The organism is Pseudoxanthomonas sp. PXM03, assembly GCF_014852005.1.
Classification (GTDB): domain Bacteria; phylum Pseudomonadota; class Gammaproteobacteria; order Xanthomonadales; family Xanthomonadaceae; genus Pseudoxanthomonas_A.
In genome coordinates this window covers 561,283-616,549 of sequence record NZ_JACVAU010000002.1, presented here as the reverse complement: position 1 = coordinate 616,549, position 55,267 = coordinate 561,283, and the positions used below count along the sequence as shown (strand labels likewise).

General features: G+C 64.5%; 57 protein-coding genes and 2 pseudogenes (2 of these 59 running past the window's edge). 33 read left to right on the top strand and 26 right to left on the bottom strand.

Annotated elements, in window-relative coordinates:
- The 4 genes and pseudogenes from rlmM to IB223_RS11720 all read right to left on the bottom strand — a co-directional run.
- On the bottom strand, positions 1–299 hold the beginning of the coding sequence (rlmM, locus tag IB223_RS11735) for a 23S rRNA (cytidine(2498)-2'-O)-methyltransferase RlmM (RefSeq protein ID WP_192201917.1). The gene continues 754 nt to the left of window position 1, outside the view; 299 of the gene's 1,053 nt are visible here — the first part of the coding sequence; its start codon is at positions 297–299; its stop codon lies off the left edge, out of view.
- Positions 300–389: 90 nt separating this feature from the next.
- Positions 390–950: a nucleoside deaminase gene (locus tag IB223_RS11730; RefSeq protein WP_192201916.1), complete on the bottom strand. Its 561-nt coding sequence runs from the start codon at positions 948–950 to the stop codon at positions 390–392.
- A gap of 7 nt (positions 951–957) precedes the next feature.
- Positions 958–1,372: pseudogene (locus IB223_RS11725) on the bottom strand (hypothetical protein); the annotation flags it as partial.
- A 74-nt stretch (positions 1,373–1,446) separates the two neighbouring features.
- On the bottom strand, positions 1,447–3,204 hold the full coding sequence (locus tag IB223_RS11720; protein WP_192201914.1) for a glutamine--tRNA ligase/YqeY domain fusion protein: 1,758 nt from the start codon (positions 3,202–3,204) through the stop codon (positions 1,447–1,449).
- A gap of 91 nt (positions 3,205–3,295) precedes the next feature.
- Between IB223_RS11720 and IB223_RS11715 the strand changes: the two genes are divergently transcribed.
- The 3 genes from IB223_RS11715 to msrA are packed head-to-tail and all read left to right on the top strand — an operon-like array spanning position 3,296 to position 4,953.
- Positions 3,296–3,964, top strand: coding sequence for a glutathione S-transferase family protein (locus IB223_RS11715; RefSeq protein ID WP_192201913.1), 669 nt, complete (start codon positions 3,296–3,298; stop codon positions 3,962–3,964).
- Positions 3,965–4,000: 36 nt separating this feature from the next.
- Positions 4,001–4,270, top strand: a complete 270-nt coding sequence (locus IB223_RS11710) for a DUF2007 domain-containing protein (protein WP_192201912.1) — start codon at positions 4,001–4,003, stop codon at positions 4,268–4,270.
- 32 nt (positions 4,271–4,302) lie between these two features.
- A complete protein-coding gene (gene msrA, locus IB223_RS11705) occupies positions 4,303–4,953 on the top strand; it encodes a peptide-methionine (S)-S-oxide reductase MsrA (protein WP_192201911.1) in 651 nt (216 codons plus the stop codon).
- A gap of 208 nt (positions 4,954–5,161) precedes the next feature.
- On the opposite strand, the gene IB223_RS11700 is transcribed toward msrA, so the two are convergent.
- From IB223_RS11700 to ahpC, 5 genes are all read right to left on the bottom strand, one after another.
- Positions 5,162–6,127, bottom strand: a complete 966-nt coding sequence (locus tag IB223_RS11700; RefSeq protein WP_192201910.1) for a transaldolase — start codon at positions 6,125–6,127, stop codon at positions 5,162–5,164.
- Positions 6,128–6,240: 113 nt separating this feature from the next.
- Positions 6,241–6,681, bottom strand: a complete 441-nt coding sequence (rnk, locus tag IB223_RS11695) for a nucleoside diphosphate kinase regulator (protein ID WP_192201909.1) — start codon at positions 6,679–6,681, stop codon at positions 6,241–6,243.
- A 122-nt stretch (positions 6,682–6,803) separates the two neighbouring features.
- On the bottom strand, positions 6,804–7,766 hold the full coding sequence (gene oxyR / locus IB223_RS11690) for a DNA-binding transcriptional regulator OxyR (RefSeq protein WP_192201907.1): 963 nt from the start codon (positions 7,764–7,766) through the stop codon (positions 6,804–6,806).
- A 61-nt stretch (positions 7,767–7,827) separates the two neighbouring features.
- Entirely contained in the window at positions 7,828–9,414 is a 1,587-nt protein-coding gene (ahpF, locus tag IB223_RS11685; RefSeq protein ID WP_192201905.1) for an alkyl hydroperoxide reductase subunit F, read from the bottom strand.
- A 237-nt stretch (positions 9,415–9,651) separates the two neighbouring features.
- On the bottom strand, positions 9,652–10,215 hold the full coding sequence (gene ahpC / locus IB223_RS11680) for an alkyl hydroperoxide reductase subunit C (protein ID WP_055940616.1): 564 nt from the start codon (positions 10,213–10,215) through the stop codon (positions 9,652–9,654).
- Between the two features lie 385 nt (positions 10,216–10,600).
- Between ahpC and prmC the strand changes: the two genes are divergently transcribed.
- The 4 genes from prmC to IB223_RS11660 all read left to right on the top strand — a co-directional run bounded on the left by prmC (position 10,601) and on the right by IB223_RS11660 (position 13,940).
- A complete protein-coding gene (gene prmC / locus IB223_RS11675; protein WP_192201903.1) occupies positions 10,601–11,473 on the top strand; it encodes a peptide chain release factor N(5)-glutamine methyltransferase in 873 nt (290 codons plus the stop codon).
- 31 nt (positions 11,474–11,504) lie between these two features.
- On the top strand, positions 11,505–12,446 hold the full coding sequence (pip, locus tag IB223_RS11670; RefSeq protein WP_192201901.1) for a prolyl aminopeptidase: 942 nt from the start codon (positions 11,505–11,507) through the stop codon (positions 12,444–12,446).
- Positions 12,447–12,489: 43 nt separating this feature from the next.
- Positions 12,490–13,383, top strand: coding sequence for a dienelactone hydrolase family protein (locus IB223_RS11665; RefSeq protein WP_192201899.1), 894 nt, complete (start codon positions 12,490–12,492; stop codon positions 13,381–13,383).
- 140 nt (positions 13,384–13,523) lie between these two features.
- Complete coding sequence (locus IB223_RS11660) at positions 13,524–13,940, top strand: DUF4019 domain-containing protein (protein WP_192201897.1); 417 nt, start codon at positions 13,524–13,526, stop codon at positions 13,938–13,940.
- Between the two features lie 6 nt (positions 13,941–13,946).
- Here the strand turns inward: IB223_RS11660 and IB223_RS11655 are convergent, their stop codons facing one another.
- Entirely contained in the window at positions 13,947–14,501 is a 555-nt protein-coding gene (locus IB223_RS11655; RefSeq protein WP_192201896.1) for an NUDIX hydrolase, read from the bottom strand.
- 209 nt (positions 14,502–14,710) lie between these two features.
- On the opposite strand from IB223_RS11655, the gene IB223_RS11650 reads away from it, so the two are divergent.
- The 6 genes from IB223_RS11650 (at position 14,711) to IB223_RS11625 (ending at position 24,068) form a co-directional block, all read left to right on the top strand.
- Complete coding sequence (locus IB223_RS11650; RefSeq protein WP_192201894.1) at positions 14,711–17,002, top strand: glycosyltransferase family 2 protein; 2,292 nt, start codon at positions 14,711–14,713, stop codon at positions 17,000–17,002.
- Positions 17,003–17,027: 25 nt separating this feature from the next.
- Positions 17,028–17,816, top strand: coding sequence for an ABC transporter permease (locus tag IB223_RS11645; RefSeq protein WP_192201892.1), 789 nt, complete (start codon positions 17,028–17,030; stop codon positions 17,814–17,816).
- A 10-nt stretch (positions 17,817–17,826) separates the two neighbouring features.
- A complete protein-coding gene (locus IB223_RS11640) occupies positions 17,827–18,957 on the top strand; it encodes an ATP-binding cassette domain-containing protein (RefSeq protein ID WP_192201890.1) in 1,131 nt (376 codons plus the stop codon).
- Between the two features lie 71 nt (positions 18,958–19,028).
- On the top strand, positions 19,029–19,844 hold the full coding sequence (locus IB223_RS11635; protein WP_192201888.1) for a hypothetical protein: 816 nt from the start codon (positions 19,029–19,031) through the stop codon (positions 19,842–19,844).
- A gap of 14 nt (positions 19,845–19,858) precedes the next feature.
- Positions 19,859–21,550 (top strand): hypothetical protein, encoded by a 1,692-nt coding sequence (locus IB223_RS11630; RefSeq protein ID WP_192201886.1) that lies wholly within the window; start codon positions 19,859–19,861, stop codon positions 21,548–21,550.
- Between the two features lie 55 nt (positions 21,551–21,605).
- Positions 21,606–24,068, top strand: a complete 2,463-nt coding sequence (locus IB223_RS11625; RefSeq protein ID WP_192201884.1) for an adenylyltransferase/cytidyltransferase family protein — start codon at positions 21,606–21,608, stop codon at positions 24,066–24,068.
- Between the two features lie 43 nt (positions 24,069–24,111).
- Here IB223_RS11625 and IB223_RS11620 read toward each other — a convergent pair whose 3' ends face one another.
- The 4 genes from IB223_RS11620 to IB223_RS11605 all read right to left on the bottom strand — a co-directional run bounded on the left by IB223_RS11620 (position 24,112) and on the right by IB223_RS11605 (position 27,170).
- Positions 24,112–24,885 (bottom strand): CatB-related O-acetyltransferase, encoded by a 774-nt coding sequence (locus IB223_RS11620; RefSeq protein ID WP_192201882.1) that lies wholly within the window; start codon positions 24,883–24,885, stop codon positions 24,112–24,114.
- Positions 24,882–25,613: a class I SAM-dependent methyltransferase gene (locus tag IB223_RS11615; protein WP_192201881.1), complete on the bottom strand. Its 732-nt coding sequence runs from the start codon at positions 25,611–25,613 to the stop codon at positions 24,882–24,884. Before IB223_RS11615 ends, IB223_RS11620 begins: the two co-directional genes overlap by 4 nt.
- Positions 25,614–25,687: 74 nt before the next feature.
- On the bottom strand, positions 25,688–26,578 hold the full coding sequence (locus IB223_RS11610) for a 5'-3' exonuclease H3TH domain-containing protein (RefSeq protein ID WP_192201879.1): 891 nt from the start codon (positions 26,576–26,578) through the stop codon (positions 25,688–25,690).
- Between the two features lie 10 nt (positions 26,579–26,588).
- Positions 26,589–27,170 carry a nitroreductase gene (locus IB223_RS11605; protein ID WP_192201876.1) on the bottom strand — a complete coding sequence of 194 codons (582 nt, stop codon included), beginning with the start codon at positions 27,168–27,170 and terminating at the stop codon, positions 26,589–26,591.
- 154 nt (positions 27,171–27,324) lie between these two features.
- Here IB223_RS11605 and IB223_RS11600 point away from each other — a divergent pair, with 154 nt between their 5' ends.
- Positions 27,325–29,637: a DUF1631 domain-containing protein gene (locus IB223_RS11600; RefSeq protein WP_192201874.1), complete on the top strand. Its 2,313-nt coding sequence runs from the start codon at positions 27,325–27,327 to the stop codon at positions 29,635–29,637.
- Between the two features lie 92 nt (positions 29,638–29,729).
- Complete coding sequence (locus IB223_RS11595) at positions 29,730–30,836, top strand: NAD(P) transhydrogenase subunit alpha (RefSeq protein ID WP_192201872.1); 1,107 nt, start codon at positions 29,730–29,732, stop codon at positions 30,834–30,836.
- Between the two features lie 9 nt (positions 30,837–30,845).
- Here the strand turns inward: IB223_RS11595 and IB223_RS11590 are convergent, their stop codons facing one another.
- Genes IB223_RS11590 through IB223_RS11575 form a run of 4 tightly spaced genes read right to left on the bottom strand, consistent with a single transcriptional unit; the run spans position 30,846 to position 32,618 of the window.
- The gene (locus IB223_RS11590) at positions 30,846–31,289 is read right to left on the bottom strand and encodes a DUF3106 domain-containing protein (protein WP_225591013.1); all 444 of its coding nucleotides are present in this window, start codon (positions 31,287–31,289) and stop codon (positions 30,846–30,848) included.
- Positions 31,286–31,693: a hypothetical protein gene (locus IB223_RS11585; protein ID WP_192201870.1), complete on the bottom strand. Its 408-nt coding sequence runs from the start codon at positions 31,691–31,693 to the stop codon at positions 31,286–31,288. The genes IB223_RS11590 and IB223_RS11585 overlap by 4 nt, the downstream gene beginning before the upstream one ends.
- Complete coding sequence (locus tag IB223_RS11580; RefSeq protein ID WP_192201868.1) at positions 31,690–32,259, bottom strand: RNA polymerase sigma factor; 570 nt, start codon at positions 32,257–32,259, stop codon at positions 31,690–31,692. The genes IB223_RS11585 and IB223_RS11580 overlap by 4 nt, the downstream gene beginning before the upstream one ends.
- 23 nt (positions 32,260–32,282) lie before the next feature.
- On the bottom strand, positions 32,283–32,618 hold the full coding sequence (locus IB223_RS11575) for a hypothetical protein (RefSeq protein WP_192201866.1): 336 nt from the start codon (positions 32,616–32,618) through the stop codon (positions 32,283–32,285).
- 165 nt (positions 32,619–32,783) lie between these two features.
- Here IB223_RS11575 and IB223_RS11570 point away from each other — a divergent pair, with 165 nt between their 5' ends.
- Complete coding sequence (locus tag IB223_RS11570) at positions 32,784–33,083, top strand: NAD(P) transhydrogenase subunit alpha (RefSeq protein WP_142125856.1); 300 nt, start codon at positions 32,784–32,786, stop codon at positions 33,081–33,083.
- Positions 33,080–34,468 carry an NAD(P)(+) transhydrogenase (Re/Si-specific) subunit beta gene (locus tag IB223_RS11565; RefSeq protein ID WP_192201864.1) on the top strand — a complete coding sequence of 463 codons (1,389 nt, stop codon included), beginning with the start codon at positions 33,080–33,082 and terminating at the stop codon, positions 34,466–34,468. The genes IB223_RS11570 and IB223_RS11565 overlap by 4 nt, the downstream gene beginning before the upstream one ends.
- Before the next feature lie 18 nt (positions 34,469–34,486).
- On the opposite strand, the gene IB223_RS11560 is transcribed toward IB223_RS11565, so the two are convergent.
- The gene (locus IB223_RS11560) at positions 34,487–34,900 is read right to left on the bottom strand and encodes a hypothetical protein (RefSeq protein ID WP_192201862.1); all 414 of its coding nucleotides are present in this window, start codon (positions 34,898–34,900) and stop codon (positions 34,487–34,489) included.
- A gap of 110 nt (positions 34,901–35,010) precedes the next feature.
- Between IB223_RS11560 and sufT the strand changes: the two genes are divergently transcribed.
- The 8 genes and pseudogenes from sufT (at position 35,011) to IB223_RS11525 (ending at position 42,926) form a co-directional block, all read left to right on the top strand.
- Positions 35,011–35,562, top strand: coding sequence for a putative Fe-S cluster assembly protein SufT (gene sufT, locus IB223_RS11555; protein WP_192202406.1), 552 nt, complete (start codon positions 35,011–35,013; stop codon positions 35,560–35,562).
- Between the two features lie 57 nt (positions 35,563–35,619).
- Positions 35,620–36,717 (top strand): branched-chain amino acid aminotransferase, encoded by a 1,098-nt coding sequence (locus IB223_RS11550; RefSeq protein WP_192202405.1) that lies wholly within the window; start codon positions 35,620–35,622, stop codon positions 36,715–36,717.
- A 374-nt stretch (positions 36,718–37,091) separates the two neighbouring features.
- A pseudogene (locus tag IB223_RS11545) lies at positions 37,092–38,534 on the top strand (S8 family peptidase); the annotation flags it as partial.
- A 33-nt stretch (positions 38,535–38,567) separates the two neighbouring features.
- Entirely contained in the window at positions 38,568–38,882 is a 315-nt protein-coding gene (locus tag IB223_RS18850) for a proprotein convertase P-domain-containing protein (protein ID WP_343227206.1), read from the top strand.
- Positions 38,883–39,575: 693 nt separating this feature from the next.
- Positions 39,576–40,436 carry a hypothetical protein gene (locus IB223_RS11540; RefSeq protein WP_192201858.1) on the top strand — a complete coding sequence of 287 codons (861 nt, stop codon included), beginning with the start codon at positions 39,576–39,578 and terminating at the stop codon, positions 40,434–40,436.
- Entirely contained in the window at positions 40,433–41,869 is a 1,437-nt protein-coding gene (locus IB223_RS11535) for a peptidoglycan-binding domain-containing protein (protein WP_192201856.1), read from the top strand. The genes IB223_RS11540 and IB223_RS11535 overlap by 4 nt, the downstream gene beginning before the upstream one ends.
- Before the next feature lie 51 nt (positions 41,870–41,920).
- Positions 41,921–42,484: a hypothetical protein gene (locus IB223_RS18845; RefSeq protein ID WP_225591012.1), complete on the top strand. Its 564-nt coding sequence runs from the start codon at positions 41,921–41,923 to the stop codon at positions 42,482–42,484.
- A gap of 115 nt (positions 42,485–42,599) precedes the next feature.
- Positions 42,600–42,926, top strand: coding sequence for a YbaY family lipoprotein (locus tag IB223_RS11525; RefSeq protein ID WP_192201854.1), 327 nt, complete (start codon positions 42,600–42,602; stop codon positions 42,924–42,926).
- Here IB223_RS11525 and IB223_RS11520 read toward each other — a convergent pair.
- Positions 42,853–43,872, bottom strand: coding sequence for an MvdC/MvdD family ATP grasp protein (locus IB223_RS11520; RefSeq protein ID WP_192201852.1), 1,020 nt, complete (start codon positions 43,870–43,872; stop codon positions 42,853–42,855). The two genes, IB223_RS11525 and IB223_RS11520, sit on opposite strands and share 74 nt — an antisense overlap.
- Positions 43,873–43,883: 11 nt before the next feature.
- Entirely contained in the window at positions 43,884–45,188 is a 1,305-nt protein-coding gene (legP, locus tag IB223_RS11515) for a Dot/Icm T4SS effector Zinc-dependent metalloprotease LegP (RefSeq protein ID WP_192201850.1), read from the bottom strand.
- Between the two features lie 956 nt (positions 45,189–46,144).
- Between legP and IB223_RS11510 the strand changes: the two genes are divergently transcribed.
- The 4 genes from IB223_RS11510 (at position 46,145) to IB223_RS11495 (ending at position 48,234) form a co-directional block, all read left to right on the top strand.
- Positions 46,145–46,630, top strand: coding sequence for a hypothetical protein (locus IB223_RS11510; protein ID WP_225591011.1), 486 nt, complete (start codon positions 46,145–46,147; stop codon positions 46,628–46,630).
- Positions 46,631–46,821: 191 nt separating this feature from the next.
- Positions 46,822–47,037 carry a DUF4287 domain-containing protein gene (locus tag IB223_RS11505; RefSeq protein ID WP_192201847.1) on the top strand — a complete coding sequence of 72 codons (216 nt, stop codon included), beginning with the start codon at positions 46,822–46,824 and terminating at the stop codon, positions 47,035–47,037.
- Positions 47,038–47,108: 71 nt separating this feature from the next.
- Positions 47,109–47,642 carry a hypothetical protein gene (locus IB223_RS11500; RefSeq protein ID WP_192201845.1) on the top strand — a complete coding sequence of 178 codons (534 nt, stop codon included), beginning with the start codon at positions 47,109–47,111 and terminating at the stop codon, positions 47,640–47,642.
- Between the two features lie 64 nt (positions 47,643–47,706).
- The gene (locus IB223_RS11495) at positions 47,707–48,234 is read left to right on the top strand and encodes a transposase (RefSeq protein ID WP_192201843.1); all 528 of its coding nucleotides are present in this window, start codon (positions 47,707–47,709) and stop codon (positions 48,232–48,234) included.
- A 39-nt stretch (positions 48,235–48,273) separates the two neighbouring features.
- Here IB223_RS11495 and IB223_RS11490 read toward each other — a convergent pair whose 3' ends face one another.
- The gene (locus IB223_RS11490; protein ID WP_192201841.1) at positions 48,274–49,026 is read right to left on the bottom strand and encodes an SDR family oxidoreductase; all 753 of its coding nucleotides are present in this window, start codon (positions 49,024–49,026) and stop codon (positions 48,274–48,276) included.
- A gap of 138 nt (positions 49,027–49,164) precedes the next feature.
- Between IB223_RS11490 and IB223_RS11485 the strand changes: the two genes are divergently transcribed.
- A complete protein-coding gene (locus IB223_RS11485) occupies positions 49,165–50,052 on the top strand; it encodes a LysR family transcriptional regulator (protein WP_192201839.1) in 888 nt (295 codons plus the stop codon).
- A 427-nt stretch (positions 50,053–50,479) separates the two neighbouring features.
- Positions 50,480–50,845, top strand: coding sequence for a GNAT family N-acetyltransferase (locus IB223_RS11480; protein WP_192201837.1), 366 nt, complete (start codon positions 50,480–50,482; stop codon positions 50,843–50,845).
- Between the two features lie 508 nt (positions 50,846–51,353).
- On the opposite strand, the gene IB223_RS11475 is transcribed toward IB223_RS11480, so the two are convergent.
- The 4 genes from IB223_RS11475 to wrbA are packed head-to-tail and all read right to left on the bottom strand — an operon-like array spanning position 51,354 to position 53,492.
- Complete coding sequence (locus IB223_RS11475; RefSeq protein ID WP_192201835.1) at positions 51,354–51,839, bottom strand: asparaginase domain-containing protein; 486 nt, start codon at positions 51,837–51,839, stop codon at positions 51,354–51,356.
- 20 nt (positions 51,840–51,859) lie between these two features.
- Complete coding sequence (locus tag IB223_RS11470; RefSeq protein ID WP_192201833.1) at positions 51,860–52,567, bottom strand: hypothetical protein; 708 nt, start codon at positions 52,565–52,567, stop codon at positions 51,860–51,862.
- Entirely contained in the window at positions 52,564–52,896 is a 333-nt protein-coding gene (locus tag IB223_RS11465) for a DUF2069 domain-containing protein (RefSeq protein ID WP_192201831.1), read from the bottom strand. Before IB223_RS11465 ends, IB223_RS11470 begins: the two co-directional genes overlap by 4 nt.
- Positions 52,896–53,492 (bottom strand): NAD(P)H:quinone oxidoreductase, encoded by a 597-nt coding sequence (wrbA, locus tag IB223_RS11460; RefSeq protein ID WP_192202402.1) that lies wholly within the window; start codon positions 53,490–53,492, stop codon positions 52,896–52,898. Before wrbA ends, IB223_RS11465 begins: the two co-directional genes overlap by 1 nt.
- A gap of 77 nt (positions 53,493–53,569) precedes the next feature.
- Between wrbA and IB223_RS11455 the strand changes: the two genes are divergently transcribed.
- Both IB223_RS11455 and IB223_RS11450 read left to right on the top strand, forming a co-directional pair.
- Positions 53,570–54,847 (top strand): YihY family inner membrane protein, encoded by a 1,278-nt coding sequence (locus tag IB223_RS11455; RefSeq protein ID WP_192201829.1) that lies wholly within the window; start codon positions 53,570–53,572, stop codon positions 54,845–54,847.
- Positions 54,844–55,267, top strand: the 5' portion of a protein-coding gene (locus IB223_RS11450) for a TlpA disulfide reductase family protein (RefSeq protein ID WP_192201827.1). 149 nt of this gene lie beyond the right edge of the window; only the first 424 of its 573 coding nucleotides appear in the window; the start codon lies at positions 54,844–54,846; the stop codon falls past the right edge of the window. Before IB223_RS11455 ends, IB223_RS11450 begins: the two co-directional genes overlap by 4 nt.

Here is a 55,267-nt window from a genome sequence, read left to right as displayed (position 1 = left end):
CCGTAGCGCCCGCTGCCCGCCAGGGCGGCGAGGAGCGGCGTGATGCGGTCCTTGGGGTCGATGCCGCGCAGTTCGGCGAGCAGTCGCAGCTTCTGCCGGGCGAAGATCAGGTCGCGCCAGGGCAGGGCGCGGTCCAGCGCCTGCGCTTCCTCGCAGACGAACACGACATGACCATCGTTGCGCTGCGCGCGCGCATAGCCGGCGAACCCGGCCAGCGCGGCGCGCTCGGTCAGTTCGGCAGCAAGTTCGGGTTCGAATCCCTGGCGGCAATAAGCCAGCAGGCCGGTCGTCGATGACATGGCGCGGTCGCGTGAAGCGGATGGCTGCGGCTCCTGCCGCGGGGACAGGGTACAGGAGAAGCCGGACTCGAGGGCTTCTCCGCGCGCGGCTCAGTACGTGTCGCCGCCCGACTCGCCATAGTGCCGGAGCACCGCGCGTGCATCCTCGCGGCGCAGGTCGCGCACGACCTCGATGCCGCGCTTGTTGAGCTCGCCGATCCAGTCCGCCGGCAGCGGACCTTCATCGAACTCGGTCAGTTCCATCACGTCCTCGGCGCGTGCGCCGATCAGCAGGCGGTCGATGCCGGCCCATACCGTGGCGCCGTAGCACTGGCAGCACGGCTGCGAGGACGTGGCCAGCACCACGGGCGCGATGCGGTCGTTGAGGCGCGGCGTCTGCAGGCGCTGCTGCGCCAGCATGTAGGCCATGTTCTCGGCATGCGCCAGCGAGCAGGTGTGGGGCATTACGCGGTTCACGCCGAGGGCGATGACGCGGTCATCGGGGCCGAACACCACCGCGCCGAACGGGCCGCCGGTGTTGGCGTCCACATTGCGGCGCGACAGGTCGATGGCCAGCGCGACCTTGGCTTCGTCGCTCGCGTAGGTCGCCGCAGGGTCGACCAGGTCGTGGGTCCAGGCGGGCAGGGTGAGATGGATCTGTTGGTAGAGCATTACTGGGCAGGGAGTCTGGCGATGGAGGAATCGGATTCGCAGCGGCCGCTGACGCATTGGCAGGCGGTCACGTCAGCGAAGCCGCAAACGCCCATGCGACCGCTGGCGGCGCACTGCGCCTGCACGCCCTGGGGATCGGTGGGGCTGTTCTTGTTCACGCAGGCCGGCATAGCACCACAGCAGTTGCCGACGTTCTTCACCGCGCAGTCGGCGCTGGTCCTGCAGGCGTAGTCGACGGTGACTGCGCCGGCTTCGCGCGGCGGCAATGTGCCGCCCGTGGGTTTGGGCGCGTGCGCGGACGCGGCGGGCGGCTCGGCAGCGGAACTGTCGGTGGACGCCGGTGCCGCGCACCCGACCAGCGCCATCAACGGGGCCAGCATCAGCAGCAGGGCGAACGGCAGGCGCAGGACGGTGCGAGGCATGGCGGACTCCATTCTTCGTTGTTGGAAACGTCAGCCTGCCGCGCACCGCCTCAACGGGCGGTGAAACCGCCGGCTCAGCCCTTGGTGGCCCAGGTATCGCGCAGGGTCACACTGCGATTGAATACCGGTCGTTCGGGGGTGTGGTCGTAGCGGTCGGCGACAAAATAGCCGGTGCGTTCGAACTGGAACGATTGCTCGGGCGCGGCGCTCGCTGCGGCGGGCTCCACGTAGCCGGTCACCGTGCGACGCGATTCCGGGTTCATGTAATCGCGGTAGGTCTTGCCTTCCGACTCGTCGTCCGGGTTCGGCACGGTGAACAGGCGGTCGTACAGGCGGATTTCCGCAGCGACGGCATGCTTTGCACTGACCCAGTGGATGGTGCCCTTGATCTTGCGCTCCGCACCGGCCATGCCCGGGCGGGATTCCGGGTCCAGCCAGCCGCGCAGCTCGACGATCTCGCCGGCGTCGTTCTTGACCACTTCATCGCAACGCACGATGCCGGCGCCGCGCAGGCGCACTTCGCCGCCTGTGGTGAGGCGCTTGAAGCCCTTCGGCGGCACTTCCTCGAAGTCCTCGCGCTCGATCCACAGCTCGCGCGAGAACGGCACGCTGCGCTGGCCGAACGATTCGTCCTTCGGGTGGTTGGAGAAGGTCAGCGATTCCTCGTGGTCTTCCGGCAGGTTGGCCAGCACCAGCTTCACCGGATCGATCACGCCCATGCGGCGCGGCGCGGCGGCGTCCAGGTCTTCGCGCAGCGCGCCTTCCAGGATGGAGATGTCCAGCAGCGAGTTCTGCTTGCTGATGCCTACGCGGTCCACCATCAGGCGCAACGCGGACGGCGTGTAGCCGCGGCGGCGGATGCCCTGCAGGGTCGGCATGCGCGGGTCGTCCCAGCCGTCGACCAGCCTGTCTTCCACCATCGCGAGCAGCTTGCGCTTGCTCATCACCAGGTAGTTGAAGTTCAGGCGCGAGAATTCGATCTGGCGTGGCTTGCTGGCTTCCTTCGGCAGGCCCTTCGCCAGCAGCGGTGCGATCAGGTCCGGCGAGTTGGCCAGGTCCACCTTGTCCACGCACCAGTCGTACAGCGGGCGGTGGTCTTCGAATTCGAGCGTGCACAGCGAATGGGTGATGCCTTCCACCGCGTCGCTCAGCGAATGCGCGTAGTCGTACATCGGGTAGATCGGCCAGTCGTTGCCGGTGTTCTGGTGCTCGACGTGCTTGATGCGGTACAGCGCCGGGTCGCGCAGGTTGATGTTGCCGCTGGCCATGTCGATCTTCGCGCGCAGCGTGCGCGCGCCGTCGGGGAACTCGCCCGCGCGCATGCGCCGGAACAGGTCCAGGTTCTCTTCCACACTGCGGTCGCGATACGGCGAGTTGCGGCCGGGTTCGGTCAGCGTGCCGCGGTACTCCCGCACCTGCTCGGCAGTGAGATCGCAGACGAACGCGTCACCCTGGCGGATCAGCTTCTCGCCGGCGAGGTACAGCACCTCGAAATAGTCGGAAGCGTGGCGCAGGTCGTGCCAGTCGAAGCCCAGCCAGCGCACGTCGTCCTGGATGGCGCGGACGTACTCGGGGTCTTCCTTGGCCGGATTGGTGTCGTCCAGGCGCAGGTTGCACACGCCATCGAACTCGCTGGCGATGCCGAAGTCCAGGCAGATCGCCTTGGCGTGGCCGATGTGCAGGTAGCCGTTGGGCTCGGGCGGAAAGCGGGTCTTCACCGAGGTGTGGCGACCGCTGGCCAGGTCCTCGCGCACGATCTGGCGGATGAAATCCCGTTTCTCGGGAGCGACATCATCCGGAAGGGCGGCAGGGCGGGCGTCGTCGTTGGACATCGGGGCGGACAGGCTCGGAAAAACTCAAGTTTAGCCGGTCCGGCGCTCGCACTGGTCTATCCTGAACAGCCCGACGCGCGTGGATCCCCGCATGAGCCTTCCCGTCCTGGTCATCGGCAACAAGAACTACTCGTCCTGGTCGCTGCGGCCGTGGCTGCTGCTGCGGCACTTCGGGGTGGGCTTCGAGGAGGTCCGGTTGCCCCTCGATACGCCGCAGTTCGCCGATGAGGTCCTGCGCCACTCCCCGACGGGCAAGGTACCGGCACTGCATGATGGCGACGTCCAGGTCTGGGATTCGCTGGCCATCTGCGAGTATGCCAACGAGCGCTGGCTGGACGGCCGGGGGTGGCCGAAGGACCTGGCCGCCCGCGCCATGGCGCGGGCCGCGGCGGCGGAGATGCACTCCGGCTTCGTGGCACTGCGCACGCAGCTGCCGATGAACAGCCGGCGGACCCCGGATGCCTACCGCGGGGATGCCGCTGCCCAGCGCGACATCTACCGTGTGCAGGGACTGTGGCGCCAGCTTCGTGACGCGCAAGGCGATGGCGGGGAGTTCCTGTGCGGCGACTTCGGCATCGTCGATGCGATGTACGCGCCGGTGGCGGTCCGCTTCGACGGCTACGGCGTGCCGGTCGACGCCGTCGCGCGCCGCTACATGGATGCGCTGTTCGCGCTGCCGGCGATGCGGGAATGGCGCGCAGCAGCGGCGGCGGAAACTGAATCGGTCGCGGCCACCGAGTCACTGCGCTCCCCGCTGTAGCGGACCCGGTGTAGGCTGGTCCCGGAGGACACATCCATGCGCGTGGTCTACCTGGCCGACAACCTGTTCGACGCCCATCTGGTCAAGCACGCGCTGGAGGAGGCTGAGATTCCCGCGTTCGTGTTCGGCGAATCGCTGTTGGGCGGCATGGGTGAACTGCCTCTTTTCGGTGTGCTGCGTGTCTGCGTTCCGGACCCGGCGTTTCCTGAAGCAGAGGGCATCGTGAAAGCGCTCGGACTGGAATCGCGCGACGACGGCCCCATCTTGGAAGGCGACGATGAGGGCGTCGGCATCCTGCCCGCCTGATCCGTCCTTCCCCCACGATCAAGAGGTTCGCCATGCTGGGTATCGGAGCCTACAAGCAGCGCATGCCGCGCACGGAAGACATGCTGCCGGGACGCGAGACGCCGCTGCCGTTGCACAACGTGCATTTCGTCAACGGCCATCCGCTGCGCGACGCATTCGAGGGATTGCAGCAGGTGGAGTTCGGCCTGGGCTGCTTCTGGGGTGCCGAGCGCAAGTTCTGGAACCTGCCGGGCGTGTACAGCACGTCGGTCGGCTATGCCGGCGGCGGCACGCCGAACGCGACCTACGAGGAGGTCTGTTCCGGCCAGACCGGCCATAACGAAGTCGTGCGTGTGGTCTACGATCCGGCGCAGGTGTCGTTCGAACGTCTGCTGCAAGTGTTCTGGGAAAGCCACGATCCCACCCAGGGCATGCGCCAGGGGAACGATGTCGGCACGCAGTATCGCTCCGGCGTCTACTGCCATACACCGGAACAGCAGGCCGCAGCCGAGGCCAGCCTGAAGGTCTATCAGCAGACGCTGCTTGCCGCCGGTTACGGCGACATCACCACCGAGACCGTCCATCCGGCGCCGCCGTTCTACTATGCCGAGGACTACCACCAGCAGTACCTGGCGAAGAATCCCAACGGCTATTGCGGCTTGGGTGGCACCGGCGTGAGTTGCCCGATCGGGCTGGAGACCTGACGCCTGCAACTGCGTGATGCTGCAGGTTGAAGGTGTGTCCCTGTGGGAGCGACGTCAGGTGCCGGCTCCCGGTACGCCAAGGGCCTGCAGTCGCGACTTGCGTCGCTCCCGCCCGTTGCCTTGCCTGCGGTGGGGACCCGCGCGCAGGCCAGGCAAACCCGGGGTCCGATCGCCCGCCAGCGTGCGCAGACACGCGCGACGATCCGTCTCAGGCGGTGAGCTTCTCGCGGATCGTCGCGCGCAGTGCTTCGAGGTCCTTGGCGAAGATCTCGATGCCGGTGGCCAGCTTTTCCTTCGCCATCGGATCGGCCGCGATGGCCGCCGCGAAACTCTCCGACGTCACCGGCGCTGCGGTGACCGGTTCGACCTGGACCGGCGACAGCTTGCGCGGCAGTGGGCCGTGGTCCTGGTCCAGCTTCTCCAGCAGGTCCGGCGAAATGGTCAGCCGGTCGCAACCGGCCAGCGCTTCGATCTGCGCGGTCGAGCGAAACGAGGCGCCCATCACCACCGTCGCCGATCCCCGCCGCTTGAACTCGGCGTACACGCCGCGCACGAACACCACGCCCGGATCCTCGTCGATGTTGGCCGGCGCCTGGCCGTTGGCCACGTACCAGTCCAGGATGCGGCCCACGAAGGGCGAGATCAGGAAGGCGCCGGCCTCGGCACATGCGATGGCCTGGGTCGGATTGAAGATCAGGGTGAGGTTGCAGTCGATGCCTTCAGCCTGCAGCACGCGTGCGGCTTCCACGCCTTCCCAGGTGGAGGCGACCTTGATCAGGATGCGGTCGCGGCCGATGCCCTGGTCGGCGTACATCTGCACGAACTTGCGAGCCTTGGCCACGGTAGCCGCCGTGTCGTAGGCCTGGTCGGCATCCACCTCGGTGGAAACGCGGCCGGGGATCAGGCCGGCCAGCTTCGCGCCGACGCCGACGGTCAGGCGGTCCACGACCTCATCCACCAGCGCCTCGCCGCCGCCCTGCGTGCGCGCCCAGGCGAGCTGTTCTTCGATCAGGTCGGCGTACACCGGCAGGTCGAGTGCCTTCTTCACCAGCGTGGGATTGGTGGTGCAGTCCACCGGCTTGAGGCGCTTGATGGCGTCGTAGTCGCCGGTATCCGCGACGACCACGGAGAGGTCGCGCAGTTGCTGCAGCTTGGAGGGGGTGGTGTCGGTCATGGGCGTCGATGGAGTGGGGGAAATCGGGCCACAAGTATGCCTTGTCCCGCAGGGACGGGCCGGCTGCGGGAGCGTACTTTTCGTGGATTGATGCGATAGCCGGCGTTGCAGGCTCAGCGATGGTGGTCGCCGTTGGCTTCGGGCTGGTAGCTGATCGCGGTTACGCGCAACCTGAGCGGCCGGTTGCCCGGCGCATGCCAGTCGATGGTCTGCCCGATCGACATTCCCAGCAGGGCGCTGCCTACGGGGGCAAGCACGGAAACCCGTCCGGTCTCGACGTTTGCTTCGTGCGGGTACACCAGCGTCAGGCGATGGTGCTCGCCGGTGAGTTCGTCTTCGCACTCCACGCGCGAGTGCATCGTCACCACGTTGTCCGGCATCCGGTCCGGTGCGCGCACGTCGGCGCGGTTCAGTTCGTCCATCAGGGCGAGCGCGGCCGGGTGCCGCCGCAGCACGGGGGTGTCCAGCAAGGCCTCCAGACGGGACATGTCGCGGCTGGAGACGACGAGCGGGGGCAGCGAAGGCGGCAGGCCGCTGGTGCGGGTGTTGTTCATCACGGTTCTCTCTGGATTTTGGGGTCGCGCAAAAGGAAACGGGCGACGCGTTGCCGCGCCGCCCATCGGAGTCCTGTTTTGCGCGCCTACCGTAGCCCGGAAGCGACGAGGGTTCAAGCCAACTACGGCGAGCGGGATGGTGTGTTGCGGCCGCTCGCGGCCTGCGGGCTGACGAAGGACGCGTCCAGTTCGAAAAGACCGGGCGGCAGGTCGCGGAACACACCGGCCAGTTCCATCAGGAAATCGTTCATGGCCGAGCTCCTGCGCCACACCATGGCGATCTGTCGACTGGGATGCGAATCGCTGAAGCCCAGCAGGTGGATGTTCTCGTAACGCGCTACGGGGGGCTTCACCGCCAGGGTCGGCAGCAGGGTGATGCCGACGTCGGCGGCGACCATCTGCCGCAGCGTTTCCAGGCTGGTGGCGCGGAACTCCGACTTCTCGTTGGCGCCCGAGAGGCGGCATACGTCCAGCGCCTGTTCGCGCAGGCAGTGTCCGTCTTCAAGCAGCAGCAGTTGATGCTGCGAAAGTTCGGCTAGCGTCAGCGACTCGCGTTTTGCCAGCGGGTGCGATTCCGGCACGGCGAGCAGGAAGGGTTCCTCGAACAGGAACTCGGTATGCAACTGGTCGTCCGCCACGGGCAACGCGAGCAGGCCGGCATCGAGCTTGCCTTCGCGCAGGCGCGACAGCAGCACGTCGCTCTTCTCTTCGATCAGCAGCAGTTCCAGATGCGGAAACCGTGCGCGCAGCCGCGGTACCACATGCGGCAGCAGGTAGGGGCCGAGGGTGGGAAACAGTCCCAGGCGCACGGTGCCGGCTTCGGGGTCCTGGCTGCGGCGCGCGGCTTCTTTCATCTGTTCGACTTCGGCGACGATGCGGCGTGCGCGATCGGCGGCATCGCGACCGGCGGGCGTCAGCATCACCTTGCGGGGCGCGCGCTCCACCAGCGGCACGCCCAGCTCGTCTTCCAGCTTCTTGATCTGCGTGGAGAGCGTAGGCTGGCTGACGTAGCAGGCCGCAGCCGCACGACCGAAATGCTTGTGGTCGGCCAGCGACACCAGGTACTTCAGATCGCGCAGGTTCATGGGCTCCCTCCGAGCCGGTGGGTGCCACTCTATCGGGAAAATGGCACCCGACGCAGGTGGCTTACGCCGCGACGGCGTCGACGGGTTCGACCGGCGCCGACGAGCGGATCAGGTGATCGAACGCGCTCAGGGCGGCCTTGGATCCTTCGCCCATGGCGATGACGATCTGCTTGTACGGCACGGTGGTCGCGTCGCCTGCGGCGAACACGCCCGGCAGGCTGGTCTGACCGCGATCGTCGACGATGATCTCGCCGCGCGGACTCAGGTCCACCACGCCCTTCAGCCATTCCGTGTTCGGCAGCAGGCCGATCTGCACGAAGATGCCCTCCAGTTCGACACGGTGCGTGTCACCACCCGTGCGGTCCTTGTAGACCAGCCCGGTGACCTTGCTGCCGTCGCCCAGTACCTCGGTGGTCTGCGCGCTGGTCACGACGCGCACGTTGGGCAGGCTGTGCAGCTTGCGCTGCAGCACGTCGTCCGCGCGCAGCTTGCCGTCGAACTCGATCAGGGTGACATGCGCCACGATGCCGGCCAGGTCGATCGCAGCCTCGACGCCGGAGTTGCCGCCGCCGATCACCGCCACCCGCTTGCCCTTGAACAGCGGACCATCGCAGTGCGGGCAGTAGGCCACGCCCTTGTTGCGGTACTCGTTCTCGCCGGGCACGTTCATCTGCCGCCAGCGCGCACCCGTGGAAAGGATCACGGTCTTCGACTTCAGTGCCGCCCCGTTGGCCAGTCGCACTTCGACCAGACCATCCGCGCCCGCAGGTACCAGTTTCTCCGCGCGCTGCAGGTTCATCACGTCCACCTGGTAATCGCGCACATGCTGTTCCAGCGCCGCGGCGAGCTTGGGCCCCTCGGTGTACGGCACGGAGATGAAGTTCTCGATCGCCATCGTGTCCAGCACCTGGCCACCGAAGCGTTCGGCTGCCACGCCGGTGCGGATGCCCTTGCGTGCGGCGTAGATGGCCGCGGCGGCGCCGGCGGGACCGCCGCCGACCACCAGCACGTCATACGGCGCCTTGGCCTTGATCTTCTCGGCCTCGCGCTTGCCGGCGTTGGTGTCGAGCTTGGCGACGATCTCTTCCACGCCCATGCGCCCGGCGCCGAAGACTTCGCCGTTGAGGAAGATGGTCGGCACTGACATCACCTGGCGCTGTTCGACTTCCTGCTGGAACAGCGCACCGTCGATGGCGACGTGCTGGATCTTCGGGTTCAGCACCGCCATCAGGTTCAGCGCCTGCACCACGTCGGGGCAGTTCTGGCACGACAGCGAGAAATAGGTTTCGAAGCGGTACTCGCCATCGAGTGAACGGATCTGCTCGATCACGTCCTGCGCGAGTTTCGACGGATGGCCGCCGACCTGCAGCAGGGCCAGCACCAGCGAGGTGAACTCGTGGCCCATTGGCAGGCCGGCGAAGGCCAGGTGGATGTCATGACCGGGCGAGGTCAGCGCGAACGACGGCGTGCGTTCGCCGTCGCGCTGCTCGGTGACGGTGATCTTGTCGGAGACGTCCTGCAGGTCCTTCAACAACGCCTGCAGCTCGGCGGAACCGGCACTGTCGTCCAGCTGTGCAGTGATGTGGATCGGGCGCACGGCCTTTTCCATGTAGGCGGCGAGCTGCGTCTTCAGATTGGCGTCCAGCATGGCGAACGTCTCCGTGGAGGAAATCGGGGAGGAAAGGGAAGGCGGGCGTTTGCAGGAGCGGCATGCGCCGTGGGGAGGGAGCCGGCCAGGGAGAGAGGGAACCGGCAAGCGGCACATGCCGCTGCTGCAAACGTCCGGGTCAGCCTCCGGGCCAATGGCCCGGAGGTGACGTGATGCGGATGGTGCGATGTCGCGGTGGCGCATCCACGCGGGGATGCGCCGGTGTTGCGATGACGCTTAGATCTTGCCGACCAGGTCCAGCGACGGGGCGATCGTCTGCGCGCCTTCCTTCCACTTGGCCGGGCAGACCTGGCCGGGGTTGGCGGCGGTGAACTGCGCGGCCTTCAGCTTGCGCAGGGTTTCCGACACGTCGCGGGCGATCTCGTTGCTGTGGATCTCGGCGGTCTTGATGACGCCTTCCGGGTTGATGACGAAGGTGCCGCGCAGGGCCAGGCCTTCTTCTTCAATGTGCACGCCGAAGGCGCGGGTCAGCTGGTGGGTCGGGTCGCCGACCAGCGGGAACTGGGCCTTGCCCACCGCCGGGGAGGTTTCGTGCCACACCTTGTGCGAGAAATGCGTGTCGGTGGTGACGATGTAGACCTCGGCGCCGGCCTTTTGGAACTCGGCGTAATTGGCGGCGGCGTCTTCCACTTCGGTCGGGCAATTGAAGGTGAAGGCGGCCGGCATGAAGATCAGGACCGACCACTTGCCCTTCAGGGTGCCATCGGTGACTTCGACGAATTCGCCGTTGTGGAAGGCGGTGGTCTTGAACGGCTGGACCGGGGTATTGATCAGGGACATCGGAGATCCTCGTGAGTGGAGTGGGTGTGGTGAAGCGATGGCGCCATGGTAGGCCGGGACTATTGATATCTCAAATCGATTGATGGAATTGAATAGATAGTTTTTAACTATTGAAGTCCCGGATCCGGTGCATCCCGTGGCCATCGTGACGCTTGATGCCGGGATCAAAGTCATGTTTTTCAATGAGTTGTTGCGCATATGACTTGCTCATCGCTCGTGCCTGCTAGCCCAATGCGATACCCGGCGGGCGCCCGGCGTGCCATGAACAGGGAGATGGGCCGGAGCAGAGTGGCCCCCAGCCTCCGTACGCCATTGAGCACCATGATGGTGCGCCGCGGCGATACGTCCGCATTCCGCGGCCCCGGGCCCGCTACCATGCTCGGCAATGCCTGCCGACCTGATCACTGCCCGACTCGACTTGGCCCTGCGCGTCGGCGCGTCCCGCTTGTCCGGACCCGACGCGCGGCACGAGGCCGAACACCTGCTGCTGCACGTGCTGGGTCGCGACCGGGCTTGGCTGTTCGCGCATGGCGACGACCCATTGCCCGAACGGGAGGCGGCGGCGTTCGACGCCCTGCTGGGGCGGCGCATCGCGGGCGAGCCGCTGGCGTATCTGCTGGGCCGGCGCGGGTTCTGGACGCTGGACCTGCAGGTCTCCCCCGCCACGCTGATCCCGCGCCCCGAGACCGAGCGGCTGGTGGAACTGGCGCTGGAACGGCTGCCTGAGGCGCGCGCGCTGCGCGTCGCCGACCTCGGCACCGGCAGCGGCGCCATCGCGCTCGCGCTGGCCAGCGAGCGACCGTTGGCGCAGGTCGTCGCGACCGACCTCAGTGAAGACGCCCTGCGACTGGCAAGGTCGAACGCGCACGCGCACGGTCTGGCCAACGTCGTGTTCCGCCGCGGCAGTTGGCTGGCGCCATTGGCGGGAGAGCGCTTCGACCTGATCGCCAGCAACCCTCCCTACATCGCCGACGGCGATCCCCACCTGGTGCAGGGCGACCTGCGCTTCGAGCCGCCCACGGCACTGTCGTCCGGCGCCGACGGACTGGATGCGATCCGCGAGATCGTGGCCGCGGCGCCCGCGCACCTGCTGCCGGGTGGCTGGCTGCTGCTGGAGCACGGCTGGGACCAGGGCGAGGCGATCCGCGCGCTGTTGGCCGGTTCGGATTTCATCGACGTGGCGACTGTGGCCGACCTCGAAGAACGCGACCGCGTCACCCTCGGACGCGTAACGGAAGCGCAGGACGCGAGCCGCTAGACTATCGGCTTTCGCCCAGGAAACGCCGCCCATGCGCACGCTGTACCCCGAGATCGAGCCCTTCGACACCGGCACGCTGAAGGTCGACGACCGCCACACGCTGTACTACGAACAGTGCGGCAATCCGCAGGGCAAGCCCGTGGTGCTTCTCCATGGCGGGCCGGGCGCAGGTTGCAGCCCGAAGATGCGCCGCTTCCACGATCCAGCCAAGTACCGCATCGTGCTGTTCGACCAGCGCGGCTCCGGCCGTTCCACGCCGCACGCGGACCTGGTGGACAACACCACCTGGGACCTGGTGGCCGACATCGAAAAGTTGCGCGAGACACTGGGTATCGACCGCTGGCAGGTGTTCGGCGGCAGCTGGGGCTCCACGCTGGCGCTGGCCTATGCGGAGACGCACCCGCAGCGCGTCACCGCACTGGTGCTGCGCGGCATCTTCATGCTGCGCCGCTGGGAACTGGAATGGTTCTACCAGGAGGGCGCCAGCCGCCTGTTCCCGGATGCGTGGGAGCACTACCTCGCCGCCATCCCGCTTGTCGAACGGCATGACCTGATCTCCGCTTTCCACCGTCGCCTGACCTCGGACAACGTGGATATCCGATTGGCGGCGGCGCGTGCGTGGAGCGTGTGGGAAGGCGCCACCAGCTTCCTGCACGTGGACGAGGATTTCGTCAGCGGGCACGAGGATGCCGAATTCGCGCTGGCGTTCGCGCGCATCGAGAACCACTACTTCGTCAACGGCGGTTTTTTCGAGGTCGAAGACCAGTTGCTGCGCGATGCGTCACGCATCGCCGACATCCCCGGCGTGATCGTGCACGGCCGCTACGACGTGGTCTGCCCGATCGCCAATGCGTGGGAGCTGCACAAGGCCTGGCCGAAGGCGAAGCTCGAGATCACGCCGGCATCCGGTCATTCGGCATTCGAGGCGGAAAACATCGACGCGCTGGTGCGCGCAACCGACGGGTTCGCTTGAGGTCGGCACGGCGACCTCGTTGCCGCAGCTTGAGGGGAAGGAAATGGACGATCAGCGCAAGCAGGCTTCCGGGTTCGACCAGCGCGTGCTGGATCTCTACGACGACTACGCGCACGGCCGCACAGACCGGCGCGGTTTCCTGTCCGGTGCCGCGCAGTTCGCCGTGGCCGGCACCACCGCCGCGGGACTGCTCGCGGCGTTGATGCCGCAGTACGCGTTGGCGGCGCAGGTGGCAACGGATGACCCACGCATCACCACGGTCTATCGCACGTTCCCTGCGCCCGCAGGTCACGGTGAGGGGCGTGGCCTGCTGGCCCTGCCACGGACTGCGGGTCGCCACCCGGTTGTGCTGGTGGTGCACGAGAACCGCGGCCTGAATCCCTACATCGAAGACGTCGCACGCCGGCTGGCGGTGGCGGGCTTCATCGCCTTCGCCCCCGACGCGCTGTATCCGCTTGGCGGTTATCCCGGCAATGACGACACCGGACGCGAGATGCAGGCCACGCTGGACCGCGCCAGGGTGCTGGCGGATATGGAAGCCGCAGCGCATTTCGCGCATGGGCTCCCGCGCACCAACGGCAGACTGGGCGTGGTCGGGTTCTGCTTCGGTGGCCTGGTCACCAACCTGCTGGCGGCGCGGCTGCCCGAGCTGGTTGACGCGGGCGTGCCGTACTACGGTGGCCAGCCCACAACGGAAGAGGCGGCGCGCATCAAGGCGCCCCTGCTGCTGCAGTTCGCCGAGCTGGACACGCGTGTCAACGCGGGTTGGCCCGCCTTCGAACAGGCGCTCAAGGCAGCCGGTGTGTCCTACGAGGCGCATGTCTACCCGGGCGTCAACCACGGATTCCACAACGACACCACGCCCCGTTACGACCCGGCGGCCGCTGACCTCTCCTGGCAACGCACGCTTGCGTTCTTCCGCCTGCAGCTCGCCTGATCGACGTGCGGCCCCCTGTGCCACCCGTGAGGTGCCGGGCGTGTCCGGTGCGCGCACAGCGGTGCGATCCAGTCGTGTGGGTGCCGCTCCTTCCTTGAGGCGTGACGGCGTAGGCCACGTGATTTGGAGCAGATCGAGCAATGACGGCACACGCGGCAACGCAGGCGGGCGAGGCGAGGATCGGGCTGGAGGATGTCGACATTCCGCGGCTCGGGATGGCGGCCATGCGGTTCATCAAGGCGATCGAACAGGGCCAGCATGACGTCTTGTGGGATGCTGCCTCCGCATCGATCCGTCGTGCGATGGGACGTGAGGCGTTCGTCGCGCTGATGGCGCAGCGGCACGGTGCGCTGGGTCGGGGGCGCAGCCGTCGCTGGGCGGCCGTGCGCGTCGACCAGCCGAGTCAGCGGCCGCGATGGCAGCCGGGCACGTATGCCGTGCTGGAGTTTTCGGTGATGTTCGGCGAAACCGGCGCGCCGCATCGCGAAACGGTGACGCTGCGGCGCGAGGACGAAGGCGTCTGGCGCCTGGCGGGCTACGCGGTCAAGGCCGACTGACGCGCGTCAGCCGCGCGGCGTGCCGTCCAGGGTGTGGTCGATCATCCAAAGTCCCGCCCAGAGCTTGGCATCCAGTTCGTACCCCTCCCGCATCTTCTGCACCAGCCACGCAGCGGCGCGCGTGCGTGGGACGGCGTGCACGGTGATGTCCTCGTCACCATCACCGCCGCCTTCGCCGATCCTGCGCAGCCCGGTCGCCCGGACAAAGGCGATCTTCTCGCTGCTGCTGCCGGAGGATGTCGGGCCGATCATCAGGACCTCGGCCTGCTCCGCCGTCCAGCCGGTTTCCTCCTCCAGTTCACGGATGGCGGATACCTCGATCGACTCGCCGGCATGGATGTCGCCGACCAGGCCCGCGGGCATCTCGATGGTTCGTGCCTGCAGCGGCACCCGGAACTGCTCCACGAACAGCACGTCGTCGTCCGGGGTCACCGCGATGATGATGGCCGCGAGCCCGCCGGCATGCGCGCGCTCCACGTATTCCCACGTACCGCGCACCATCATCCGCTGGTACTTGCCTTGCCACACGATGTGGGCGGGTTGTTGGTGCGTCTCGCTCATGATGCGAAATCCTTCATTGCCATGAACAGGCGGAAGTGAGGCTGGTATCCACCTTGGACGTGTCCTACATTTCAGTTATATGACGAATGGTGGATAAACATTGTTACACTATCAACGCTGGGGAGGACCCCGGCACTTCGGGAGTAAAGGGCGCCATTGAAGGCAAGCCCAAAAGAACTATGTCTTTGCGTTTTTGGCGATCCTCCTGGATGGCGCCTTTGGGGGCGCGTCTGACTCCGTTGCTGCAACTGATGACCCACTCGGCGTCATCTGATGCGGTGGAGTACGTGGCCGAAGGGGACGATCCGCAATTCCGTGTTGATCCCGACCGGGGCATTCATGCGCTGGTGCCGGGCTGGTACGTGATGGATATCGTTCTTCAAGCCACGGAGGGTGCTATCCAGCGCCCCTGCCTGTACCCCGATTATGGCGGCGGCTGCAGCGAGGCGACGCGAATTCCCCTCCCTCAACCGGATGCCTTGGGACGGATAAGGGCGTTGGTCCTGATCAGCCGGGCACTGCGTGCCCTGCGTTTCGATCCCACCATCCGGCCCGCGCGATTCCGGGTCGGCGCCCTGAAGTTCAGTCGGATCACGCGTCCACGTGCGTTGTGGTTCCTGCTGCGAGGCGCGGACAACTCCAGCGAGGCGCCGACCGACCCCTTGCTTGTCCGGTTGATCCGCTTCGTTAAGGACGCTGGCCGGCAGGGACTCAGTCCTGCGGTCGATGCCCTTGTGCATCGTCACTACGGCGCGTCGCGCCATGCCGCCGGAGGTTATGTTCAATGGCTGGACCATTTCGACCCCCTCAAGGGGCCAGGACTGGAGCAGGCGCGTATCAATGCCTGCCAGCTCGCGAATGGTCCGCTGATCTCGGTGGTGCTGCCCGTCTACAGCGCGCCGCTGACGTTCCTAAAGCGATGCATCGACAGCGTGCGCGATCAGACCTATCGGAACTGGGAACTCTGCATTGCTGACGACGCCTCGCCCGATCCCCGGATAGCGGAGTGCCTCGAGGCCTATGCCCGGGACGATGCACGGATCAAGGTCGTCATAAGGCCGCAGAACGGCCACATCAGTGAAGCCACCAATAGTGCGCTGGCCATGGCCTCTGGCAGTCATGTGGCTTTCCTCGATCACGACGACGAACTGAGTGCGGATGCGCTGCATCAGGTGGCACTGGCGATTGCGGAGCACCCACAGGCGCGACTGCTATACAGCGACGAGGATAAGATCGATGCGTCCGGTCGTCGCTTCGATCCTCACTTCAAGCCAGGGTGGAATCCGGAACTACTTCGTTCGCAAAACTACATTTGCCACCTTATGGTGATCGAGGTCAATCTGTTGGCGCAGGTCGGCCTCCTGCGTGTGGGGTTCGAGGGTTCGCAGGACCACGACCTCGTGCTCAGGTGCACCGAAGTGCTGCTCCCCGAGCAGATCTGCCATATCCCCAAGGTGCTGTACCACTGGCGCGCGATTGAAGGTTCGACTGCGCTCGGAGGTGACCAGAAGAGTTATGCATCGGAGGCCGGGCGCCGTGCGGTAAGCGATCACCTGCAGCGCATACACCGAGACGGCGCGGTGGAGATCGTATCAGCAGGTTGCTATCGCACCCTGCTTGCGCTGCCCGCTTCCGCTCCCAAGGTCAGCGTCATCATTCCTACCAAGGATCGAGCCGACCTGCTGTCGCGGTGCGTGCGAAGCGTGTTGGAGAAGACGGAGTATCCAGACGTCGAAGTCCTGGTGGTGGACAACGGCAGTCTGGATCCCGATGCGCGTGTCCTGTTGAAGGAGTTGCGGCAGACGTATCAGGTCCGCGTGTTGGACTATCCGATCCCGTTCAACTTCTCGGCGATCATCAATCATGGTGTCCGGCATGCGACAGGTGACGTCCTTTGCCTGTTGAACAACGACACCGAGGTCATCAATCCGTCCTGGCTCCATGAACTGGTAGGTCGTGCGATGCAGCGCGACGCGGGCGCGGTCGGCGCGATGCTTTACTATCCCGATGACACCATCCAGCATGCCGGCGTGATACTGGGGTTGGGTGGCGTGGCGGGCCATGTTTATACCCGGATGGGGCGCGGCACACCGGGTTATATGGCGAGGGCTTGGGTCGCCCAGAACATGAGCGCCGTAACCGCAGCCTGCATGGCGGTGAGGAAGGAGGTCTTCGAGGAGGTGGGTGGCTTCGACGAAGCGCTGCCAGTCGCCTTCAACGACATCGACTTCTGCCTGCGCTTGCTGCAAGCCGGCTATCGCAACGTCTGGACGCCGTACGCCGAGCTTTATCACCACGAATCCGCGAGCCGCGGCAGCGAAGACTCGCCCGAGAAGCAGGCGCGTTTCGCCGCCGAAGTGCACGCCATGAAATGGCGCTGGGGGGGACTGCTGCACGACGACGCGGCCTACAACCCCAATCTCACGTTGGACCAGGGCGACTACGGCCTGGCCTTTCCGCCGCGCTCGCCAAAGCTGCGCGTCGCAGGCATCTCCAATTGATACTGAAATCCTGGGTAATTGAGCAATGAGTCTTCTTTTCCGGCATCTCGCCGAGAGTTTCCGTAAGCCCGACCATTGGCTTTACGCCAGTTGGTTGGACGTCATCACTAAATACCGCAAGAACGCGCTGGGGCTGTTCTGGATCTTCTTTCCGCCGATCGTCTACATATGGGGGTTGGGTGCGTTCATGGGCGCGATTCAGGGCAAGCAAATGGGCTCATTCCTTGCGCATATAGGCTTCGGATTCATGATCTTCCGGCTGATGTCGACGATGTTCATCGAGGCCGGCGCAACGTTCGCTGCACATCTGCCTTATATCCACGACGGCAACTTGAGGCTCACCGACTATGTGCTGCGGACCCTGTCAAAAGCGCTGATCCATTTTCTGTTCGCCGTACCCCTGCTGGCCCTGGTACTGGTAGGGGAGGCGTCCGTTTCGCCGCTTGGTCTGCTCTCTTCGTTCGCGGGTTTGCTGGTAGTGCTGCTGAACCTGTTCTTCTTTGGCGTACTGGTTGCGCTCGTGGGCGCGCGCTATCCCGACATCAATGATTTCTTCGGTAGCGTGATGCTCGCCGTCTTCCTGATAACACCCATCGTGTGGCTCGCTGAAGCCGCGCCTGCGGACACGATGCAGGGGATGCTGATGCGCGCAAACCCCTTCCACCACATGCTTGCCGTCGTGAGGGGCCCGATTCTCGGGGAGGCAATCGAGAGGATGACCTACGTCTACATCGGTTCAATGACGGCGGCTGGCGTGGTGGTAGGGGCGCTCTCCTACTCCCGGCTCGCACGCCGCGTGCCGATTTGGCTCTGAGGAGAGCGGCATGACAGTTTCCTTGCGTGCGTACAATGTCTCCCTCGAGCTGCCGACGGAAGTCCACAAGACGGGGCGCAAAGGCTACAGCGACCTCTTGGCTACGATCTCGGGTGCGGTCCGCTACCAATCCACTATCCTTTCGGGCATCAATTTCGCGGCGGCCGACGGTGATCGTATCGGCGTCATGGGGCTCAATGGCGCGGGAAAAACCACGCTCCTGCGCGTCCTCAACGGGGCCTACCCGCCTACCGCCGGCGTCATACGAGCAGAAGGAACCCGGCAGTCCTTGCTCAGCCCTTTACTCGGCTTTTCCGAGTTCGCATCAGTCGCAGAGAACATCTTCCTGCGAGGAACGGCGATGGGCCTGCGCTACCGTCAGTTGAAGGTCGCGGCCCCGGAGATCCTCGAATTTGCAGGCCTTACGGATCGCGCGGAGTACCCCTTGTACTCCTTGTCCAGCGGGCAGAGGATGAGATTGGGCTTTTCCATCTCGACCGCCGTGCAACCCGATATCCTGCTGATGGACGAATGGCTATCGACCGGTGATGCGTCATTCGTCCAGCGAGCTAGAAAACGCATGACGGACCGTTTCGAGGGAAGCCGAATCGTCGTGCTTGCGAGCCATAGCACGGGTCTCCTGAGAAACACCTGCAACAAGGCGCTGGTGCTGGATAAGGGGAAGATGAGATTTTTCGGTGAAATCGCCGAAGGCTTGGAGGTCTACCGCGAAATGATTTCACTAGCATCCGCAGATGTCCGGGATGCGGCCGCCGGCGACGATCCCATCCTGTTCGGAAGTACGACGGGCGTTGTCGAGCGCATCCGGGCCGCCGGCGGTGTTCTTGAAGTTTCGGGCTGGGCCATGGATGAGCGCGGGAAGGAACCGGCCGTGGTGTGTCTGGAATTCGCTGGCGAAAAGCATCTGATAGAGACTTTCGAGCGTGTCCAGCGCGACGACGTCAGCTCCTACCTTGGAAAGGCATCGGGGAAATACGGTTTCCGCGTATCGTTGCCCCTGCTGGAAGCTGCCGATCCCGCGCACCTGGTCGAGAATTTGCGTGTCAGCGTCGGCAAGAATACCTCGCGACTCAGTCCTCCTCTGCCTCTGGTGCGCGCAAGCGTCGTCGAAACGGATTGAGGAAGGCAGTCACTTGCGCGCCGGCCATTCTTACCCCGTTACTCAACTAATGATGTGGGAACTAGATCAATATGAGTGAAGTCGTCAGCACCATCGTCAGGTTCCACGATCCGGCCGGCATGGCGAGGTTGGAGCGTGCAATCCAGAGCCTACATTCGCAGACGGACGTTCTGGTGCAGCCGATCATCGTCACCCAGGGATTCGATGGCGACGACCTCGAGCGGGTCAGAAGGTGCGTGGGTCGGCAATGGTTCTTCGAATGGATGCCGCACCCCGTTGTCCTCAATCATTCCGACCGGTCTCGTCGTGATATCAGGTCGGACCTGATCAACACGGGCATCGAGGAGCACAAGCGGATAGGCAATCGTTATCTCGCCTTTCTCGACTACGACGACCTGCTTTATACACACGCTTATAAGACGCTCACAACAGCACTTTCGACCGCGGCCGCGACAGTCGCATTCGCCGGTATGGAGATGGCTCATGCGGTTGGCTTGATGGACTATGACTTCATCTATGAGATGAGCAAGCCCTTCAAGGGAAAGAACAAGTTGGACCTCGTGCACGAGAATTTCGCGCCGCTGCACTCGTACATGGTGGATTGCAGCAAGGTCTCAGTTCAGGAGCTTCGATTCAGAAGCGACTTGAACCGTGTTGAGGATTATGACTTTCTGCTGCGCGTCGCGGGCCCCAACCCTTGCGACTTCAGCCAGTTGAAGGTGTGCATTGGCGCGTACATTCAGCGCAGCGACGACAGCAATACAACGCCGAAAGGTGTCGACACGCCAGAAGACAAGATCAAGCAAGAGGTCTGGAAAGCGAACCGTGATCTGTTGAACAGCCTTCGCAGTACTTACGAAGTAAAGCTGTTTGCGTCCGACCTCTGAATGGAAATAGAGCCATGATCAATGAGCGAATGAATGACGTTAACCTGCTTCGTGCGTCTGGGCTGGTAGACAGGATGTACCTTGCGGCCGCCATGGGCACGAGCGCGGACGCTGCAGGCGTGCCGATCGAACTGCTCTATCTTGAGAATCCCAGCTACTGGACAGCGGCTACTTCGCCATTGTTCGACGGTCGCCACTACTTGGACCAGGTCCCCGAGCTCAAAGATGCCGGCATCAATCCGCTTCTGCATTACGTCCAGGAGGGATTCAAGGAGGCCCGATCTCCGTCGCCTTTGGTTGACATGATGCACGTGACCAATCAGCTGGTCGGCGATGTGGGGCGCCCGATAACTTCGGCCGACCGTTGCAAGGCGCTTGAGCGCTATTCCGGGCTCCGTCAGGTTCTGTTGGAGACCGATGCGGATCCCAATGTATTCTTCGAGAACAAGCTCTATCGGAGCCAGCGCCATGCCATCCCCATTGGCACGGTCGACATTCCGCTGGAACACTACATAGCAAGGCGAGGTCGAAACGGGGGGGGCTATCTCGAGTGCTCTTCGCTGGCTTCGTTCAAGTACTACATGGGTAACAACCGTGATCTTGAGCAGGCGGGTGTCGTGCCTCTCTTGCATCTCCTGCAGTTCGGACTCGCCGAGGGTCGTCATTTCTCGCCCGCCAAATGCGTCAGTGAGAGCTTTCTCGGTAACGCAGCATCGCTGTTCGGCGACGACAGCATGAGAACATTGTCCGGATTCATCGCGGCCAGTGGGGCTACGGGTCAGCTGGCGGGCCCACAGTGGCCGACCCCGTACACAAAAAAGCGACTGCCCGCATTGCGTCATGAGGCGGCGAAGGGCAGCCGGAGCTGCTTCGTCGGGATCGTGCTCTACAACAACACTGATCAGGAGCTTCGCAAGCTTGAAGCCTCGCTGAGGCGGGAGGCTGCGGAGCACAGAGGCTACCGTGTTCGTTGGGAGTACTTCTCCAACGATCCCGCCAATGTCGAGAGGTACCAGCGCATCGTCGATAGCCGGATCATCACGGCGGATGGCGGCGAGAATATAGGCTTCGGACGCGCCCACAACGCGTTGATGGAGCGTGCGTTTCTCGAAGACGCGCTTTATGTCGGCGCCAATCCGGATGGCTACTTCACTCCCGGATCCATCAAGGCTCTGATCGACATGTCCGACTACTTCCATGGTCAGGCACTCATAGAAGGCGTTGCGGCGCCGGTCGATCATCCGAAGTGGCATGATCCGGTGACGCTGGATACCAATTGGGTTTCAGGAGCCTGCTTTGCTCTGCCGAAAGCGCTATGGACGGAGACGCGCGGATTCGATCCCGCCATCCACATGTACAGTGAGGACGTAGATCTTTCGTGGCGCGTGAGGCTGCTAGGAGGCTTGCTGAAAGTGTGCCCCACTGCGCGGTTCGTGCATGACGTCACCCCCAGGTTCAGCGCTGTGGAGACACGGGACGTGGAGATCGCGCGTACCAAGGCTATGCTGACCGGCGCATACTATCTCGCTAGGAAGTGGGGGGATGCTGACCAGGCAACCAAGGTCAGGAACGCGTTGAGCGCGTACTTCACACTTGGCGAAATAGATGGCTTTGCTGCACCTCAGGGCGTCATTTCGATGGAGGCGGCTCGTCGCATAACCAATTTCGCACATGAGCGATTCGCCCCTTCGCGCTTCTGGAACTGACACGTCATTGCGCGGCGTATCCGAACCAGCGTACTGATCTTCAATCTGGTCATCGATGAAAAGAGTAATCACGTTCGGCACCTTCGATCTGCTTCACGAAGGTCATCTCAGGATCCTTGAGCGCGCGAAGGCGCGTGGCGACTATCTGATCGTTGGGGTGTCGACAGACCGCTTGAATGCGGAGAAGGGCAAGCGGTCGTTCTTCGATCAGGAGCATCGAAGGAAATGCGTGGCGGCACTGGCCTGTGTAGATGAGGTTTTCTTCGAGGATTCACTGGAGAAGAAGGACGAGTACATCCGCGAGCATCGCGCGAACGTACTCGTCATGGGTGACGACTGGCAAGGCAAGTTCGACTGGGTGTCGTGCGAAGTCGCTTATCTTCCCCGCACTGAAGGTGTATCTTCAACCGAGGTCAAGGCGAGCATTGGGGAGCGATTCAAGCCTCTCCGGGTCCTATTCGGTGATACATACCTGAAGAAGCACTACGACTGCGCCCTGAGTCTTGTCAATGAGATGACCGGTGCGAACATGGCGCCGATCCTTACGCAAGCGAAGACACTGCCGCCGGGCATCGACTGCGACTGCATCGTGTACTTCAATTTGCCCGTCAATGCGCCAGCCGGTGAGTACGAGAGCAAGCCCCGGATTCTCGTCGATCACGGTGCGAGCAATCTGAAATGGTTCTTGGCGAATCAGCGGCGGTTCGATTTTTTCGACATCATCATCACCGCGGGTCCAGATCACACCCGATCCCTATTGACGTTCTTTCCGAACGCTTCCGATGGCAAGGGGAAAGTGCGGTCCGCAGGATTCATCAAATCGAAGCAGTTGCTCGGACCTCCACTGCGGACGCGCGCTGAAGTGTGCGCGGGGTACAACCTGGATCCTCTGAAGCCAATCGTTCTGTTCGTCCCGACTTGGTACATAACCAACAACCGTGATATCGCCGTCGCCATCGAGCTGGTCGCGGAAATTGAGAACCACGTTGCGGTACTTCATCCCGAAACAGCGCACATCAATACTTCAAAGCTGAATGTGGCCGCAAACGAAAACGGTATCCTAACCGAGCTTTTGAAGCATGCCGACTGTGTGGTTTCCGAGTTGTCTTCGACCATTTTTGAAGCGGCAGCGCTCGGTAAACCAATTGTCCAGATCCTGCTGGCCGAGTACTCGGACAACAATGCATCTATGTTCGACTTTCCCTACTCGGCAGGAACCTCCGAGCTTTTCTGTGGAGGACTACCCTGTCGACCTCAAGAGGTGAAGGCGGCGGTCGAGCGTGTGCTTTCAGGTTCGGTAGAGGTCTCAGCTGCGCTTGCTGGAATGCGGGGACGAATACTTAGAGGAACGTCGATCGTCGACGACAGTTCCGTAGCCATCGTTGACGAGATTGCGCGAGCGTGTCAGTTGACGACGGCTGCGCTCACGACGGCTCGCACCACGCGGAATCATTCGGTCGCCACCCATGCGCTGGCGCATGAAAATCTTCTTTTTTCCAGAAACACAATGATAGCTTGTGGAGGTGGCCGGTGGGAGCAGTACGGGCCTTCGTCGTCCAAAGAGGCTCTTCAGGGGATGCTGGCAGGCCTTGATTTCGTGGAGTTGGATTTCACGCTGGCGTCAGATGGCGTGCATGTTGCCGATGGAGGTTCTGGCGCCAGGTACGGTATCGACGGTCCGCTCAAGGATGTCACGACGCTGGAATTCCTGTCGCGCAAGTTCGATGGCATGTTGACACCGATTGGTGCGGCAGAGGCGGTCTCGGTGGCGAAGAGCGGCCGAAAAGTCGTGGTCTGCAATGTTGTTGGCGAGGATGAGGATTATGCAGCTGTTCTCAAAACATTACATGGTGTGGCGGCGGACGCCGGTGCGATCAAGCATGTTGTAGTTGAGTGTGGCGATCTGCATGAGTTGAACACTGCACTCCGTGCAGGATTCGTGCGCGTAATTCTTGACGTCGGTCGACATTACGGGGACGATCCTCTAGGCGACGCAGCGTTTGAGTTTCTACGGGCGGCGATGGCCATCGAGCCGTCGGAAGTTGTCGGAATCAAGATTCCGTACATCGGTGGATATGAGGGCGCTTCCACGATCCAAGATTCGCGCTCGCTGGCGCTGTTCCAGTTTTGGCGCCGCATTTACGTGCAGGGGGCGCCTGTCGGGGAGTACGGCAAGATTCTCAACGGGAATTTCGGCTTGTTCGCCGAAGGTTACTCCGCTAAGTTTCAGTTTCAGCACACTCCGCCAGGCTTTGCCTGGAGGGAGTATCTGTTTCTCAATCCCGACGTGGCGGCAGCCGGGCACGCGAATCAGGTCGGTGCGGTTCTGCACTATCTGCATTATGGTCATAGCGAGGGGCGTGTTCTCCGGTACTCGGTGCCACCAGACTTCACGCAAGCCATCTACGTAGACATGAATCCCGTGCTGCGCACGACTGGAATTAGCGGAGAGAACACGGCGAAGGCGCACTGGACCAAGTATGGGGAGAAGGAAGGTCGGAAGTACAAACGGAATTAGGCTTATCCGAACGCCCCGGTTGGCATCCGTGGCAAGAGCGCGTTTACAGTGTCACGGTTCGAGGAGAGAACATCGGGGTAGCGTCTCCAATGGTCGCGAGCAGATCGCTCGGCTCAAGAGACTGGCCTGAAAAGATTGCCCTCGGATCGTAAGTCCACCATCGCGAAGCGATAAGCTGCGCGATCGTTTCGAACTCGAAACGAAACCTGATTATTTTCGCGGGATTCCCGCCAATGATTGCATATGGAGGGACGTTGCCAGTCACTGTGCTGTTGGCGGCGATGATCGCGCCCGAGCCTATGGTGATCCCCAGCGCCAAGGTGCAATTGGCGCCTATCCAGACGTCGTGGCCGATCACGGGATACTTCTTCTCGCCCGCCGTCGAGAAACCAGAGGCGAACTTGCGGATCGAAGGCGTCACGTACTCTTTGAACAGGCTATTGGAAGGCCGGAAAAGAAGCGCTGAGGTTGTCAAGCTTTGAATCGGATGTTGAGAGTCGATGAACTTCAGGCCCGTCGATATGGAGCAATATCTGCCTACGTTGAGCCCGTCTGGAAGGGATGAATAGGAGTAGCTGAACGCCCCCATTGTGCAAAGGCCGCAGGAAGGATACCCACCCACGAATGGCGAGTAGGGTCCACCGTACAGTCCGCAGTTCTGTTCGATGGTTACCGGGTGCCTGAGTTTCAAATGTTGGCCAGTCTTCAACCATCCGTAGCGCCCCTCGGAGGGTGCGGGGCTGTTGTAAGCGAGCAGTATGGTGTTCTGGTGAAGGCTTGCTACCAGTTCATCCGTGATTTCTAGTTCTTTGATCACGCTTCGTATTCCATGCAGCATACGGACTGGCCGAGGCTACCCATCCTTTCCATTGTTCGACCATCGTCCCAGACGACGGGTTCTGCGAGAGGAATGTAGGCGGAGTCGCCATCTAGAATTTGATCAATGCGTAGCGGGATGTGGGCAGCCCAAGCGTTGATCGCGTCGCGATCAATGAACTGATTCAGTACTTTGTCGGTTCTCGGGTCGCCAAGCGAAGCCTCGAAAATGTTCCAGTGTGAGGGCATTCGGAACTCTAGGAAGGAGAAAACAATCTTCCCCCCTGGTTTGAGAACTCTCTTCGCCTCCTGCAAGTATCGATAGGATTCTTCGAACTGAAGATGCGTGAACACGGAGAAGAAGGTGACGAAGTCCGCGGAACAATCCGGCTCGGGGATCGTTGTGCCGGGAGCGGCGTAGAAATGCCAGTCTTGGCGGTTGCATTTTCGCTCGGCGTAGCGGAAGAGGTCAGGGACTACGTCAATGCCGACGTACTCGCCGAGTAGGAATTCCCGCAGTTGGAAAGCGAGCCGTCCGCTTCCGCAGCCAACATCGACGAGTTTGTGGTCCGGCTGCAGTCCCAAGTGCCTCAATAGCAAATACTCAAGCGTGCCCACGGCTTCATAATCACCACCAACCGCCAATGACATGGCGTGCGATTCATCGTGGGTGTCCAGGAGATCCTTGCTGTGCTTCAGATAGCTGGAAAGAAAGTGAGGCAGTTTCATGCTGCAGAATTCCGTTCTGTCTTGTGAGCGATCATTCTAACGACTTTGCGCAGCGTGCCATGTCACTGCGCGACTCACTCTAACCCCGCCGCCACCCGCAGCCGCCGCCGCGTCATCGGGCCGAAGCGCAATGAATCCGAGAGGCCCGCCAACATGTCGCCATCGGCTTGGCCTCGTGCGTGACCGGACTCCACCTCGCCAAGCGGCGCGTCCAGGGCGATCGTCGTGAGCTGGCGCCACAACAGGGCATGTTCGCGCTGTTCGCGCAGGCGCACGGCGAGCGTCGCGGCGCCGCGCAGGCGCAGGAACGCGACTTCATCCATGCGCGCGAGCAGGGTGTCGAGATCGCCGAAGTGCGCCAGCAGCACGGCGGCGGACTTCGCCCCGATCCCGGTGACACCCGGAATGTTGTCCACGGCATCGCCTGTCAGCGCGAGGTAGTCGGCGATCTGCCGCGCTTCCACGCCGTGCCGGGCCTTCACGCCATGCATGCCCCAGCGCTGGCCGCGGGCGAAATCCCATTGCTCGTCGTGTTCCTGCAGGAGTTGCGACAGGTCCTTGTCTGCGGACACGATGATGCCGCGGAACCCTTGCGGCCTTGCGGCATGCAATGCACTGCCGATCAGGTCGTCCGCCTCGTATTCGCCGTGCGCGAGCACGCTCAGCCCGAGCGCGGCGCAGAGCGCCTTGCAGTGCGTGAACTGGCGCCGGAGTTCCTCCGGTGCAGGGTCGCGATTGGCCTTGTAGGCCGGATAAAGGCGATTGCGGAAGCAACTGTCCAGCGCCTCGTCGAAGGCGATCGCGATGTGCGCGGGGCGTTCCTTCTCGAGCAGTTCCAGCAGGAAGCGCGCGAAGCCGTGCACCGCGTTGGTGGGCCAGCCATCGGCATCCTGGAATTCGTCCGGCATCGAGTGCCAGGCGCGGAACACGTACAGGCTGGCGTCGACCAGATGGAGCGGGCGCATGACGGCCTGCTCAGGCATGGGGCGCCCAGTCGCTCAGCAGAGCCGCAGGATCCGGACGTTCGCGTTCGGGTGCGTCCAGCAGCGGTGTGCCGATGTGGATGAAGCCGGCGATCCTCTCGTTCGCAGCCAGGCCGAGCGTTTCCGCCACGGCATCGTCGTACGCCATCCAGCCGGTCAGCCATTGCGCGCCGAAGCCGAGTGCCTGCGCGGATTGCAGCAGGGCGAAACAGACGCTGCCGGCCGTGAGCAGCTGCTCCTGTTCCGGCACCTTGTGGCCCGAGGTGAGGCGCGCGACCACGGTGATGATGACCGGCGCGTGCGAGAAGCGCGCTCGGTCCTTGGCGATCACGGCGTCCGCCGCAGCGGGATCGAGATGCAAGGTGCGTGCCGCCAGATATTCGCCCAGCGCATGCCTGGCGTCGCCCTGGATGCGGATGAAGCGGAACGGCACCAGCTTGCCGTGATCCGGTACGCGGACGGCGGAGGCGAGCATCCGCAGCAGCGTGGCGTCGTCAGGGCCGGGTTCGCCGAGTTGTTTGGAGGGCACGGAACGGCGTGCGTCGAGGGCGTGCAGGGGATCGGTAAGCGACATGCGTCAAGTTTACCGTGCCACATCGTGTTGCATGGCACTAAAATGCCGAGGCCATCACGGTTGCCGGTCCGCCGGATTTCCTACGATGTCATGGCGGATCCCCGGTCCGCATCCCCCGAACTCCTTTCGCCTGCCAAGGCGGGGAACCTTGCGCATGTCGAACGTCCTCAATATCGCCGATCGGCCCGGTCGGGACACGCGCCTGCTGGACCAGGCGCGTGACGCCGCGATCCCGCCGCTGGTGGACGCCTTCGCGGTGGCGTTGGGTCGTTTCGACGATGCGCTGTTCGACCGCGCCGAGCGGGCCGGTCCCTCGCAGATGGCCTTCCTCGACGCGATGCGCGAACTGCGCCGCCGCCGCGAAGACATCATCGTGCGCTTCCGCGCCCATCTGCAGCGGGCCTGGAGCGCGCTGCAGGAAGGGCAGCCGCTGTCCATGGAGCGCGCGTTCGCGCAGGGGTCGGAAGACGGACTGACCCTGATAACGGACCAGGAGCTGGAGTCCCGGCTGGCGGTGCGCAACCTGGCCAGTGTCATCCAGCGCGACTGCAAGCCTGTCCTCGCCCGGCTGGACCGCCGCCTGGGCTGGATCGCCGGCGATGTCGTGCTTGACGTGGAGCTCAACCCCATCGGCCCCGAGCACATCGGCGTGGCCGTCCACCAGGCGTTTTCGGCGTGCGACCTCGCACCCGAGGTCCGGCTGGTGGTGATCAAGCTGTGCGAACGGGACCTCGTGCCCGCGATTGCGCGCATCTATGCGTCGCTGGATCAGCGCCTCATGCAGGTCGGCGTGATGCCGGAACTGCCATCGCGCCGCGCGCCGAAGCCCGAGGCCGGCGCACCGCCGGACATGGAAAACGAGGGTGACGGTGGCGAAGAGCCCGGCGCACCCGCGTGGGCAGCGCGTTTCCTCAATCGGATGGCGGGCGTGAGCCGTGGCCTCGAAGCGACGCGCGCCGCCCCGATGATGGGCGGCTTCGGCGACGTGCCTCCGGGCTACGGCGCCGCGCCCGGTGCGCAAGGCGTCCTGCTTGAAGCCCTGCACCACCTGTTGCAGGAGTCGCGCCGTGGTCGCGATGCGGGCGATGCAGCGGAAGCGCGCGCGGCCGACCAGCGCCAGCGTGACCTCTCGCAGCGGGAAATGCTGTCGGTGCTGTCCCTGTTGCAGGCCACGCCCAGCGCCACGCTGCGTGCAGCGATCGGCGACAACGGGGAGTCACTGGCGCAGCGGTTGAAGAACGAAGTACTCAGCAGCGCCATGCAGCTGGGCGTGGACCCGTCCACCGCGCGCCTGGCGCCCGTCGACGAGGATGCGATCGACCTGGTCGGCATGCTGTTCGATGTGATGCTGGACGAGCGCGACCTGGAAGGCCGTCCGCGCGAGCTGATCGGTCGCCTCGTGGTGCCGTTCGTCAAGGTGGCGCTGCTGGACCGGCGCATGTTCGTGCAGAAGACGCACCCGGCGCGCCGCTTGCTCAACGTGCTGGCGGAGGCCTGCGAAGGCAACAACGGCGAGAGCGCCGCCGAGCGCACCTTGCTGACCAAGGTGGAAGAGGTGGTCGACCGCCTGGTCGCCGAGTTCAACGAGAACCTCGCGATCTTCCTGACGCTGGAAGAAGAATTCCGTGCGTTCCTGGAGCAGCATCGCCGCCGCATCGAGATCGCCGAACGCCGCGCCGCCGAAATCCAGCGCGGACAGGAACGCCTTGAAGCCGCGCGCGCGCGCATGAACACCGAACTGGACGAACGCCTCGCGGATCGCCGCGTGCCTCAGGCCATCGAGGATTTCCTGCGCCAGCCGTGGGCGCACCACGTCACCATGACGGTACTGCGCGAAGGCGAGGACGGCGACGGCCTGCGCGAGTCGCTCACCCTGGCGGACGGCGTGCTGGAAGAACTCACCGAAGCGCAGCGCCATGTCGTCGGCAAGCCCTGGTTGCAGGCGTGGCGACCGGCGCTGCTGAAGGTCTTCGCCAGCGTCGGCATGAACCAGGATGCCGCCGGCGGTGCGGTGGATGCCCTGCACGACACGCTGCAGGCGGTGGCCGCCGCGCGGCCGGACCTGGAAAAAGCGCTGCCGGAACTGCCGCAGGTGGTGCTGCCGAAGCCGGTCATCGACGAGGAAGCCACGCCGATCCAGTTGGTCGCCGGCGCGGATACGCTCGAGTTCGACCACAGCGATGCCGACCACTTCCGCAATCTTGCGATCGGCACCTGGCTCGACTTCATCGACAAGGACAACAAGGTGCAGGCGGGCAAGCTGTCGTGGGTCAGCCCGATCTCCTCACGCCTGCTGTTCGTCAATCGCCGCGGCGTACGTTTCTGCGTCGCTTCGCCGGAAGAACTGGCCGCGATGGTGCGCCTGGGCCGCCTGCGTACGCACCAGAGCGAGGACGCCTTCGACAGTGCCATGCAGGGCGTGATCGAGCGCCTCGAACCCGCACCGTCGCCCGCCGCGGCGGTCTGAGCACACGCCGGGACCGTCGGTCCTCCGCTTCCGCGCGGGGATGCCGCGCTCTGTTAGCATCGCGACACGGATGACCTAACGACGAGGGGCGCATGGCGGTCGAAGTTCGGGTACTGAAGGAAACCGCGACTGGTGAGCGCCGCGTGGCCGCGACGCCGGAAACGGTCCGCAAAATGCTGGCCGCAGGCGCACGGGTGACCGTGGAGCGCGACGCGGGCCAGGCAGCCGGTTTCGTCGATCAGGCGTATGCCGATGCAGGGGCGGAGCTTGTCGATGGCGAAGGCCGGCAGGGTGCCGACCTGCTGCTATGCGTGCAGCCGCCCGCGCCAGACGCGATCCGCCAGTTCAAGACGGGCGCCACGCTGGTGGGCGTGCTGCAGCCGTCGGCCGATCCCGCGCGCGACGAAGCCCTTCGCGCACGCGGCATCCAGGCGTTCCCGCTCGAGCGGCTGCCGCGCACCACGCGTGCGCAGGCGATGGATGTGCTGAGTTCGCAGGCGGGCATGGCCGGTTACAAGGCAGTGCTGATCGCCGCGCAGCTGGCGCCGCGCTTCTTCCCCATGCTGACCACGGCCGCCGGCACCATCCGGCCCTCGAAGGTGTTGATCGTGGGCGCCGGCGTGGCGGGCCTGCAGGGCGTCGCCACGGCCAAGCGCCTGGGCGCGCAGGTGGAGGGCTTCGACGTGCGTCCGGAGACGCGCGAGCAGATCGAATCGCTGGGCGGGAAGTTCCTGGACTTGGGTGTCAGCGCGGCGGGCGATGGCGGGTATGCGCGCCAGCTGACGGACGAAGAGCGCGCGCTGCAGCAGCAGCGACTGGCCGATCATCTGAAAGGCATCGATGTCGTGGTCTGCACGGCGGCTGTCCCGGGCCGCCCGGCGCCGAAGATCATCACCACGGCGATGGTGGACGGCATGAAGCCGGGCAGCGTCATCGTCGATCTGGCCGCCGAAACCGGCGGTAACTGCGAGCTGACACGTCCCGGCGAGACTTATTCGTACAACGGCGTGACCGTGGCCGGACCCCTGAACCTCGCCAGCCTGGGCGCGGTGCACGCCAGCGAGATGTACGCCCGTAACGTGCTGAACTTCGTCGCGCTGTTCGTCAAGGACGGCGCCCTGCAGTTCGACTGGGACGACGAACTGCTGGCGAAGACAGTGTGGCCGGAAAGGCCATTGGCGACGCCCGCCGTCCCCTGACGGCGGATCTCAGCGGTCTGGCCGCCGGTCGCGGTCACGCGGTGGCGGCGCGTTGTCGCGCATCCATGCCTCGCGTTGTTCGGGTGTCATCTTCTTCCATTGCTCGCGCAGCTCGGCGCGCTGTTCGGGGGTGAGCGTCTTCATGCGGCCGTAGAGCGCGCGTGCCTGTCGGCGCTGATCGGGGCTCATGCCTTCGAAGCGCTTCATGCCATGCCGTGCCTGCGCACGTTGTTCGGGCGTGAGCGCCTGCCAGCGCTGTGCACGCTCCATCATGCGGCCGCGCTCGTCCGGCTCGCGGTTCCAGCGGTCGCGCACGGGTGCGATGAGGGCCTCGCGCTGCTCGGGCGTGAGCTTTTCCCACGCAGGCAGCGGCGCGGGTGCGGACTGCGCCCATGCATGGCCGCTGGCGAGCAGCAGGCCGAGGAAGAAAAGACGGAGGGTACGGACCATCATGGGGTCGACTCCATGGCGAGGGGTTGGGCATCGGCGGAAGCCAGCCACAGATACAGGTCGGGGTCTTCATCGAGCGCGCTCGGCACGCCGAGATCATCGGCGGTGGCGTCGTTCTCCGTCTGAGCAACCGCCGATATGGTGGTTGCCGCCGTGGGTGCGGAGGCATCCGGCGTGCGCGGCAGCCATTGCAGTCCCAGCCCCACCGCGAGCACGGCGGAGAACGCTGTCGCCGTGAGCCAGCGCCACGTACGCGGGCTACCGGACGCCGGGGCGTTGCGCCGGCTCTCGTGGCGGGCGCTGCGCAATTGCATCAGCGTCTGTGGCGACACCTGTGCGAGGGCGGTCCGGTGCAGGCGACGGGCTTCCTGGTCGAAGCCGTGGTCATTGTCGTGAGTGCGGTTCATCGGAACTCCTCCAGTTGCCGTTGCAGGGCATCGCGCGCACGGGACAGGTGCGTCTTCACCGAGCCCTCCGAGCAGCCCATCGCGCGCGCCGTGTCGGCCACGTCCAGTTCTTCCAGCACGCGCAGGGTGAACGCTTCGCGCTGCCGGGCAGGCAATGCGCGCAGGGCATGCACGAGGCGCGCGTAGGCTTCGCGCTGGTCGTGCGCCTGCGAGGGGCCGGCGCCGTGGTCGGGCGCCCAGTCCACCGGGCCTTCTTCGCCGCGGTCGCCGGTCGGCAGCAGCCAGCGCAGCCGGAAGCCGGCGCGGCGCTGCAGGTCGACGATGCGCCGGCGCAGGATGCTCCAGAACAAGGGCGTCCATTCCGCAGCAGGGCGGTCGGCGTACACCAGCATCTTCATCATGGCGTCCTGCACGGCGTCCAGTGCGTCCTCGCGATGGCGCAGGCCGGCTTCGGCAAAGCGGAACGCGCGCGGCCCGATGTCAGCCAGGAACAGATCAAGCGTCGCCGCCAGTGGGCTGGACGGCGACGTTTCCGGCGACGGACTGGGGGCGGTGCTCACCAACATAGCTTAGCGGCCAGTGGCGTGAATCAGCCGCGACGATCCAGGCGGCGGTCGATGCGGTCGCCGCGACGGTCCCAATGCGCTTCGGCGCGCTCGCCCTTGCGGTCCAGGCGGAGGTCGATACGGTCGCCACGGCGCTCCAGGTGCTTCGCGGCGCGGGGATGGCCATGGGTGTCGGCCCACTGCGCGCTGCGGTCGAAGCGCCGTTCGATGCGGTCGCCGCGCGCATCCATGCGGTGCTCCACGCGGTCGCCCTTGCGATCCAGCCGGTGGTCGATGCGGTCTCCTGCATCGCGCGCGGAGGCGACGCCGGTGGTGCCCAGCAGCAGTACGGTCAGTGCCAGCAGTGACATGCGTCTCATGGTCGGGTCCTCGGGGGTGGGTGGTGCAGGCATGGGAACGCGCTGCGCGGGGCGCGGTTGACAGGCCGGACAGCGACACCCGCCGGGTTCAGGTGCGGTTATGATGCGGACACACCCTGCGCGCCGCGCAACGGTGTCGACAACGTGGACAGGATGGGGGAGCGGATGAGCGACGGGTTCGTGGCGCTGTACATCTTCATGCTGGCGGCCATCGCCGGGCACGTGATCATTTCGCGGGTGCCGGTGATCCTGCACACGCCGCTGATGTCCGGCTCCAACTTCATCCACGGCATCGTGCTGATCGGTGCGATGGTGGTGCTGGGCCACGCCGATACCACGCTGGAGAAGGCCATCGGTTTCATCGCCGTGCTGCTCGGCGCTGGCAATGCTGCCGGCGGCTACGTGGTCACCGAGCGCATGCTGGACATGTTCAAGAGCAGCAAGAAGCCGGGGGACGCCAAATGAGCGCGCTCACCCTGGTGAAGCTGAGCTATTTCGTCGCCGCCACGCTGTTCCTGCTGGGCCTGCAGCGCATGGCCAGTCCCAAGACGGCGCGCAGCGGCATCCAGTGGGCCGGCGTGGGCATGCTGATCGCGACGGTTGCCACGTTCTTCCTGCCTGGCCTGCACAACATCGGCCTGATGATCGCCGCCATCGTCATCGGCGTTGGGTTGAACTGGGTGTGGGGAAAGAAGGTGGCGATCACCGATATGCCGCAGATGGTTGCGCTGTTCAATGGCATGGGCGGCGGTTCGGCGGCTGCCATCGGCGCCGTGGAACTGGTGCGCTACTCGTCGGGTGAGCCGGCCCCATCGACGTTCACGCTGTCGCTCGCCGTCATCGGCGCGCTGATCGGTGCGGTCTCGCTGACCGGCTCGGTGATCGCCTGGGCCAAGCTCGACGGGCGCATGGACAAGCGCTACACCTTCCCGGGCCAGCAGTGGTTCAACGCGCTGGTGGCGCTGGCCGCCATCGCCAGCGGCGTGATGGCGCTGACCACCCTGGCGATGCCGTGGATCGTCGCGTTCTTCGCGCTGTCGCTGGCCCTGGGCGTGCTGATGACGCTGCCGATCGGCGGCGCCGACATGCCGGTGGTGATTTCGCTGTACAACGCCTTCACCGGTCTGGCGGTGGCGTTCGAAGGTTACGTGCTGGGCAACGAGGCGCTGATCATCGCCGGCACCATGGTCGGCGCGGCCGGCATGCTGCTGACGCGACTGATGGCCAAGGCGATGAACCGGAAGATCAGCAACGTGCTGTTCTCCAACTTCGGCGGCGGCAGTGCGGCGATGCAGGAAATCGGCGGCTCCATGAAGCCCATCGAGGCTGCGGACGTGGCCGCGATGATGGCGTATGCCGAACGCGTGGTGATCGTGCCGGGCTACGGCCTGGCGGTAGCGCAGGCGCAGCACAAGATCTGGGAGCTCAGCCAGAAGCTGATGGATCGCGGGGTGAAGGTGAAGTTCGCCATCCACCCCGTCGCCGGCCGCATGCCGGGGCACATGAACGTGCTGCTGGCCGAAGCCGGCGTGCCCTACGACCTGATCGCCGACATGGACGACATCAACCCCGAGTTCGCCAATACCGACGTCTCGCTGGTGATCGGCGCCAACGACGTGGTCAACCCGGTCGCGAAGACCGATCCCGCGTCGCCGATCTACGGCATGCCGATCCTCGACGTGGTGAACTCGAAGAACACCATCGTCATCAAGCGCGGCAAGGGCACCGGTTTCGCCGGCATCGAGAACGCGCTGTTCTACGCCGACAACACCCGCATGCTGTACGGCGACGGCAGCGAGATGGCCAACGCGCTGGTCAGCGAACTGAAAGCGCTCGACGGCGGCCACTGAACCGGTCCCTCCGGCCGGTCAGCGCGCCCACCACGCGGCCAGGAGGGGGGCCGCCGCGAGAGCGGCCACATCGAGCGGGGTCGTGGTCAGCGTCACCAGTGTCCATGCGTGGTGAAAGCCCAGCCGCAGCAGGGAGTCCCACGGATCGAGGCCGAACGAGAGGCCCATCTGGGTAGCGGAAATGCTCCACAGTGCCAGCAGGCAGATCACGGCGGTCACCAGCGCACCGAGAAGGGCGCGCCAGGCGCCCGGGCGCATGCCGGCAAGGCGCAGCACCAGCACCACGTCGACCGCCGCGAGCAGCGCCATCCAGCCGGCCTGTCGCTGCAGGTAGAGCGCCAGCATCACCCAGATCAGCACCACGCTGCCGCCGCCCAGCAGGAGCATCGAGGGGAGCAGCCAACGGTGGGTGCGACGCGGGGCAGGGGGCATGGAGACTCCGGAAGGGCCGCCAAGGATACGGCCTGGACGCAGCCGCAGGGGTGCGGGGGCTACAATAGGACGCCTTGCAGCGCCCCACGCGCGCCCCCATCTGGTCCGGCATGTACTCCCGCAGCAGCGAACCCGTCCAATTCTCCCGCGATTGCGCCGCCGTCCTGGTGCCGCAAGGGGAGCTCGTCACCCTGCCGGCCGGCAGCTATGGCTACATCACCCAGGCGCTGGGCGGCAGCTATACCGTTTTCGTGGAAGGCAACCTGTTCCGCATTGCCGGCAAGGATGCGGATGCCATCGGCAAGGAGCCCACCGAGCCGCTGTCGCTGCCCGACAACGCCAGCGACGAAGAGGTCGAGGCGCTGGTGTGGAACCAGCTGCGCACCTGCTTCGACCCCGAGATCCCGTTCAATATCGTCGACCTGGGTCTGGTGTACGAAGCCAACCTCAGCAAGCGCGACGACGGCCAGCGCGACGTGGAGGTCAAGATGACGCTGACCGCCCCCGGCTGCGGCATGGGCGAGATCCTGGTGGATGACGTGCGCAGCAAGCTGGAGATGATCCCCACCGTCGCCGACGCCGATGTCGAACTGGTCTTCGACCCGCCGTGGGGCCGCCACATGATGTCCGATGCCGCCAAGCTCGAGACCGGCATGCTCTGAGTCCCGCGCGACTCCCACCCGTTATGCAGAACCGTCAGGAAGGAAGAGATGAACGTCATGAACGCCACCCCGTTGACCTACCGCGTGAACGCCGCCGCGAACGCCAAGTCGTCCGTCGAGCGCGACGCCATCCTCGCCAGCCCCGGGTTCGGCCTGCATTTCACCGACCACATGGTCTCCATCACGTGGGACAAGGCGCATGGCTGGCATGACGCCGAAGTGCGTGCCTACGGTCCGCTGTCGTTGGATCCGGCCGCCTCGGTGCTGCATTACGGGCAGGAGATCTTCGAAGGCATCAAGGCCTACCGGCATGCCGATGGCTCCATCTGGACCTTCCGCCCCGACGCCAATGGCGCGCGCCTGCAGCGTTCGGCGGCGCGCCTGGCATTGCCCCAGTTGCCGGTGTCCGAGTTCGTGGAGTCGCTGCGCCAGCTGGTCGCGGTCGATCACGCGTGGGTGCCGTCGGCGCCGGAGACGAGCCTGTACTTCCGCCCCTTCATGATCGCCACCGAAGCCTTCCTCGGCGTGCGCGCGGCGCAGGAAGCCGGCTACTACGTCATCGCCAGCCCGGCCGGCGCGTACTTCGCCAAGGGCGTGGCGCCGGTGTCCATCTGGCTTTCCGAGGACTATGCGCGTGCCGCCAAGGGCGGCACCGGGGCCGCGAAGTGCGGTGGCAACTATGCCGCGTCGCTGCTGCCGCAGCAGGAAGCGCAGGCGCAGGGTTGCTCGCAGGTGCTCTTCCTCGACCCGGTCGAGGGCAAGTACCTGGAAGAACTCGGCGGCATGAACGTGTTCCTGGTGTACAAGGATGGCCGCATCGTCACCCCGGAACTCTCCGGCAGCATCCTGGAGGGCATCACCCGCTCCAGCATCCTGCAGATCGCGCGCGACCGCGGCCATGCGGTGGAAGAGCGCAAGGTCTCCATCGATGAATGGAAGCAGGGCGTGGCATCGGGCGACATCAGTGAAGTGTTCGCCTGCGGCACCGCCGCCGTCATCACGCCGATCGGCCAGTTGAAGGGCAAGGATTTCGCCGTGGGCGACATCGGTGCGCCAGCAGGTGAAGTGACGATGGGCATCCGCAAGGAACTGACCGACATCCAGTACGGGCGCCTTCCGGATCGCCATGGCTGGCTGGTGAAGCTGCGCGATTGATCCTCGCCGCCCGGTCGATGAAAAGCCCGCTGAAAAGCGGGCTTTTTTGCGTAGGGAGACCGCGCTGCTGCGAATAAAAAATTCGCGCACCCTCACGCCTCCACCACGTAAATGAATCTACGCGTCGCTGTCCACCGGTGACTTCGCTACATGCGTGTAGCCCAACGATTACGTTTGCAACATGCTGTCGCGAAGTGTGTCTTTCATCGCTGATTCATCGGGTCGCGCTCCGCTAGTTTCTGGATGCGCCACGCACTGCGTGGTCGTGTACCCGGTCGAACGCAACCGCCCGTCCACCCCCTCCCGTGCCAGCCATGCGCCCTCGACCGGGCTTTTGCCGCATTCGCGGCTTTCAACCTTTGAGGGAGAGTCTGATGTCTGCAATTGCAAAGCGTGGTTCGTGCCTCCGCCTCCTGTGCCTGTCGTCGGCCGTGATCGCCTCGTTGTATGCGTTGCCTGCGATGGCGGGTCGTGTGGACATGAGCGGTCTGCAAGTGGAAGAACCCGGCGGCTACGATCGTTTCATCGTGAAATACCGCGATGGCAGTGCCGAAAGCGGTGATGCATCGCAGTTGCAGCGCTCGCTGAGCACGGCCGCCAGCACCGGGGTGGCCAAGCGCGGTGGCCGTGCGCTGGGCCTGCAGAAGCTGCGCCGCCTGGCAGCGGGTGGTGCGGACGTCGTGCGCGCCGACCGCAAGCTGGACCGGGTGGAGGCCGAATCGCTGATGCGCCAGCTGGCGGCCGATCCGAACGTGGAATACGTCGAAGTCGACCAGCGCATGTACGCATTGCTGACACCGAACGACACGCGCTTCTCCGAGCAGTGGGGCTTCGGCACCACCACCTCGGGCATCAACGTGCGGCCTGCCTGGGACAAGTCCACCGGTGCGGGCGTGGTGGTGGCCGTCATCGACACCGGCATCACCAATCACGCCGACCTCAACGCGAACATCCTGCCGGGCTACGATTTCATCAGCGACACCTTCGTGTCGCGCGATGGCAACGGCCGCGATTCCAACCCGAACGACGAAGGCGACTGGAATCCCGTCGCAGGCGAGTGCTATGCCGGCTCGCCGGTGACCAACTCCAGTTGGCACGGCACCCACGTGGCCGGCACGGTCGCGGCGGTGACGAACAACGCCACCGGCGTGGCCGGCACCGCGTTCGGCGCCAAGGTGGTACCGGTGCGCGTGCTGGGCCGCTGCGGTGGCCTGACCTCCGACATCGCCGACGCCATCACCTGGGCCTCGGGCGGCACGGTCAGCGGCATTCCCGCCAACGCCAATCCCGCTGAAGTGATCAACATGTCCCTGGGTGGCGGCGGTACCTGCTCGGCCACGTACCAGAACGCCATCAACGGCGCCGTCGGCCGTGGCACCACGGTGGTGGTGGCGGCCGGCAACAGCAACACCAACGTGTCCAGCGCCGTGCCGGCGAACTGCCCGAACGTGGTCGCCGTAGCGGCCACCACGTCGGCCGGTTCGCGCGCCAGCTTCTCCAACTACGGCACCGGCATCGACATCTCCGCGCCGGGCGCGAGCATCCTGTCCACGCTCAACACCGGCACCACCACCGCCGGCAGTGCCAGCTACGCGTCGTACAACGGCACGTCGATGGCGGCGCCGCACGTGGCGGGCGTAGTGGCGCTGATGCAGGCCGCCGCGCCTTCACCGCTTACGCCAGCACAGGTGGAAAGCATGTTGAAGAGCACGGCGCGCGCACTGCCGGGCACATGCTCGGGCGGTTGCGGTGCGGGCATCGCCAACGCCGATGGCGCGGTGGTGGCGGCGCAGGGCGGCACGCCGCCGGGCGGCGGCACGCAGACCTACACCAACGGCACCGATGTCAGCATTCCCGATAACAACACGACCGGTGTAACCAGCACCATCGCCGTATCCGGCCGCACGGGCAACGCGCCAAGCAACGCGCAAGTCGCAGTCAACATCGTGCACACCTACATCGGTGACCTGATCGTGGACTTGGTCGCACCGGATGGTTCGGTGTACGTGCTGCATAACCGCAGCGGCGGCAGCGCCGACAACATCAACACCACCTACACGGTGAACCTGTCCAGCGAAGCGCTCAACGGCAACTGGAGCCTGCGTGCGCGCGACCGTGCCAGCATCGACACCGGCTACATCAACAGTTGGAGCATCACCTTCTGAGGATTGCCCCCGAGGGGAGCACAGGGAGGTGCAGGAAGAACCCCGGCTTTGGCCGGGGTTTTTTTTGTTTATGTGAGAAGACATTCAGAAGGCGCCATGTGTGTGAGAGCGGACAAGTGCTTTCATCGAGAAATTGGTGTATCTAGGAAGCTCGGCAATGAACTCAGAGCATTTCCGAAAAATGCCAGTACGGGAGTTTCGCTCGACAGGAGGTTGTAGCGTGTTACTCAAGTTCTTCGCCGTATTGACAGGTTTGGCTCTAGTGCTGCCAATAGCAGCCTGCAGGTCCTCGGGGGCGTCTGGTTCTGAATCTTCAGAAGAGCTGACGGATTTCCGTTTAGGCGTATCGGAGGCTGGGAGGGCCGAGCGTCGCGAATCCACTGGTTTCGCCATGGAAGTCGGTGCGGACTGCGACGGTAGCGCGATGGGCGCCCCGTGCAGGAGGGCGAGTATGTGCCACCCGATATGCCGGCATCGGATCCGCGCGCATTCAAGGATCAGTACTGGGGAGCCGGGAGCGTTGCGCACTTCGGATTTCTGGTCTGGAACGGGAGGCGCATGAAGCTGCACGAAACAGTACCCGCCACGCTCTGGCCATGCCGATCATCGCGTCCACCGGTTTTCGGTCGGCGGTGCGACAGTAGCGCTGACAGATACCTCGACTGAGGACGCACCAACAGCCAGGAGGGCAACATGACGAATCACTATCCGGTCATTGACATGGCTATCGACATCCGCGCGTCGGCGTGCCGGGTAGTCGAGCCATTTCGGCAAGAGCGCGACGACCAGATGCAGCGCTACGGATGCTGGCGAGAGCTCTTCTTGAGCGTGCTTCTTCTCGCGATACTTTCGGGCTGTCAGGGCGGGTCGAAGTTGCGATCCGATAGCATCCAGCGGTCCATGGTGGAGCAGATTCACGCCAAGGACATGCCCGACGACAACGGGTTCATGGAGATGCGCCTTGGTGATGCAGTGATCACCCTGGAGTCGGATGGTTGTTCCAGCCGGATGATCAGCAAGCTGATATGCAGCAACGCCCGTGTGACTGTTTCGACTCCGACGTTACGCCGTCAGACGCTGCTACTGCCGGAAGTCTGGCTTCCTAGGGCAATCCCGCCCGACAGTCCTGATGAGACCGGCTATCGCGGATCCCTGGACAAAGGGTTCGCCGAGGGTTGGCACGGCATCATGCTGTCCGACATCAACGACGACGGATACGAAGATCTTGTCGTCTGGAGTGGCTCCGACGGCACCTATGGCGATCCGTCTTACACCTACTTTCTGTATGACGCGGGGCCCCGTCGCCTCGTGGAGAACAAGGGGTTGGCGAAGCTGATGGAGTGGCATTCCCTGTCGCGCATCGTCGATGGTCGCCTGTTTGCCTGGTATCGCAGCGGGCCATGCGATCGAGGCGAAAAGGTGATCGGCGTTCGTGGCAGCACAGCGGAGTTGTTGGCGAGCAGGGACTACACCACCTGCGGCGAGCATGCCCTGGAGGGTGAAGAAATCTTCGATGATTCATGGATGAAACTGGAAGGAGAACCAAGTCGATGAGCGATGGATACGGACGCAGTGCAGTTTCCCCGATCACCCGCGACCAGGCGGTTCGTCTGATCGTGCGGACCTGTATGGAAGAGGGGGTCACGGATGAACGTCAGATCGCCTACGTATTGGCGACCGCAGAGCACGAAAGCCAGAACTTCACCAGCCCCGAAGAGGTGCACGGTCGCAAGCAAGCGGCGCGAAAGGGCTATGAAGGCAATGAGCAAGACGGTTACATGGGCGGCGAGGAATACTTCGGCCGTGGTTACGCACACCTCACCCATTGGCGGAACTACCAGCACGTCGGTGGATCGCTTGGGCGAGGCGACGAGCTGGCGCGTGAACCCGTCCTCGCAGCGGAACCGGAAGTAGCTTCCAGGGTCCTCGTTGTCGGCATGCGTGACGGCCTGTTCACAGGGCGCGGACTGGACGACTACATCACTGCCGACACTGTCGACTATCTAAACGCCCGAAGGATCGTGAACGGCACCGACCGGGCCGCTGATGTCGCCGCACTCGCACGGAATTGGGAGCAGGGTGTAGACGATCTGGTCACCTCAGTCCAACGTCATGGCGTCGATTTGACGCCGGTGCCGGAAGCGCGCCAGGCCGATACGCCGCTTCAGCGTGGTGACGCCAACGCGCGCGCGTTCGAACTGCAGCAGTACCTTGCCGCTTTGAACATTACGAATGCAGCGGGCCAGAGATTGTCTCCAGACGGCGACTTCGGGCGTTCGACCGAACAGGCCGTGAGCACCTACCAGCGCACGGCGGGAATCGACCCGCTGACCGGAACGGTGGATCAGGCATTGTTCGACCGGATCCGAGGCGATGTCTTGCGGGCCAATCCAGACTTCCGGCTCAAGACCATCATGGATTTACACGGGCCGTTGAACGATGGGGTTCTCGGCCCCGGTGAGCGTGGCGATGCGGTCGCCGAGTTGCAGGAGCAGTTGCAGGGGCTCGGCTTTCGCGGAAGCAATGGGCGGCCGTTGGCCATCAGTCGCAGCTACGACAACGCCACCTTGGAGGTCGTTCGCCGATTCCAGGACGGCGCGGGCATTGCTCCCGCGAACGGATTGGCCGATGAACGTACCCGCGACGCGATCAATTCCCGGGCGGTGGAACAAGGGCTGCAGGAAGCGACCGAAGTGGTGCGTCGCAGAGAGCTACAGGACGCCCCACAACCGCAGCAACCGCGAGACCGGGAAGTGGATCAGCGTCAGGGCACGCATCGCGACCTGCCCGGGCCATTCAATGAATTGATGGTGGACAACTACCTCGCGGCCATCCTGTCAGGCGATAGCGCGGCCGCCGATCGAGCGGCAACCGATTTTGCACGCTCCGCAGAAGGCCGGCACATGGAAGCACAGGGAGACCAATGGCTCTCCCAGCACCAGGCCGCCGAGCAGGCCCAGGCCCAGGACCGGCAGATGGCGCGCTAGCTGATCATCTGAAGATCCCATCCACACGGAAGTCGAGAAGAAGGAGGTGTCATGGACGACGTCAATACGGTGCCGGCTGCCGCCACACCATCGGATGCCATCAAGGCGCTGATGCTGCTGCGTGCCGAAATGGTCCAGCGCGAGGCGCGCATGAGTGCGACGATCACGGAGCAAGTACAGTCGTTGCGGCAGGAAGCAGGCCAGTTCCGCCGCGATGTCGCCGCTGTCGTCGAGGGCGCGGGCACGCGGATTGCGCGGGATGCCCGTGAAGCGGTTTCTCCCGTTGCCGCCGAGTACGGCCATGCCGTATCCGCCACGTCCGCGCAGCTGCGCAGCGTGGGCAGAACGGTGTGGCTGTGGCTTGTTGCCATCGGCACCACCCTCTTGCTGGTGCTGTTGGTGGCCTGGACGGTGCTGGGCTACTACCGACGCGAACTGTCCGCCACGAAAGACGAGCTCCAGCGCTATGAACACGCCGTGCCGGTCGTGCAGGCCTTCTATGCCTCGGATGCGGTGATCTGCGGGGGTGTGGTCTGCACCAACGCCGATCCGGCCGGGCCGCGTGCCGGCGACAAGGGGCAGTACCGGGCGGCGAAGCTCAGGTCGCAGCCCTAGGCAGTGAATCCGGCGATGCACCGGCCACCATCGTCGGATTGGACGTGCCGGCGTCGCCCGACGGATGGCAAGCGATGCCGGCGCGGACTGCCGGCATTTCCTTATACTCGGCCTCATGAGCATCTGGCTGGACATCGCAAGCATGGATGGGGCCGAGCTGCCGCAGGGCGGGGCGTTGCGCATCGAGGTGCGCGATGCGTCCTGGGCCGATGCGCCCGCGCGCGTACTGCATCGCCTGGAAACCCGGGTGCCGCTGCACGCCTCGCTGTTCCCCGTGGAGCTGCGACTGGACACGGTGCCGGCCGACGCCATCGTCTGGGTCCATCTCGACGCGGATGGCGATGGCAGGGTGTCGGCCGGCGACTACATCACGACGCAATCGTATCCGCTGACATCGCGAACGTCCGGGCGGATGCGCGTGGAACTGCGTCGGATCGGATAGCCGGACGTCCGGCGAGCCAGTCGGCGATGGCGGAGGCGATGGGAAGGCCCGTACGATCCTCGATGAAAAGAAATTCGCCCGCCGTGTTCACTTCGAAGAAGTAGTACTCGCCCTCCGGCGTACGCCGCAGGTCGATCGCACCGTACGTCAGCCCCAGCCGTTCCATCAGTGCCAGCAGGCGTGCCTGCACGTCGGCGGGCAAGACCTCGGCCGTGATCGTCGCCTCCCCCACATTGCGGCGGAAATCGATGGAGCCGGCGCGCGGTGTCCAGGCGATGGACGCAGCGAAGAGCGCGCCATCCACCGCCGTGACGCGCAGGTCGGCCTGGGCGCGGACGTACTCCTGGAAGATCACCGGGGCCACGCGGACCGTATCCAGCTGCGCATGGTCCGCAGGCTGCAGCAGGCGGGTTTCGCGCCAGATCGCATGGGTGCACGAGAACGTCTTGTAGATGACGTCCAGCGGCGCGAGTTCGCTGATGAAGCTGCGCGCCTCGTCGGGGTCGGACGTGATCAGCGTGCGGGGCGTGCGCAAACCCACTTCGGCCGCCACGCGCAACTGGCGTGCCTTGCGCGAAGCGGCATCGTCGCGGTTCGGGTCGTTCATCCAGCGCGCGTCCAGCATCAGCTGCCAGAGGCCGTTGAGCCCCTCGTTCCACTCATTGGCCGTGAACAGGTGGGTCTGCGGATCGCTCACGTCCGACAGGTCCGGCGCCTGTGGCCGGCGCCACCACACGGCGCTGGCCTGGTCCAGCCGGTGCACCTGGCCATCGTCGGTGCGATAGCGGATGCGCGGGCGCGGCCCGTGCCGATAGTCCACCGTCAGCGTCGCGCGACGGGGGAGCTGGGCCAGGTCCAGCAACAGCACGGGTTCGCCGCGCTCTTCCAGGCAACGGACCACGCGCATGGCATGCGCGTCGTCCGGGTGGGAGATCACCACGATCATGGGGGTCTCCTTCAGCCTGCCGCGCCGTCTTCCTGGCGCAGCAACTGCTCCAGGAGCGCGCGTGTCTGGTCGTACTGCGCCTGCAGGGAGCCGCGCGCGGCATCCAGCCGGCCCAGTTCGTCGGCCAGTTGCTGGAGATGACCGTCCAGTTCTGCGGCCGTGCCTGCCGTGCCAGTGGCGGTACCGTCCTGGTGCGGCGTGACCACGGCGAACGGCGCCGCGCCCCCGAGCGAAGGATTGAGCTGCGGATTGACCGAGATCTGCGGCAGGCCTGGCGTGAGCACGTTTTCGGCCAGGGTGGGGCCGGGATCGAAGATGCCTTCCTTGATCGTGTCGCGGATCTGCTCCTTCAGCGTGTCCGTAATCAGTTCCTTGCGCGTATCGAGCCGCACATCCTTGATCTGCTCCTTGCGCGTATCGAAGATCTGCTCCTTGCGGGTGTCGGCGATGTTGTCCTTGATCTGCTCCTTGATGGTGACGGCCGGGCAGCGCGAGTTGACCGCTGCGATGTCGCCTGCCGACAGTCCGTTGCGCTGGCCGATCGTCGTGCCCGGCGGTACCGTGCCGATGGGCGTGATGGTGTTGCTGCCGTCGGTGGAGAACGCATTCAGCGGGTAGTGCATGATCGAGCCGTAGTCGTATGGCCCGATGTCATCGCCATCGGTGATGTGCTGGTTGAAGTTGTGCTCGAAACCCGGCTGGATTCTGTCCCAGTTGATGCGGACGAACATGTCGCGATCCTCGCGGCTCTGTTCGTGCCACAGCCCCACCACGTGGCCGATCTCGTGGATGGTGTTGCCCAGCGTGCAACCCGCCGCGAGGTTGACGAACTGCTGGCCACCGCGGCGTCCGACCTGCGCGGAACATCCCGAGCCCGTGCGGAAGGTAACGAAGTCGGCTTCGGTGGTCCTGGCGATGAAGCGGAAGCGGGTGTTGGCTTCCCAGTGGGCGATGGCGTCGGTGACCCGCTGCTGGTTGGGCAGCGCCGGGTCGATGGTGAAGGGCACCCGGCAGTTCGGCCACTGGAACTGCGCGCCGGAGATCATCACCGCGTGCACGACGCCCGCCGCGCTTTCCTCGCGCAGCATGTCCGACATGCGTTCGACTTCTTCCACGGTGCCCAGGACGATGTCGCCCTCGAACATCGCCATCCCGTCCACCTCCACGTACTGCACCGGCCTGACGCCGAAGGTGTCGCCACGGATCAGTGCGGTGCGTACGGGTCCTGCGCCCCTGAACTCGCCCGTCCTGCCGTTGCCGCCATCATTGGATCCGCGGCCTGCGCTGCGCGATGCCGGGGTCTTCTTGGTTGCCATGTCCAGATCTCCTATCGGGTGAACTGCCTTCGCCGTGGATGGGCGAGCGTGGCGGCGCGTGCGTCCGGGGGAGGACTGCGCCGCAGCTGCAGCAGGGAGGAAACCGCACGATGTGTGTATTGCGCGGCGCGCTCCGGTCATGCGTCTACGTGTCGCGTCCGGATCACGTGCTGGCGATCGTGTACCGCCCTGCTTCAACGGGAACAACGCGCAGGTCCGTGAGCACGGGCCAGCGGTCGCATACCGCTCGTCAGCCCATCAAGGAGAATCAGCTACATTCATTTACATGGATGCGCACACGCAGGGCCGCGTTGTGCGCAGGTGCATGCGCGCATGCAGTGAGCGGGGTGGGTGAACGCGCTGCGCCAGGCCGCTTGGGAACGGTTGGCCGCCGCGTGCTTGAAAACCTTGAAAGGATCCCGAATGCCGCGGAAACAGGGCTCAGGAAAGTGGGAGCAAAGTACGTTTGCCTGTCGCGCCTCGAGTCGCTGCAGGAAATTTTCCTCGCCGCCGAGTCTTTGAACCTCGCTTCCGCACCTCGATGGTTCAACGCCGAGGCGAAAAGCGTTGTGCCCGAACCGGAAGGCGTCGACGGCAGGGAAAATTTCCTCGTCGCCTCAGCTGAAAGCACCTCGATGCCAAGGCAAATTTCCTTGTCATCTCACCTTGAAAGTTCGCGGCCAGGGAGATCTTCCTTGCTGGCAGACCGAAATGCCTTGCGGGCGAGGAAAAGTGCCTCGTCATCTCACCTCAAGCGCATGTGCGCGCACCTTTCTGGTTCGGTTTCTCACAGTAGAGGCGTGCCGCGCAGGGGCAGCCGTGCGGTCGTGTCCGTGTCCGCTTCCAGTGTGAGTCATTTCGCGCTGTCATCGGCTTGGATGCACACACCAGACGGGGTAGCGTGGCCGTGCCGTCGGATACGGCGGCATTACCTGACACGGAATCAAGGAGCGACAATGAGTCAGAACCTCGTAGACATGCAGATCGACACCGCCATCCTCGACCCGCTGGATGCCGCCATCACGCAGATGGAAAGCAGCCTGGCCAGCCTGGTCTCGCTGACGCCGGAGCAGCGGCGTGGCCTGATGAAGATGGGGGAGAAGTCGGAAGCCTTCTGCCGCGCCGCGCTGAACGTGGCGCAGCAACACAGCGGCATCATGGCGCGCGACTTCGACATCGAAGCCTTCCAGCGCGACCAGCAGACGCTGGACCTGCTGCGCCCGCGCATCCTGCGCATCGCTCATCTCTACCAGCGCATCACCGACACCGAGATGGCGCTGGGCAGCGACCTGATGGTGGCGGCGCTGGAGGTGTACGGCGTGCTGAAGGTGGCCGGGAAGGGCAAGGGTCTGGACGAAGCCCGCCGCAACCTGGGCGCCCGCTGGCGCGTCAGCCCGCACGCGTCGGATGAGCCGGTGGGGGAGAGCGGGGGCAACGGCTAGCAGCGTGTCGCCAGGCACATGAGGGAAACGGAACGGCCCCGCGGTGCGGGGCCGTTTCTGTGTGCGGGGAGGGGCGCCGTCAGCGGAGCCGGCGGTGTCGATCCGCTGTCTGCTCCTTCGTCGGATAGGCAGGGGCAGGTCAGGTCGCCAGCGTGGCGGCCGCTGCTTCATTCCACTATGAGGAACGATGCATGACGACGAACGAGAAGGTGAAAGGCCCGGCTTCCTACTTCCCCTCGATAGAGAAGCAGTACGGCAAGCCGGTGGAACACTGGTTCAAGGTCCTGGATGCCGTCAGCGACCGCAAGCACATGGAGCAGGTGGCCCTGCTGAAGACGGAACACAAGATGGGCCACGGGCATGCGAATGCGCTGGTGGCGTATCACAAGGCGAAGCGTGGCGGGTAAGAGGGCTGGCGAAAAGGTACGCTGAGCGCCATTCGCCTACGATAGCGGCCACGCTCGCGACAGGAGTGCACGTGCAGGTGCCTGAGTTCACTGCTGAGCTTGATCTCGCCCCCTTGTTGGGCGCGACGATAGACGCCTATGCCCAGGACGACGGGTACTGGCATCTGTTCGTCGCCTTGCGGATCGTCGGGGGCGTCCCTTTTGTCTTCCGGACGGAAGAGCGTTCGGCAGGCCCTCGGTTTGATGTCTTTCCGATCCATGGAGGCCGCGAGGCGGATGCACGACCCGCGTGGTGCGAGTTGGCTCGGCCTTTCGTCATCGAGCGGGCGATTCCTCTCTGGAGAGTCGAATGGACCGAGCGGGGAGCAACGTGGCCGACCGTGGGTTCGGATCCGTATACCCATTTCGCCGGTCGAGGTCCTGCCTCCCCACAGGCGGCCAACCGGGCGCGCGTTCTGGCGGGGGTGCTGCTTCACAGCGCGACTGGCGAAGGAATCGTCGTTGCGGCGTCGGATTCCGCCCCATTCAATGTCGACCTCTTTCTGCCTGCTGATGCGGAAAAGGGGTTGGAGGGCTTTGAACTGCCCGCCATCCTGAAAGGGTAGTCCGACCAGCGGCATCGGGTGGGGTGAGCTTGCGAACCGCAACATGCGGGGAAGATGATGGGTCATGGACTATCGGCGCACCCGCCAGGAAGGCGGCACCTATTTCTTCACGGTCAACCTGGCTGAGCGCTCGGGCACGCTGTTGGTGGATCGCATCGGTGATCTGCGCGCTGCGGTCAGCGTGGTCAAGCAGCGGCACCCATTCGATATCGTGGCATGGGTTGGTCTACCGGGCCATCTGCACGCGGTCTGGACGCTTCCCGAAGGTGACGGCGACTGCGTCACGCGCTGGATGCTGATCAAGGCGGGATTCTCGCGGGCGATACCCAAGGGCGAGCGGATACGCGCCACGCGGCGCCGCAAGGGTGAGCGTGGCATCTGGCAACGTCGCTTCTGGGAACATCTGATCACCGACGAAGACGACCTTCGGCGGCATGTGGATTATGTGCACATCAATCCGGTGAAGCATGGCTACGCGGCACGCGCTGCGGACTGGCCTTTTAGCTCGATCCATCGGTGTATCGGGCGGGGCGAGATGCCGGAGGATTGGGCTGGGGCGCCTGAGGATGATTTCCGTGCGGGGGAGGGCTGAAGTTGTTGGGGTTCGCTGCGCTCACCCCAACCTATGGGCTCAGCCGTTGAGCAGGCGCCCGCCATCGACGACGATTTCCGAGCCGACGGTCCAACTCGACTCATCGGAGGCCAAGTACACCACCGCCTTGGCGATTTCCCCAGGCGTGCCGAAGCGCCCAAGCGGAATGCTCGCTGCGATGTCCTGGTCGAGCTGCGCGCGGTAGGCATCGGGGACGCCGAGTTTGTCGTAGAGCGGCGTCTGGACCGGGCCGGGACTGACGGCATTGATGCGGATGCCTCGACCTAACAGTTCGCCTGAAAGCGTCTTCGTCATGCTCAGCAACGCAGCTTTGGTCGCGGCGTAGACGGAGGACCGGGCGGCGCCCACATGAGCGCTGACGGAGGTGTTGAACACGACCGACGCAGGCGTCGAGAAGACCGGCAGCAGCGACTGCATGAGGAAGTACGGCCCCTTCACGTTGACATTGAAGGACGCATCGAACGCCTGCTCGCTCCATTGCTCGATCGGCGTCCAGACCGCCACACCGGCGTTGAGGAATGCGACGTCCAGTTGGCCAAAATGAGCCTGTACGGCCCGGGCCAGTTCCTGCTGCGCGGCGACGCTGCCGGAGTCGGCCCGCAGTACGAGAACGTCGCTCCCGAGGGTCGCCTTCGCCTTGGTGATGGAGTCCGGATTCACGCCAGTGACGATGACGCGTGCGCCTTCGGCCAAGAATTGCTTGGCGGTCTCCAGGCCGATGCCACTGGTGCCGCCGGTAATGAGGGTACGTTTGCCTGCAAGACGTGACATGGGGTGCTCCTTAGGGGGATTGGACCGGCCGGAGTGGCAGATCTTTGTTGGCGAAAAGCATGCACCTATGCATCAATTGCCATAAGACCCGGTCAGCGCATAGCATTTATGCGAATGAGGCATAGTCCGGAGGGCTGGATGGATCGGTTTCTGCTTATGACCTGCTTCGCGCGTGCGGTCGAAACCGGCAGCTTCTCTGCTGCGGCCCGCGACATCGGCATTGGCCAGCCCAACGTCAGTCGCTATGTGGCTGCACTGGAAGATCATCTCCAGACACGCTTGCTCAATCGCTCCACGCGCAAGCTCGTGTTGACCCCCGAAGGTGAGCGCTACTACGCGGAAGTCCGTCGCATACTCGATGCGGTCTCCGAATCGGAGATGTCGCTGCGGGAAAACGTCATGCCCTCGGGGCTACTGCGGGTGGCGTGTCCGACGGCGCTGTCCCACATGTACGTCATGCCATTGGTGCCCCGCTTCCTGCAGCGGTATCCCGATCTGGAGCTCGATCTTCAGATCAGCGACCGCTTCGTCAATTTGCTGGACGAAGGCGCGGAGCTCGCCATCCGCATCGGGCATCTGGACAGCAGCTCACTGCGCGCGCGACGTATCGGGTCTTTCAAGCGCGCATGCGTGGCCAGCACGGACTACCTGGAAAAGCGAGGGACACCGCAGGTGCCGTCTGACCTGAAACATCATGACTGCGTCATCTACACCTTGCTTGCATCAGGGGCTACATGGCGTTTCAAGGATGAGGAGATACCGGTCTCGGGCCGAATTCGCGTCAACTCGCCCGAGGCGTCACGCGAGTCGGTACGCGCGGGTCTTGGCATAGGCCAAGGCCCAGCCTGGCTATTCGAAGACGGGCTCAGGTCTGGTGATCTCCAGATCGTTCTTGAAGAGTTCTCCGCTCCGCCGGTGCCCATGCAGATCGTGTACGCAGCCAACCGGTTGGTCTCGAAGAGAGCCATTGTCTTCATGGACTTCATTGCTGAAGAGTTCGCGAAGATCCCTCAGCTCAATACATAGTGCTTTCCGAGTCGCGCCGGCAGGGCCTGAGCGATCGAGTGTTTGGATGTCTGCTTATGGCCCCGGATTCAACCGATCGATGCAACAGTTTGTCGATATCGCTCTGCCGGTGTTTCGTAGCGCATAGGTTGGGGTGAGCGCAGCGAAGCCCAACACGCGGGGAAGATGATGGGTGCTCGAACTCTCGGCATGCGCAGATTGGCTCGCCCCGTGGACGCTTCCGTGCAGATGTAGGGTGACGGTGTTGGGCTTCGCTGCACTCACCCCAACACTATGCCTACGTCCGTTGCGCCGCGCCGGTCGCGCGGATCCGCTCGGAGAAGGTACTCTGGCCCCCGTTTCCGGACCCCTGTTTCCCCTTTGCCCTGGCCGCTAGGCGACCCGGCTTGACTCAGGTGTCCGGCCATAGCAGACAAGTAGACAACCATTGAAAGCAAACCATCTCCAATTGAAAACAGACTGGCGCTTCGAGGAGAGCCAGCAGCGGCGGCACTATGTCATCGAGCCATGGCTCGATGGCCGCCGGGTAGGTCGTGCTCATGGCTGGTTCGAGCCCGGAGAAAGCTTTGTGCTGGAGAAGATAGAAATTGATTCAAGGCAGCGCTCACGTGGCTATGGAAGTATGGTGATTGAGCAGCTGCGGCAGAAGGCGCGTGACAAGGGGTGCCGTGAGCTTGTGATCAACAATGTGCGTTCCAGTAACCACAGGGCTATCTCGCTGTATGAGGCCATGGGTGCAAACGCCGTCCCGCTGTCGGGAAGCCTCTACGCATTCGTCATTTCGCCGCCGTAGGTCTGACCTGAGTAGCCCGTGTTTCTCTCGTCGGCATCACTTCGGTACATTAATTTACCAGTGTGATCTTATTGACGGGGAATGGATCGGAGTATCTACTGATTTGGCACTTACCTACGAGTGCGCACAAGAAGCAAGGATGATCTTATGAAAGCAAGGCATGGCTTTTCGTTGGCACTGGCAGTAGCAATGATGGTTGTTGGTGTTGGCGTAGCGGTTCCTGCCCCAGCTCAAGCCGGCGAAGGCGAGGTGTGCACGGTGTCAGGGTGCTTCCAGTGGGTATGCGTCGCTTCTGGCTGCGCTTGGGTTTGGGTGCCAAACACCGGCAATCCCAATCCGACGAAACCGTACAACTGATTGAATTCAGTTCTATGGAATGGGCGCAGATCGTGTGACGCGATCTGCGTCTATGAAGGCAGCGATCAGAGGCAAGTTTGTTGCCCGACAAAGCACAAGGCCCGCATCAGCGGGCCTTGTTGTTACCGAAGCATCCACCAGCCTGACGGTATCAAACCGCCTCAAACCGATTCGCCGCCACATTCTTCCGCACCTTCGCCGGGTCCCAGATCCGCCCGTTCATCGCGATGTACACCCCCGCCGGCAGCGACTGCACCGCACCGATCGCGCAGCCGATGTTGAACTCCGCGTCCGAGCCGCGGAAGCGGGCCGGGCTGAGGGCGCCGGTCATCACGATGGTCTTGTCCGGGATGGAGGCCAGCACGTGGCCCGTCTGCACCATGCTGTCGGTGCCGTGCGTCACCAGCACATGCTTGGTCGGCTGCGCGGCGATGGTCGCGCGGATCAGCTCGCGGTCCTCGTCGGTGATGTGCAGCGAATCCTTGCGCAGGATCGGGATGACGGTGAAACGGAACGTCACCCCCAGCTCGCGCAGGATCATGCCGATCTGCGGATCGCCGATCTGGTAATCGGACTTGTCGTCGAAGTAGATCTTGTCGATCGTGCCACCGGTGGTGACGATCAGCAGCTCGTCCATCTCTATGCTCCTGCCGGCGCTCACGGCGCGCCTGGCGTTGTATCCGGGGAAGTCAGGTCGTACGGCTCGCCGTAATGCCGGCAGATCGCTTCCAGCGCGGGCGACGGCGGCGCGACGACCGCACGATTATCGCCGCTTTGCCGGGTGAACGTGCATTGCACGCTGGTGACGTTGCCGTCGTCGTCGCCACCGGCATCCACCTGCGCCATCAGGTCCATGCTGTCGTAGTCGAGCGGTCCGGCGCGTGGCGTGTCCAGGCGCCACAGGTGGAATTCCCAACTGCAGCAGCTGCTGCGTCCGGATTCCACCAACCAGCCATCGATGACCTGCAACTCGTAATAGCCGCCGCTGAAGAAGTGGCGCAACGTCCGCGTGGCCGGATCGATCCGGTACACATCGCCCTCGCAGTTCGGCCCGGCGCCGCACATGCCGCGGACCTCCACCTCGTGCATCCCGTCCCCGTCCAAGTCCACCAGGCCGGCATGGCCCATGGGCGTCTCGGTGACGTCCTGCTCGACCTGCAGGCGGTCGCACACCAGGCCGTCGGCACACGTCAGCTCGGCGACGTAGCGGCGCGTGGCGGAAGTGGAACACTCGACGCGCAGCGACAACGTACTGCCGTCGCGGTTCTCCACGCGAGCCGGATCGCCCGGCTCGCAGAGGGCGTCCTGCGCCCATGCACTGGGCGCCAGCAGGCACAGCAGCAGCGTGGCAACGAAGCGCGTCACGCCTTCCTGCCGAACCGCTTGGCGAAGGCGGGCCAGCTGGTGGCCAGCACGATGCCGATGGACAGTACGATGCCGGCCCAGGCGAACTTCGCCTTCACCGGATCGGCCCACGCCACCATCACGGCGTGCGAGAACCAGAACAGCGCGAAGACGCCCGCCCAGAACGCGGCAGTGCGCCGACGCGCCATCACGCCGATCATCAGCAGGATCGGCGGCAGGGCGAACACCAGCAGTGCCAGCGTGTACTGGCGGTCGCCGTAGAACCACACCGCGTAGAGGACGGCCAGCAATTGCAGCAACGCGGCCAGCAGCAGGCGCGAACGGTCCATCAGCGTGTCTCCAGGCGGCGGGCGATGTCGGCCACGCGGCGCCCCAATGCACGTGCGAGCGCCGCCTCCTCTTCGCTGGGATGCGGATCGTCATCGCCACCGGCTACGTGGCTTGCGCCGTAGGGCGTGCCCCCCGTGCGCGTGCTGCTGAGCTGCGGTTCGGTGAACGGAATGCCCACGATCACGCATCCGTGATGCAACAGGGGCACCTGCATCGACAGCAGGGTCGACTCCTGTCCACCGTGCTGGGTGGCGGTGGAGGTGAACACGCCCGCGGGCTTGCCCACCAGCGTGCCGCTGGCCCACTCCGCGCCCAGACCGTCGATGAAGTGCTTCACCGGCGCGGCCATGTTGCCGAAGCGGGTGGGGCTGCCCAGCACCAGGCCCGCGCATTCGGCCAGGTCATGCCGGTCCACGTAGGGCGCGCCTTCCTCGGGTACCGGCGGTGCGGCCTGCTGCGTCACGGCAGCCACGGGCGGCACGGTGCGCAGGCGCGCGGACATGCCGTCCACTTCGCCCACGCCGCGCGCGATCTGCCGCGCCAGCCGCGCCACGGACCCGCCGCGGCTGTAGTAGAGCACCAGGATCTCGGGCATCGGACCGTCTTCGTCACCGGGAAAGTGCCTAGTATCGGCGATGTCGCGTCCATGACGCATCGGTTACCCTTCCGCCCATGGAGCCCTTGGACTCGTTGAACCGCTGGACAGAGCGCATGCGCGACCGCGCACGCATGGGCACGTTCTTCCGTTTCCTGGCCAAGCGCTTCCTCGATGACCGCCTGTTCCAGGCCGCTGGTTCGCTGGCCTACACCACCTTGTTCGCGCTGGTGCCGCTGGCCATGGTGGTGTTCGGCGTGCTGTCGGCGTTCCCGGTGTTCCAGGAGTGGAGCGCGCAGCTGCGCGACTACATCTTCGCCAACTTCCTGCCGGGCGCGGCGGTCAGCCTGAAGGAGAAGCTGGACGGCTTCCTCGCCAACACCGGCAAGCTGACCGCGGTGGGCGTGATCGCCCTGGTGGCGTCGCTGCTGATCACGCTCAACAGCATCGAGGCCACGTTCAATCGCATCTGGCGCGTGCGCAGTGCGCGGCCGAAGCTGTCGCGCTTCCTGGTGTACTGGACCGTGCTGACGCTGGGTGCACTGATGGCCGCCGCATCGCTGGCGTTGTCCGCGCGCTTCTACGCATTGCCGGTGTTCGCGACCAGTGGCGGGCGTTGGTTGCAGACGCTGTCGCTCAGCGTGGCGCCGGTATTGATCGAACTGGCGGCGATCGTAGTGATCTACCGCGTGGTGCCGCACCGGACCATCAAGTGGCGCTATGCGATGGCGGGTGCCTTGTTGGCGACCGTGTTGCTGGAACTGGCGAAGTGGGGGTTGGGCGCCTACCTGGGCAGCTTCAACACCTACCAGAAGATCTACGGCGCGGTCGCGGCAGCGCCGATCCTGCTGCTGTGGATCTACCTGTGCTGGATCGCCGTGCTGCTGGGCGCTTCGCTGGCATCGGGCATGGCCGCCTTTCGCTACCAGCCCGCCGCGTTGCGGTTGCCGCTGGGCTACGAACTCTACGGCCTGCTGCGCATGCTGGGGCGCTTCGCCCAGGCCCGCGGGAAGGGGCAGGGACTGCACAGTGACCAGATCCTGGCGATGGAGCCGATGCTGACCGATTCGCTGATCCAGCAGATGCTGGGGCAGCTGTCCGAGATCAACCTGCTGCGCCGCGACGAGGAAGGCGAATGGTTGCTGGCACGCGACCTGGACGACCTGACCCTGTGCGATCTGTACGAAGCCTGCCAGTTGCGCGTGCCGGTGGCCGAGGCGCACCTGCCGTTCCATGACGATGCGCTCGGCCGCGCCGCCCGCATGGCGTTGGATGACCTGCGCGTACCGCTGCGTGAACTGCTCAAGAAGCGCGTCAGCGACCTGTTCACCGAATCCCACCAGGAGCCTGCATGAAGTCTGTTTCCTCTCTGTCGCTGGCCATCGTGCTGTCATTGGCGGCGTGCAATGCCGGCTCGGCGCCCCCCGAAGCGGCGGAACCGGCAATCGAGGCGCACGTGCAGGATGTCGATCCGGCCACGGAAAAGCCTGCGGACCGCACCGTCGACATCCCGATGTTGCAGGTGAAGACGCTTGATGGCGCCGACTACGCCCTGGCCTCGCACCGCGGCAAGTGGGTGGTGGTGAACTTCTGGGCGACGTGGTGCGCGCCCTGCCTGAAGGAAATGCCCGACCTGTCGGCGCTGGACAAGGACAACGACCATGTCGAGGTGATCGGCCTGGCTTACGAGGAAATCGAGCCCGAGGATCTCAAGGCGTTCCTCGCGGAACGGCCGGTGGTGTATCCCATCGCCATCCTCGACGTGTACAACCCGC

Bases quoted from the DNA above. Each gene is read 5' to 3' on its own strand.
- IB223_RS11525 (WP_192201854.1), top strand. From the start codon at position 42,600: ATGAGCATCTGGCTGGACATCGCAAGCATGGATGGGGCCGAGCTGCCG.
- prmC (WP_192201903.1), top strand. From the start codon at position 10,601: ATGCCTGCCGACCTGATCACTGCCCGACTCGACTTGGCCCTGCGCGTC.
- sufT (WP_192202406.1), top strand. From the start codon at position 35,011: ATGTACTCCCGCAGCAGCGAACCCGTCCAATTCTCCCGCGATTGCGCC.
- pip (WP_192201901.1), top strand. From the start codon at position 11,505: ATGCGCACGCTGTACCCCGAGATCGAGCCCTTCGACACCGGCACGCTG.
- IB223_RS11730 (WP_192201916.1), bottom strand. From the start codon at position 950: ATGCTCTACCAACAGATCCATCTCACCCTGCCCGCCTGGACCCACGAC.
- IB223_RS11575 (WP_192201866.1), bottom strand. From the start codon at position 32,618: ATGAGACGCATGTCACTGCTGGCACTGACCGTACTGCTGCTGGGCACC.
- IB223_RS11520 (WP_192201852.1), bottom strand. From the start codon at position 43,872: ATGATCGTGGTGATCTCCCACCCGGACGACGCGCATGCCATGCGCGTG.
- IB223_RS11535 (WP_192201856.1), top strand. From the start codon at position 40,433: ATGAGCGATGGATACGGACGCAGTGCAGTTTCCCCGATCACCCGCGAC.
- IB223_RS11505 (WP_192201847.1), top strand. From the start codon at position 46,822: ATGACGACGAACGAGAAGGTGAAAGGCCCGGCTTCCTACTTCCCCTCG.
- IB223_RS11655 (WP_192201896.1), bottom strand. From the start codon at position 14,501: ATGAGCGAGACGCACCAACAACCCGCCCACATCGTGTGGCAAGGCAAG.
- ahpC (WP_055940616.1), bottom strand. From the start codon at position 10,215: ATGTCCCTGATCAATACCCCGGTCCAGCCGTTCAAGACCACCGCCTTC.
- IB223_RS11700 (WP_192201910.1), bottom strand. From the start codon at position 6,127: ATGACCGACACCACCCCCTCCAAGCTGCAGCAACTGCGCGACCTCTCC.
- IB223_RS11645 (WP_192201892.1), top strand. From the start codon at position 17,028: ATGAGTCTTCTTTTCCGGCATCTCGCCGAGAGTTTCCGTAAGCCCGAC.
- IB223_RS11660 (WP_192201897.1), top strand. From the start codon at position 13,524: ATGACGGCACACGCGGCAACGCAGGCGGGCGAGGCGAGGATCGGGCTG.
- IB223_RS11455 (WP_192201829.1), top strand. From the start codon at position 53,570: ATGGAGCCCTTGGACTCGTTGAACCGCTGGACAGAGCGCATGCGCGAC.
- IB223_RS11715 (WP_192201913.1), top strand. From the start codon at position 3,296: ATGAGCCTTCCCGTCCTGGTCATCGGCAACAAGAACTACTCGTCCTGG.
- IB223_RS18845 (WP_225591012.1), top strand. From the start codon at position 41,921: ATGGACGACGTCAATACGGTGCCGGCTGCCGCCACACCATCGGATGCC.
- ahpF (WP_192201905.1), bottom strand. From the start codon at position 9,414: ATGCTGGACGCCAATCTGAAGACGCAGCTCGCCGCCTACATGGAAAAG.
- IB223_RS11485 (WP_192201839.1), top strand. From the start codon at position 49,165: ATGGATCGGTTTCTGCTTATGACCTGCTTCGCGCGTGCGGTCGAAACC.
- IB223_RS11550 (WP_192202405.1), top strand. From the start codon at position 35,620: ATGAACGCCACCCCGTTGACCTACCGCGTGAACGCCGCCGCGAACGCC.
- legP (WP_192201850.1), bottom strand. From the start codon at position 45,188: ATGGCAACCAAGAAGACCCCGGCATCGCGCAGCGCAGGCCGCGGATCC.
- IB223_RS11565 (WP_192201864.1), top strand. From the start codon at position 33,080: ATGAGCGCGCTCACCCTGGTGAAGCTGAGCTATTTCGTCGCCGCCACG.
- IB223_RS11630 (WP_192201886.1), top strand. From the start codon at position 19,859: ATGATCAATGAGCGAATGAATGACGTTAACCTGCTTCGTGCGTCTGGG.
- IB223_RS11585 (WP_192201870.1), bottom strand. From the start codon at position 31,693: ATGAACCGCACTCACGACAATGACCACGGCTTCGACCAGGAAGCCCGT.
- IB223_RS11590 (WP_225591013.1), bottom strand. From the start codon at position 31,289: ATGATGGTCCGTACCCTCCGTCTTTTCTTCCTCGGCCTGCTGCTCGCC.
- IB223_RS11495 (WP_192201843.1), top strand. From the start codon at position 47,707: ATGGACTATCGGCGCACCCGCCAGGAAGGCGGCACCTATTTCTTCACG.
- IB223_RS11570 (WP_142125856.1), top strand. From the start codon at position 32,784: ATGAGCGACGGGTTCGTGGCGCTGTACATCTTCATGCTGGCGGCCATC.
- IB223_RS11605 (WP_192201876.1), bottom strand. From the start codon at position 27,170: ATGTCGCTTACCGATCCCCTGCACGCCCTCGACGCACGCCGTTCCGTG.
- IB223_RS11490 (WP_192201841.1), bottom strand. From the start codon at position 49,026: ATGTCACGTCTTGCAGGCAAACGTACCCTCATTACCGGCGGCACCAGT.
- IB223_RS11510 (WP_225591011.1), top strand. From the start codon at position 46,145: ATGAGTCAGAACCTCGTAGACATGCAGATCGACACCGCCATCCTCGAC.
- IB223_RS11615 (WP_192201881.1), bottom strand. From the start codon at position 25,613: ATGAAACTGCCTCACTTTCTTTCCAGCTATCTGAAGCACAGCAAGGAT.
- IB223_RS11600 (WP_192201874.1), top strand. From the start codon at position 27,325: ATGTCGAACGTCCTCAATATCGCCGATCGGCCCGGTCGGGACACGCGC.
- IB223_RS11635 (WP_192201888.1), top strand. From the start codon at position 19,029: ATGAGTGAAGTCGTCAGCACCATCGTCAGGTTCCACGATCCGGCCGGC.
- IB223_RS11610 (WP_192201879.1), bottom strand. From the start codon at position 26,578: ATGCGCCCGCTCCATCTGGTCGACGCCAGCCTGTACGTGTTCCGCGCC.
- IB223_RS11665 (WP_192201899.1), top strand. From the start codon at position 12,490: ATGGACGATCAGCGCAAGCAGGCTTCCGGGTTCGACCAGCGCGTGCTG.
- IB223_RS11475 (WP_192201835.1), bottom strand. From the start codon at position 51,839: ATGGACGAGCTGCTGATCGTCACCACCGGTGGCACGATCGACAAGATC.
- IB223_RS11580 (WP_192201868.1), bottom strand. From the start codon at position 32,259: ATGTTGGTGAGCACCGCCCCCAGTCCGTCGCCGGAAACGTCGCCGTCC.
- rnk (WP_192201909.1), bottom strand. From the start codon at position 6,681: ATGAACAACACCCGCACCAGCGGCCTGCCGCCTTCGCTGCCCCCGCTC.
- IB223_RS11625 (WP_192201884.1), top strand. From the start codon at position 21,606: ATGAAAAGAGTAATCACGTTCGGCACCTTCGATCTGCTTCACGAAGGT.
- IB223_RS11640 (WP_192201890.1), top strand. From the start codon at position 17,827: ATGACAGTTTCCTTGCGTGCGTACAATGTCTCCCTCGAGCTGCCGACG.
- IB223_RS11720 (WP_192201914.1), bottom strand. From the start codon at position 3,204: ATGTCCAACGACGACGCCCGCCCTGCCGCCCTTCCGGATGATGTCGCT.
- IB223_RS11560 (WP_192201862.1), bottom strand. From the start codon at position 34,900: ATGCCCCCTGCCCCGCGTCGCACCCACCGTTGGCTGCTCCCCTCGATG.
- wrbA (WP_192202402.1), bottom strand. From the start codon at position 53,492: ATGCCCGAGATCCTGGTGCTCTACTACAGCCGCGGCGGGTCCGTGGCG.
- oxyR (WP_192201907.1), bottom strand. From the start codon at position 7,766: ATGAACCTGCGCGATCTGAAGTACCTGGTGTCGCTGGCCGACCACAAG.
- IB223_RS11650 (WP_192201894.1), top strand. From the start codon at position 14,711: ATGGCGCCTTTGGGGGCGCGTCTGACTCCGTTGCTGCAACTGATGACC.
- IB223_RS11540 (WP_192201858.1), top strand. From the start codon at position 39,576: ATGACGAATCACTATCCGGTCATTGACATGGCTATCGACATCCGCGCG.
- msrA (WP_192201911.1), top strand. From the start codon at position 4,303: ATGCTGGGTATCGGAGCCTACAAGCAGCGCATGCCGCGCACGGAAGAC.
- IB223_RS11465 (WP_192201831.1), bottom strand. From the start codon at position 52,896: ATGGACCGTTCGCGCCTGCTGCTGGCCGCGTTGCTGCAATTGCTGGCC.
- IB223_RS11710 (WP_192201912.1), top strand. From the start codon at position 4,001: ATGCGCGTGGTCTACCTGGCCGACAACCTGTTCGACGCCCATCTGGTC.
- IB223_RS11595 (WP_192201872.1), top strand. From the start codon at position 29,730: ATGGCGGTCGAAGTTCGGGTACTGAAGGAAACCGCGACTGGTGAGCGC.